Raw genomic sequence first — 57,671 nt, forward strand, 5'->3', positions numbered from 1 at the left:
ATGTGAGTGTGCGTAATCAACAGTTGAAGTGGGAAGAAAGCGGATATGGATTGATTGCTACTTTTGAGCGCTATGGAAAAAATGGGAACTACGCGCATGGTCTAATTGGCGGTGATACGATTACACGCGGTGCGATAGCGACAACCTATTCCCATGACAATCATAACTTGCTTGTCGTCGGTCGTAATCCACAAGATATGGCGATAGCAGCCAATGAAGTCATTAGCAAGCAGGGCGGCTTCTGTGTTGTTTTAGACGGCAAAGTGATCGCGTCCCTTCATTTGCCTGTAGGTGGTATTTTAACAGAAGCTCCGCTAGAAGAAACAGCAGTTGCTGTTGATCAACTGGTGACCGCGATGCGTGAGTTAGGATACAAACATTACAATCCGATTATGTCGATCAGTACACATTCACTACCCGTTAGCCCTGCACTCAAAATTACCGATTATGGTCTGATTGATGTCAATCAGGGGAAAGTGGTTCCTTTATTTACCGGTGTAACTAAAGATATACCTAATATATCATTTTAAAAACAAAGAATATTCGATAATCAGCCTATACTCAAAATTAAAAAAGTGGATGCTAAAAAATGATGTACTCAACAGATATACTAAAACTACGCTAAAAAATATAAAAGCCGTTTCCCCAAAGTTACTGGAGAAACGGCTTTTTGATGTTGCTCAACATCAATTTTTTATAAATGTATATTTAGAAGAAAAGCTGTCATTGTTATGGTAAAACGTTAAAATGATTGATTTTACGATTCGTTCTCATCTAATTCTTCAGGTTCAACTACTTTTTTGACGATCTCAAGCTTGCGATAACGACGAGCGCTACGACGCAATACTTTGAATGTCAGATCCTCAAATTCATAGACCGCTCCAATGGCTAGATCAGGACGTTGACCGTATAACCAACCGCTGATTGTATCCAACTCTTCATCATCCAGATCTGTACCTAGCAGATCGTTAACACGATTGATAAATACTTTACCATCAACAATTAGATGATGTGGTGCAATCTGTTGAATTTCGTCTTCTTCATCAGCATCGAATTCATCACGAATCTCGCCTACGATCTCTTCCAAAATGTCTTCGATCGTAATCATACCGGATGTACCACCGTATTCATCGACCAGAATCGCAATATGAGTACCTTCGCGTTGCATCCGTTTGAGCAGATGTTTTACAGGAGTAGTCTCAGATAAAGACATCACCGGATGGATTAAAGGAGCCACATTCAAATCCGGTGTTTCCTCAGCAGCCAGAAAGAATTGCTTCGTATTAATCATCCCGATAATATTATCTTTACTTCCTTCTGCAACCGGGAAACGGGTATATTGCTCTTTACGAATAATCATCCGGTTTTCCTCAGGAGACTTTTCGGTAAATAAGCACACCATATCTGTACGCGGAACCATAAGTTCTTTGGCAAGCATTTCATCAAAAGCAAAAATACGACTAACATAACCATATTCACTTTGATTGATTTTGCCACTTTCGTAGCTTTCATTCAAAATAATATGCAATTCTTCTTCCGAATGAGCTTCTTCATGTTCACTTGCAGGTTGTAGACCAATTAAGCGAGTCAAGAAGTTAGCTGATCCATTCAAAACAAAAATAAAAGGATACATGATACGGTTAAACCAGATAATCGGACGAGCTGTATACAATGTCACCAGCTCTGCTTTACGTAAAGCCACTGTCTTCGGTGTTAATTCGCCGACAACCACGTGGAAATAAGTAACCAAAATCAGTGCAATCGCATAAGACAAAATATGACTTAGTGATTCAGGTACGCCTACATTAGCGAACAGCGGAGATAACATATATTCCACTGTAGGCTCTCCCAACATACCTAGTCCTAATGCAGTGATCGTAATCCCCAATTGACAGGTCGATAAATAGCCGTCCAGATTAGAAATGACTTCTTTGGCATAACGAGCATTTTTATTTCCTTCAGCGATCAACTGATCGATCCGACTACCTCGTACTTTCACAATCGCAAATTCCACCACAACAAAAAAAGCAGTAAACACAATCAAAATAACAAATAACGTTAAATTAAGCCCTATATTAATACTGTCAGACAACAAACTCTCTCCCTTCATGCGTGCCGATCCTACAAGGGTCAGCATCCGCGATCCATTAATGTGAATGAGTCACACTTACCATCAGCAAGTGTGTTATACATGATTAAGGTCGTACGGAAGCCATATCCATATAATTGGATCGGTACTTGAGCGCTGCTAGCAACAAGCGCTTGAGCAAGAGAGGAATAACAGAAAGAAGATGAGTGGGACAGAAGAATCTATTCACATACCGAATCAGAATTGCAAAGTAAGCAGCCAGTGTCATCACTGGTGGTAATGTCGGTACATTAGAACCGCCATCTACATTACCAGCATATCGCGCTGATCCATATGTCATTTTGCCTGGATAGATTCCAGTCGTGACTGCAAAGTCGTAATCTTCTTCATCTGCTGATTGAAATGGCATACAGAACAACAGCATGATTAGACTCATCAGTACAGCACTCATCATTCGCCTTCGCGCGGGTAAAGTATCCAAGTAGCATCTCCCATTTGAATAGGACGGACAAGCCGCCCTCATTTATAGTTATATATATTCATATTATTACAAATATATTAACTCTGAATATCGAATATTGAATCAGCATCTATATCTGTTACACGCCACAACTTTTCGTTTAGCGAGTAAGCAAAATAAAGAAAATAATAGCAAGTGCAAAACGGTAGTACGCAAATACATAAAGCGGAAGACGTTTAAGCAAATTTAAGAATGTTTTGATAGCTACAAGCGCTACAAGGAAAGCCGCGATAAATCCAGCAGCGAAAAATCCAAAATCATCCATACTTAGATACTGAGCACTTTTGACCAGATCTAATCCTGTTGCTCCGAACATCACAGGTACAGACACAAGGAATGTAAATTCAGCAGCGGCTGTATGGGATATTCCAAGTAATAGTCCACCGGAGATCGTAGAACCTGAACGAGAGAATCCTGGCCATAGAGCAAGACACTGGAACAATCCTACGCCAAATGCCTGCTTGTATGTAATATCATCAACCGTCATATTACCCGCTGAGCGACCTTTACGCCATTCGGCATAGATCATTAGCAAACCACCGACAACAAGGCTGTAGACTACCGTCATAGGGCCGAAAAGGTGAGCTTTAATGAAGTCATGCAAAACCAGTCCAACCACAACAGCAGGAAGCATCGCTAAAATAATATGCAAAATGTTTAGACGACGCTGAGGAGCAACGCCATTTTTACTTTTGAGACGACCGTTAAATAAATCAGGAATTGTCATCAAAATATCAATAAACTTACGCCAGTACAATACAACAACTGCAAGTACCGCTCCTAGCTGTACAACAATCTCAAATGTTTTGACCTGTTCTGCATTCTGATCAAGTCCCAGTAGATAACTGGTCAAAATCATATGCCCGGTACTGGATACAGGCAAGAACTCGGTCAAGCCTTCAATAATACCCATAATAATCGCTGAAATAATATCCACGAATGGACCTCCTTTTAATGTGAGCATAGTTATGAATGTAATTTACGCTTACTCCATAGTATGAGATAAGACAGCACTCCGTCAATTTGCTAGATAGCCTATGTTATTTCTGTGCATTTATGGCATCTTCAGAAAACTGAACGAAAAGAACTAGAGATGTAAAGGTTATTGATAAAGTAAGCGTTTGCTTGATAGGTAATAGACAAAAGGAGTGAAATATAAACTCGCAATTTGTCGATCATAAAAAATATTTTTTACAGATAACACTAGCCAAATCGCACACCATCTGTTATGATTAATTCAGGAATTAGAATAAGTCTAAATTTAAAAATATAAAACGAAAAGAGGAATTATCTATGACATCTCTACAAAACACTTCTACTACAACTGAGACTACACAAACAACTGCATTATATAACGCTTTGAATGTACAAATTGCAAACTGGTCTTTGCTTTATACTAAACTTCACAATTTCCACTGGTACGTCAAAGGTGAAAACTTCTTTACATTACATGCTAAATTTGAAGAATTATATGATCAAGCTACTGTATATATGGACGATATTGCTGAACGTTTGCTTGCAATCGGTGGTCAACCTGTCGCTACACTTCGTGAGCAATTGGAATTGTCTACATTGCTTGAAGCAACAGGCACAGAGCAAGCGAACCAAATGGTAAGTTCACTGGTAGAAGATATTGCAACCGTATCTACCGAATTAACAGAAACGATCGTGCTTGCAGAGCAAGTCAGTGACCAACCGACTGCTGATCTATTGATCGGTATTCGCGGCGAAATTGAAAAAGCAGCATGGATGTTGAACGCTTATCTTGGTCGTTAAGATCATCTTCTATCTATTGTAATTATTCCATCAATATTATTCATAATATTGTCTTATCTTGAAGCCCTTCAGACTATTATCTGGAGGGCTTTTGCTGTCGATAAAATAGAAAGTAATAGATAAAGCTTACAGTTAATCATACTGTCCCTTTTACAAGATAAAATTGTTTGTATAATTCAGTCATCCAAATGTAATATGGATACGTATTTTAGAGTGTACCCGCTATTTATGGAACGATATGGAAAGTCTCTCAGCCCTTATACAGCAAGGATGTGCACGTTCTGTGACAATTGTGTCATAAGACTGCCGAAGCGTTGTGTTGTACCGTATAATATGGACAATCCTAATAACGATAAGCAGACCAATCAGGCGGGCTCCCACCAGAGCGTCGTCTGTTTTTATATGGTAGTAGAAGTGATTGTAATTGATAAGATAAAATGAGGTGGAATACATGGCCATTACACATCCGCTAGTACAGGAAGCAACATTATTTTTGCGCCAATGTTATCAAGAACTTGGCAAAAGTGAAGAAGAGCTAGAAGCACGTCTACAACAGGTAGAGTGTGATATTCAAAACAATGGCAGTTATGAACATACATTTGAAGAATTAGAGCATGGAGCTAAGATGGCATGGCGTAATAGCAATCGCTGTATTGGACGTTTATTTTGGGATAATCTCAAAGTACGCGATCAACGTCATATTCAAGGCACAGAGCAGATCGCAGACTCTTTACTTGAGCATATCCGATATGCTACAAATGGAGGTAAAGTTCGTCCGACGATCACTATTTTTAGACCGCGTGCGATTGACGGATCAGAGCTAAGAATTTGGAATCATCAATTGATTCGTTATGCAGGTTATCAGACGGAAGACGGTATCGTTGGTGATCCTGCTTCACTTGATTTTACGCAATTTTGTGAAAAGTTAGGTTGGAGTGGGGCAGGAACTTCGTTTGATGTGCTTCCTTTGGTGATTAGTGAATATAATGGTGCACCACGTTGGTTTGAGATTCCGCAAGCTGATATCATGGAAGTACCGATGATCCATCCTGATTTTCCGGGATTTACAGAAATGGAATTAAAGTGGTACGCTGTTCCCATCGTTTCTGAAATGCGCTTAAATATTGGCGGTATTCATTATACAGCAGCCCCTTTCAATGGCTGGTATATGGGTACAGAGATCGGTGCGCGTAACTTTGCAGATGAACAGCGATATAATTTGTTACCACAAATGGCAAAAATCATGGGACTCGATACCAGTAGCAAAGCCACATTATGGAAAGATCGTGCATTAGTGGAGCTGAATTTAGCGGTATTGTATTCGTTCAAAGAAGCAGGCGTTAGTATAGTCGATCATCATACAGCGGCTTCCCAATTTCAGCGCTTTGAAGAGCGAGAAGCAGAAGCCGGGCGAGCTGTAACAGGCAATTGGACATGGCTAATTCCGCCGATGTCGCCTGCGACTACGCATATTTTCCATCAATCGTATGATAATCGGGTTGTTACCCCTAATTTCTTTTATCAGGATAAACCATATGAACAGAAAGCTTCTGCTTCGCAAGGAGGCTGTCCGTTTCATTAACATGAGAGGAATATTATTTTGAATAAAATGGCAAGGCATATGAAGGGATTTGTTCATCCGGCACGCTTAATTCCATTAGGATTCGCAGGGATGATCTTGATCGGGACGATATTACTGAGTCTCCCGATAGCAGGTACAAATGGTCACAGCGTAGGGTTATTGAATGCTTTTTTCACTTCGACTTCGGCTGTCTGTGTGACAGGGCTTGCTGTTATCGATACAGGAGCGAGCTTTTCACTATTCGGTGAGCTGGTAATTATGGTACTGATCCAGATCGGTGGGCTTGGATTTATGACGTTCGGGGTGCTGTTTGCAGTATTACTAGGCAAGCAGATTGGTCTCAAGCATCGCTTAATGATTCAGCAAGCGACTAATGCTTTTTCTACACAGGGATTAGTAAAATTATCACTTAACATCTTTTTGATCGCTTTTGTACTTGAATTTGTGGCGATGATCACGTTAACGTTACACTGGGGGCCAACAATGGGTTGGGCACCTGCTCTGTATCAAGGTGCATTTTACGCGATCTCTTCTTTTAATAATGCAGGGTTCTCGTTATCTCCAGATAGCTTATCCAGTCATGTCGGTGATCCGGTAGTCAATACGGTCGTTATTTCACTATTTGTAATCGGTGGACTTGGATTTATTGTCGTGACCGATATATTACAAAAGCGCAGATGGCGCAGATTTTCATTAAATACGAAGCTTGTACTGATGACTTCAGCGATCGCCACCGTATTCGGGGTATTATTTGTACTTGTAGTGGAATGGGGCAATCCAGCCACACTTGGACATTTGAGTATCGCTGAGAAAATATGGGCATCGCTATTCCAAGGCGTTATGCCTCGTTCATCAGGTTATAATACGGTCGATATCGGTGGTCTGATGGCGGCAACACAATTTGTTTTTATTATTCTGATGTTTATTGGAGCTGCCAGTGGTTCAACCGGTGGCGGGATCAAAACGAATACGTTTGCGATTTTAATGCTTGCGCTTTACAGCGTAGTACGTGGTCGTAGTGAGATTCGTGCATTTCATCGTAGAATTAGCTTTGATACGGCATTCCGCGCACTGGCTGTTATTATGATCTCGCTCGGGATTGTGTTTACGATGACGATTTTACTGACACTGACCGAAAGTGGAACAGGCGCTCAATTTCTAAGTATTTTTTATGAAACTGTTTCTGCTTTTGGTACGGTAGGTTCGTCGATGGGCTTAACCCCTCATTTAACACCTGCTGGCAAAATCATCATTATTATTACAATGTATATCGGTCGTCTGGGCCCGCTTGCTCTAGCGTACGCACTCGCACAGAAAAACAAAGAAGCCAAGTTCAGTTACCCGGAAGAAAAGGTACTGATTGGCTGATGTTCTGTAGCACTGACTAATTAATTCTTTTTTCCAACCAATTCAATAATTTACTTAACGAATAAGTAAGAATAAAGTAGATGATTGAAGCGGTGATATAGGGCTCCCATACACGCATATATTGTCCACGCATACTGTTGGCATAATACATCAGTTCAGGAGCGGCAATAATAGCGACTAAGGAAGAGTCTTTAATCAGTACAATAAATTCATTACCAAAAGCAGGAATCATTCGCTTGATCGCTTGAGGCAAAATAATATAACGCATCGTTTGGCGGCGTGTCATCCCTAGAGATAACGCCGCTTCCGTTTGCCCTTTTTCGACAGATTGAATACCAGCGCGGAAAATCTCGGCAGTGTACGCGGCTGAATTAAGGGTCAATGCTACGATAGCCGCTAAAATCGGATCACTTCGATCTAACAGCAATGGAATTAATCCAAAATGCACCATAAGTACTTGTACCAATAACGGTGTGCCGCGGAAAAAGTTGATATAACAAGCTGTCGGTAAATGAAAGTAGGCTTTGGAAGACATGCGTCCAAATCCCATAATCAGACCAAGGATGGAACCGAAAAGAATCCCTGCAAATGAAATACCAATCGTTAATAAAGTTCCTTTTAATAAGATCGGGAGATAATAAGCGATAATATCGAATCTAAAGTCTGTCATGAAGAGTCCCTTCCTATTCAAAAAGGTTGTGATAACCGAGAAAGTATGCGCAATAGTTGGATAACGCATACTTTCTTTTTTTATAGTGATATATAGACTAACCGTGTATTTATAGACAGATCATGTTTAAGACGTACCTGCTTTGGTAATTTCCGCTTTTAGATTGGTCAGATCAGGCGCTGTGCCGAACCATTTTTGATAGATTTCAGCATATTTTCCATTTTCGATCACTGTTTGAATCGCAGGATCGATTTTGGCTTTGAGCTCACTATTTTTAGGGTAGATCAATCCATAGTATTCTGAATTGAAATTGGTATTATCTGTGATACCGACTAATTTGTTATTTGGATTGTTTTTGATATATTCGCGTACGACAGCAATATCGGCGACTACAGCATCTGCACCACCATTATCCAGTTCGAGCAAAGCTAATGTATTACTATCGAATTTTTTAAGATTAGTACTGTTTTGTCCCATGATTTTGGACATCAAAATATCCGCAGTAGTTCCGTTTTGCACAGCGACCGTTTTGTCTTTCAGATCGGTTGCACTTTTGATCGGGCTTCCTTCTTTGACCATAATCATATTAGTCGATTCAAAATAAGGGATAGAGAAGGAGTACGTTTCTTTACGTTCATCGGTGATTGAGACAGCAGAGATACCTGCTTTGTACTCGGTTCCTTGTTTGACACTTTCCAGTAAAGTATCCCATCCAATATTAGTAACTTCGTATTTCACTCCAGCTTCTGCCATAACAGCCGCTAGAAAATCGATATCAAATCCTGACACTTTATCCAAATCCATAAATTCCATTGGAGCATATGAAGCATCTGTAGCTACTTTGATCGTCTCATCTCCTGTAGACGTTGCTGTGCCTGAATCGGTTGAAGCCGCAGGTACAGGGTCTTTTGCAGGCGGTGTACCGCAAGCAGCTAACATAATAACCATTATTAATGCGATCACAGGTAATAAATGAGTCTTTTTCAAATCATAACCCCCTATTAATTTACTTTATATGATAAGTATATTAACAATAATAATGTAATATCTCAATAAATAAATCATTAATTGTTATATAAAGTTACATTATAATAAAAAAATCTATTCTATCCTTTTTAGAAAATACAAATATTAACTAAAAAGAAAGAATAGATTACATGGGGATCGTATAATCAATCTATATTTTGAGATAAATGAAAAGGATAAATCACAACCTTCTATATCTGCTAATTAGCTAGTGGTGGTCGGTTGAAATACAACCTCTTCTACAGGCGTTACAGTAGCAAAGCGTTTATTCCATACGTTTTCATGATGCGCGATAATCTGATCGGCACGTAATACTTGACTATCCAGTGTACTTGTCCCGTTTTGGATAACAATATTGTGCTGATATCCTAGACTGTAAGCCGCTCGTAATGAGGTATCGATACAAAACTCAGTCTGTGCACCGGCGAAAATGATCTGTTCGATCTGATTGTTTTGAAGCCATGTCAATAGATCAGTCTTGTAAAAAGTATCCCATTTGGTTTTGCGGAATACAGGATCTTCTGACTGACGATCTAGCTTATGATGTATTTCCCATTCAGGTGTATCGACATATAAATCTTCACCTGCGGTATAACTGGTATGTTGAATAAAGATCACCGGACAATCGACCGTCCGAGCTTGGGCAATCAGTTGGTTAACCTTTTTGGTTAATTGATCACGCCCATACAGCGCATTTTCAGGTAGATCAAAAAAGATTTCTTGCATATCAATAATAAGTAATGCTTGTTTCATTCAGATTCCTCCGCTCTCTTGGGCATCATTTGCACTTATAGTATACCTTGAAAAGGATGTATATCGTATAAATCTCATTGGTATTTTATACAGAGTTATGGAACAATATAATACATACAGCAAGTGAATCTTTTATTTATAATCTAATAATCAAAAGGTGGATATAAGAATGAGTGAAGAACGTATCGAAATTAGCAAAAATGTATTGATCGATTGTCTTGGACTGAAAGCAGGTGAATCGCTGGTTGTGGTAGCAGACGATAGCCGTAAACATCTCGCTGAATCTCTGTATGAAGCAGGCAAGCGATTAGGAGCCGAATCGATGCTGATGGTAATGCAAGAGCGTAGCAAATCAGGAGAAGAACCACCAGCATCGATCGCTACAGCGATGATGAATGCTTCTGTAGCGATCTGCGTGACACGCTATTCGTTAACTCATACGGCTGCACGCAAACAAGCTGCTGCCGCAGGCACACGCGTTGCAACAATGCCGGGCATTACAGAAGATATGTTTACACATGGAGCGATTACAGCAGAGTATGGCAAAGTCAAAGAATTAACCGAACATGTGACGGGCTTACTTACAAAAGCATCGACAGTACGTATCGAAAAAGAAGGATACAGTCTATCGTTTTCTATAGAAGAACGTGAAGGTGTACCGAGCACTGGATTGTATCTGAATCCTGGGGAGTCGGGTAACTTACCTTCTGGAGAAGCATATATTGCTCCAATGGAAGGAACCGCTCAAGGTCAGATCGTTATTGATGGTTCGATCGCTGGCATAGGAGCATTAGATTCTCCATTATTACTTAATATTAGTGAAGGTCGTCTAGTCGCAGCAGAAGGGGATACTGGCGCTGAACTATTGCTAATGCTAGGTGATGGTGATGGACGCATATTAGGGGAATTTGGAATCGGGACTAATGACAAAGCACGTATTACAGGAATCGTATTAGAAGATGAAAAAGTATATGGGACGATCCATGTAGCTTTTGGTAGTAACAATACATTTGGTGGAACCGTTGCCGCTGGTGTACATATTGACGCTGTTGTCCAAAAGCCAGATGTGTATCTGGATGATATTCTCATTATGCGTGCTGGCGAATTGTTGGCATAATGTATCCTGAAAGAGCGCTATTTCTTTGATGTATCCAAAGAAATAGTGCTACTTTTTTAGGTTAGATAATATCTTATAATAGAAAGTACAATATAGCCTATATATTGAAAATGCATAGAATAGCAACCATGATAAATACGGCGGTGAGCAAAATGAGAACAGTAGAAATCACAATCAAAGAGTTACTGAATATGCCTTTATTGCAAGAGGCGCAAGTGATAAGCGGAGCCAAAGGTGTAGAGCGATACGTAAAGCAAATTGATATGCTCGAAGAGCCTTATACTATAAAAGATTATGCCACAGGAGCATTGATCTTTATCCATGCTTATACGATTCAACAACAGCCTGAAGTGCTAACCACTATCATAGAGCAACTGTATACAAGTGAAGCTGTAGGAGTAATGATCAAATCTTCACAGAAAATAGATTCTATGATAGAAGAAGCTAGATTACAAAGTAATGCTTATGAATTACCCATCATTATGATACCGGAACATATTTCCTATATGGATATCACGTATGCCGCTATAGAGCAGACCTTATATCGACAAGAAAAATTACTACATCGGTCTGAAGAAGCTTATCGTACATTAACAGCAATGGTTCTTGAAAATATAGGTATCCAGGCTGTCAGTGATCATGTAGCAGGCTTATTAAAAGCCCCGGTGGCTATTATTGATCATAGTGAAGCCTTGATTGTCTCGTCTCCGATCGGTTGGGATTTTCGTCAGGCGCGTTATCCGGTACAGCGCAATATCAATATCGATCAGCGAAGTGTAGCTTATTTATTAATAGATAAAGAACAATGGAATGCGATGGAAGAAGTAGGGATTGAACAAGCACGATTAGTATTAGCTCTTGAATTGATGCGTAATAAAATTATCGAGGACACCGAAAATCGATTGCGTGGTAATTTTATTGATGAATTGATGACTCCTCCTGCACCACCCCGTCATGAAGTAGAACAACGTGGACAGCAATTAGGAATGAATCCTTTGCATTTATGGGAAGTGGCAGTGATTGAAGGAAGTGTAGCACCGGATGAAGAATGGATGACAAGGCTACTGTATCAAGAAGCGGCGAAGTATAATATTCGTCCTCATATCGAATTTCGTAGCAATCGAGCGATTTTGTTTTTGCCTACTCCTCAAGGGAAAGTGACTTCATCTATCGATACAGAACAGTCTTCGATTCCCTGGGCAACGATTGTATTATCCTGGTTAAATGATCAGGACGGCAAATTAGCAGGTTATCGCTCGGGGATTGGACGACCCAAAGCATTATGGGATATCCATGAAGGATTTAGTGAAGCACGTAATGCACTGACTATTTCGAGAAGATTAAGTGGAGAGACCGCTTTGACAGCGTACAAAGATATCGAAGTGTATCATTTACTACGCGGTACTATGGATGAAAAAGGATTTGGTCTATTGTTCGACCGTAAGCTTGGTAAGCTAAAACAGTATGATGAAGAACACACGACTGATTTATTACGTACCCTTTTTTTCTATCTGGAAAGCCGAAGTAGCTTAATCGAAACAGCCCGTCAATTATCTATTCATCGCAATTCTGTCAAATATCGGTTAGAACGTATTCGTGATATTACCGGATTCGATCTCAATGATGCTCATGAACAGTTTGTCTATCAGATGTGCTTGATATACTATTACCTACTAGAATATTCGGAATAATATAACAGGATGATACAATACAATACCCGTAGAAAAGACAGACAATGATCTATCTTTTTCTACGGGTATTTATATGAGTTGTATTTGATTTATGTCCAGGCAGAAGGGTCCCAGCGTAGATCAGAAGTGATCGGCATATCATGACTTACTTGTTCTAACAATGTATCGGCATCATCAGAGTAGACGAGACGACTTAACGAAGACGCTTCTGAAAATCCTTCATGTACTGTATGTTGGATCAATTGGAGCAGAGGTTCATAATAACGATTGATATTGTATAATCCTAGTGGCTTGTGATGAATCCCAATCTGTGACCAGCATAACACTTCAAATAATTCTTCCAGTGTACCAAGCCCACCTGGTAAAGCAATAAAAGCATCTGCCATTTCTTGCATCATCGCTTTGCGTTCATGCATACTATCGACTCGAATTAATTGTGTTAGTCCTTGATGTCCTCGTTCGCCATGTAGCAATCCGGCAGGCATTATCCCCGTAACTTTACCTCCTGCTTGTAAAGCAGCATCTGCCATAGCTCCCATCAATCCCAGTCGTGAACCTCCATAAATCAAATGAATCTGATGTTCAGCAATACGTTGACCTAACCATGAGGCATATTGCAAATAATCACTATTGTAACCTGTGCCTGAACCTGCAAATACACATATTGATCTCATAATATTCACTCCTTATGCAAGGTATACCTCTGTCTATTATATATACCCTTTATCAACACAATATAAGAAAAAGCCTTGAATGTATCCAAGGCTTTATTGTAAAAAAGATATCTTATTCACTTCTAGATAACAAAGTGTGTGTTATTGCGGATTATTCGTCCACAGACCAGCACTTTTCAGCAAGACACGAGAAGGTAATTTAAGTGCAGCTACAACCAATTCAGCCAAATCTTCCGGTTGCATCATGCGATCTTCGTCACCGATCGGTAGACCAGCATTTACAGCAAGTGGAGTATTTACAGTACTTGGTGTTAACGCAGTCACACGAATATTAAATTTGCGTACTTCTTGCATTAACGATTCAGTCATACCGAGTACAGCAAATTTAGAAGCGCAATAAGCGGAACCTGTAGCGAATCCACGTTCACCTGCGGTTGAAGCAATATTGATAATATCTCCGCTTTCTTGTGCGATCATACCTGGTAACAATTCATGAGTCACATAATACGTACCCATCAGGTTCACGCGTAGAATCTGTTCCCATTCTGCCGGGTCCATATCCACCATTTTGCCAAAGCTACCGATACCTGCATTGTTAATTAGAATATCTACACGTCCCAAAGAAGCCGCAAGCGAAGCAACCGCTTGACGTGCTTCTTCCGAGTTCCCGATATCTGCTGTCGCTGTAAATACTTGAATATCATAAGTAGAAGTCAATTCAGCTTTTAACTGTTCTAGATCAGAAGCTGTACGTGCAAGTAATCCTAATTGCACACCTTCTTTCGCAAGAGCTTCAGCAATCGCTTTACCGATTCCTTTACCTGCTCCTGTGATAATAGCTGTTTTATGATGAATATCCATAGATGAAATCCTCCCAAATAATCGTATGATAGATTGCGTACTTATTATACTCTTCTAGACACATACGGGCAAAATTAAACATATTACTTTTGAGAAAATGTAATAAAATCAGTTACAAATTCCGACAACTCCTATATACTGATATATTGTGGAATTTAATTCCTAGAAAGTGAAGGGATGCCTTTTGAATCAATACCATGTCCAGCTTGTTATCGAAAAGTTGCTACAGCGCGCGCATAGTAATGTACATGTTCTGACCAAAGAACATTTTCCAGGAGATCGTTCGGTAGGTGGAAAGTTCGGAATGAATAGCCGTACGATTACTTTATATATTCAGGAGATTCAGGAGCAGTGCACTGAATTATTTGGATCATTACAGTATATAGAGCAGTATTTTCAGATTATATTTGCTCACGAATTAGGTCATGCTCATGACCCAATGTTAGAGATGCTCGCGGATGAATTAGAACGCTGTTCGGATTCTTTACAATCTGCTCGTATTTCTTTACGGATCGAAGAAAATGCGTGGGAATATGCACGTGATCTATTACCAGAAGTAGAACCTTTTATTTTCCAGACGATTCTAGATCGTTCGCTTGAAGCGTATTATGATGCGTTGACTGTTCATCAGACGGGGAATATCGCATGATCTTATGGCTAACTTATTATCAACATACCATTATAAAAAGATAAATTAGAGACACGAACATGTGTACTGATTTATCTTTTTTTGTTACACTAAATGCAAATGAGGAGGTGTATTTATGAAGTTCAAAGATCAATCCAAGCGTCGTGTTATTTTGTTTATAGCGATGTCTTTAGATGGATATATAGCAGATGAACAAGGGAGTGTAGAGTGGTTAGAACAGATTGAAGGGGAAGGTGATAACGGGTATACCGATTTTATAGACCAGATCGATACAATTTTTATGGGTAGACATACATATGAAGTTATTCAAGGGTTTGATATGCCTTTTCCATATCAGGATAAGCAGTGTTATGTATTTTCTCGTTCATCTCAGCAGGCAGATGAGTATGTTACTCATATTCAAGAAGAATTAACATCATGGATACCACAGCAATTAGAACAATCAGGTAAGCATATCTGGTTAATGGGTGGCGGTCAGCTTGTTCATGAATTTTTGCAACATCATTGGATCGATGAAATGATGATTACGATAGCGCCTGTGATGTTAGGTGCAGGAATCCCCCTTTTCCGAGAAGGATTCCCGACCTCATCATGGGTATTGAAAGAAACGCGTTCCTATGGACAATTAGTCACACTACATTATATTAAGCCTGACTTGCTGTAACCGCTTGCTCCAGATCGGCGATAATATCTGCAATATGTTCTGTTCCTACCGACAAACGAATTAATTCTGGACGTACGCCCGCAGCCAGTTGTTGCTCTTCGGTCAACTGCTGATGGGTTGTACTGGCAGGATGAATAATAAGTGACTTGGAATCACCCACATTAGCTAGATGCGAAAATAATTGCACGTGCTCAATCAATTTCTGCCCAGCTTCAGCTCCACCACGAATTCCGAATGTTAGAATTGCTCCTTGACCTTTAGGCAAATATTTCTGCGCTAAATGATACGAAGGATGACTGGCTAGACCGGGATAGCTGACCCATTCGACTTGCGGATGTTGCTCTAGAAAAGCAGCCACTTGACTAGCATTTTCACTATGACGTTCCATCCGTAAATGGAGCGTTTCCAATCCTTGCAACAATAACCATGAGTTAAATGGAGCAATCGGAGCGCCTAGATCACGCATCAGTTGCACGCGAGCTTTGATAATATACGCAACTGCACCTACCGCTTCTGTGTACACCAATCCGTGGTAACTAGGATCAGGCTCTGTTAACCCTGGAAATTTACCATGGGCTGTCCAATCGAACTTCCCACTATCTACAATCACACCACCAATCGATGTACCATGACCTCCGATAAACTTGGTTGCTGAATGCACTACAATATCAGCTCCATGTTCAATCGGACGCAGTAAATAAGGGCTTGGAAATGTATTATCGACAATTAGTGGAATACCATGTTCATGTGCAATCGCAGCGACTGCTTCGATATCCAGTACATTACCAAGTGGATTGCCTACCGTTTCAGCATAGAGTGCTTTGGTATTTTCGGTAATCGCTGCTCGGAACGTCTCAGGATCATCCGAATCGACAAAAGTCACCTGGATACCAAGCTTCGGTAATGTATTTGCAAATAAATTATATGTACCTCCATAGATGCTAGCGGCAGATACAATATGATCGCCAGCGCTTGCAATATTAAGAATAGAGAAAGTGATTGCTGCTTGACCTGATGCGGTAGCCAATGCACCTGCACCGCCTTCGAGAGCAGCTATTCGTTGTTCAAATACATCTGTGGTTGGGTTCATCAGGCGAGTATAAATATTGCCGGATTCTTTCAGCGCAAATAGATCAGCCGCATGTTCACTATCACGGAATCCATAAGAAGACGTCTGATATAGCGGTACTGCTCTTGAAAAAGTAGTCGGATCGATTTCTTGTCCTGCATGAATAGCAAGTGTCTCGAATGAAAAAGGTTGATGTTCAGACATAAGCTCAAATCTCCTTTAATCAAATAGAATAGGTGAATAGAGGCTGTCGAATCAGAGGTGTTATTCATTCTCAATTTTACCTATTTTCGCATGATCTGATGTAATATTCAATCTTAATTTTATAATTCCTATAAAAATAGTATGAATTTATAAAGTGGTCATTGTTAAATAAAGTAGATAAACAATATACCAAAAAACCTCAACGATAATTGGCGAGTTTTTTTGGTATATGTCTATACGATAATCACAAGAGAATAATCAACAGCATAGATTGAATTAACGATTTACTTTTTTCAAAGCTTTAGTTGCCGGGCCTTCGATCACTTCACCATTATAAGCAAATCGTGCGCCATGACAAGGACAATCCCAAGAACGTTCAGCTTCATTCCAACCAACTTCACAACCCATATGGGTACACGTTGTATCGACCATGTGCAGTGCTCCTTGTGGATCACGATAAGCACCTGTACGCTTGCCATGATGCCAGATCACTCCGCCTTCATCATTGTCCAGATCATCTGCTTTGCGACGGTTAAAGTCTAATTTACCAGTAATCATTTCTTTAGCGACATTCGCATTTTGCACAACGGCTGTTTTGATTTTTGTCAAAAGCGGTTGTTTGCGAGACGGATTAAATAGTTCTGCATACCGGTTATCCCGACCCATAATCATATCGGTCATCATATGAGCAGCAAGTGTACCTGAAGTCATGCCCCATTTAGCAAAAGCAGTACCGACTAGAATATTCGGTTCATCTTCTGTGATATAACCGATACAAGGGATATCATCCAGCGAAAATAAATCTTGAGCAGACCAGCGATACGGAATTTCTTTAATTCCGAGTAACATTCCTACAAATTTCTCTAACCCTTCATAATGGGTAATCGTCTCATCTTCTTGCCCTGTTTTGTGACCATTACCACCAACGATTAGCATTTCTTGTCCATCGATTGTAGCCGAACGAAGAGAATGCTTCGGTTCATCGACACTCAGATACATTCCACCGGCAAAAGTCGTTTCTGCACGTACAGCTAATGTGTAAGAACGCTCAGCATGTAGACGAGCAAAGTAAAATCCGTTCTGATCTGTGACCGGATAATGTGATGCCGATACCACTTTGTCGCAAGTAATCCCAAATTCCTGATCTTGTATCAACAGACGTGGACGATCTCCTGATTCCACTTCTTCAATAATTGTATCTTCATAGACAGTACCGCCAAGTAACAAAAATTGTTGTAACAAGAATACAAGATATTGAAGAGGATGAAAGCGCGCTTGATCGGGCAAAGCAATGGCTCCTTTAATACTTAACGGAATAGGCAACGAATCGATCCATTCACCAGGAATTCCTAATTTACGGTAAGCATCCATTTCTTTTTCTAACTTTTTGAGTACCGAATCATCTGACTCTACATAAATATAAGATGTCTCTTGTTGCCAATCACAATCGATATTATTTTCTTCAACTAGACGACGCATATAGTGTAGTGCTTCTTGTGCACCTTCATAATAAAGAATCGCTTCTTCTTCGCTAAAATTGCTAATCAACTCATCATAGATCAGACCATGCTGTGAACTGACTTTGGCAGTGGTATATCCTGTTGTTCCGTCTAACACTTTGCCACTTTCTACTAACACTACTTTTTTGCCTTCTTGAGCAAGCAAATAAGCGGTTGTAATACCTGTGATACCTGCTCCTACAACCACGATCTCTGTATCTAATTCTCCTTGTAAAGCAGGAAAAGTAGGCAAGTCGACAGTAGCTCTCCACAAGGAAGATGGATATTCAGGTAGATTTTGAGGCGATAGATTTGGAGTTGTTTCTTCATGAGATGGTTCTTGCATAGTTGTCCTCCGTCCGATTCTGTAGTCAGAACCCCGTAATGTGTAATCGGTTATTTTCCATTTTCATTATTACCACCGTATGGGTAACACTAAGCGCCTAGTTATAGGTGATATAATGTATAAGCAGGAATTTCATGGTAAAATAGAATACTTCATCAACTATAAAGGAGAGATACATATGACTAAAGCAACGAAAAGTAGACCATCACGTGTAGTTGTACTAGGAAGTATCGCTTTATTATTAGCGATGATGACAGGGTGCCAACAAAGTAATTCTGCTGCACCAGCAACCAGTGAACAACCATCTACAACAGCTTCAACTTCAACCCAGACCACCGACAATACTAGCAATAACAATACAAATAGCACCTCGACAAGTTCCACAGCAGATACAACTACATTTACAGAAGAGCAAGTAGAGCAAGCTATCCAATTCGCTTCTAATTACAAAAAAGATCAATATACAGTAGGCGAGGAATACAAGAAAAACACTTCACTAGAAGAAATGATCGAACTAGAAATGAAGAAAAATGAATCTTATCTTACAGAAAAACAATTACAATATCAGACTGTATCCAGAACGCTCACTTTACCTATGCAGTTAGCTGTTAAAAAGCAAAGTACGTTAAGCCCTCAAGATCTAGAAATACACAAAAAAGAACCCCAAACGAAACAAGGAGTTCTGCAACTTTCTTATACGATGAAGATCGCTTTTGCGAACGGGGAACCAAGTATTCCTGTTGAGGGCGAATTACAATTACAGCCTACCGCAGATACATGGGAAGTTAGCTATGATGTGTTTAATCATAACGACTTATTTAACATTATCAAAGCCAAATCATAAAGCGTAAACACATTTGCCAAGATAGATCATAAATACAGTGATCGCTATTATTGGAGTAATTCTTTTAAAGTCTGTTGCCAGCGTTCCAGTACGTCATCTGCTTGATGAAGCTCAATCGTGATACCGGAAGTAAGGGTAGCATATTTGGCAGTATCTTCACGAATATGTTCAACGGTAGCAACAAATCGCGCTCTAGCGTATGTAGCATGTGGTAACGCTGGCAAAGGCATAAGCGATAAACGCAAAGCATACGATACCCCTTGCCAGACAAATGTCAATAATGCTTGCCCTGTGCGTGTAATATTGCCAGTAGTCGTTGTACCTTCCCATAGAGCGAGTCGGAGATGCTTGCTATCTGTAGCGATCACTTCGCCTACACTGACCATCGCTTGATGCGGATAACCATCTTCATTAACCGTAAGCAGAGGCATCGCCAATTGCTGTTTTTCATGTAATTGTTGTCCACTAAATAGTTCTAATAGTGTAGAAGAAAGAGTGACGGTATTCATACGTATTCACATCCGTTTCTAAAAAATAGGTTGCTATCAACTAGCGATCTATGTTAAAAATATATTAATTATACCCGAGTCTGTTGAACCTGTAATCTATGGGATAGAAGCAGGAAGATTCAACGACTTGAATAGGAGAAGGAGGTGAGGCAGGATGTTGTATTTCCCATTATCTATTACGCTTGAGCGCAGACCGCTTGGTAGCTGTAGTATTGTTCATTCATTTGGCGACGACGGGAGAAGTCTGTCCAAAAATGAATATCTTTATTATGGCGAAATGTCGCTCCTGCCTTTATCTCCAGACGGATACAGAGCGTAAGCTTGTCTAGATACGAAACGATGATTGATCGGTGCAACGGAAAGCACTTCCGGTACAATTACTTCGTATTTTCTAGCAAGCCACATGTAACACTCTATACCTGCTGGCATATAAAGCGTCTGCTCTGATGCAAGCAAAAACAGAGAAGTCGCTGGGACATTTCCCTGCGGCTTTTTTTGTGCTATTCATTATTCATCTTATGGATATCAAGCAGTCGCAAGGCAGAAGCGCATTTCCCTCTACTTTATACACTCAGAGGAGAATGAACAATATGTCTATTATGATCGCCTGTCAGCAGGTTCAACAATATTATGGTGCCGAGCATGTGTTAACGAATGTTACTTTTGAAATTCAGAGTGGAGCCAAAGTCGGTCTGATCGGAATGAATGGAGCAGGCAAAACAACGCTATTTCGTATTTTATCGGGTCAAGACAAACCTTTTCAAGGTGAAGTCCATATACAAAAAGGAGCCAGAGTGGGCTATCTGCAACAGATGCCTGTCTATGCTCCACATATTACAATCTTAGAAGTTCTGCAAGAAAGCTTTGTTCATCTCACCCAATTGCAAGAGCGAATGGAGCAATTAAGTATACAGATGTCAGACGAACATCTGGGAGAAGAGCAAATGCAACGTGTATTGCAACAGTACGGAGAAGCATTGGATACCTTCGAGCGTGGCGGTGGTTATGAAATGTCTGCTCGAATCGACCGGATAGCGAATGGGCTGGGGATTCCTACCGAACATTATGATCGCTTGTTCGAAGGACTATCTGGTGGAGAAAAGACCAAAGTCGGTCTTGCTAGATTGTTGCTGACCGATCCAGATATCTTATTATTAGATGAACCAACCAACCATCTGGATATGGATGCTGTCGTCTGGTTGGAGCAATTTATCAGCCAATCGACAGCAACGGTAGTCGTGATCTCGCATGATCGTTATTTTTTAGATAAAGTAGTCCATCAAATTGTAGAACTAGAGGACGGAGAAGCAACCGCGTACCCGATGAGCTATTCGGCATATCGAGACGAGAAACAGCGCCGGCTGGTCAGACAATTCGAAGATTATAAAGATCAGCAAAAAGAGATTAAACGCATCAAAGAGTCAATCAAACGTCTAATTGAGTGGGGCAACCGTTCCAATCCACCTAACCCATCATTCCACCGCAAAGCCGCTTCGATGCAGAAAGCATTAGATCGGATGGAAAAAGTTAAACGTCCGATCATGGATCGTGCGCAGATCGAATTGGATTTGAGACAGAAAGATCGTTCAGGAGATCGTGTATTGGTACTGGATCGAGTGAGTAAGCGTTATGGAGAAAAAGTACTGCTAGATCAAGCATCTGCGCTATTACGGTATGGGGAAAATGCTGCGATTATCGGTGGCAATGGAGCAGGCAAAACAACCTTATTACGCATGATACTAGAGCAAGAAGCCATCGATAGTGGCACATTGTCACTCGGATCGCGTACTGAAGTAGGTTATCTGGCACAAGAAGCTGCTCCACCTGATCTAGGGGAAACAGTACTGCAATGGTTCAAGCTGGCGGCGAAGATGGAAGAAGGCGAAGCTAGAGGACAGTTAGCGAAGTTCTTATTTTATGGATCAGACGTGTTCAAAAAAGTCTCCGGTCTATCCGGTGGCGAATGGAGCCGTCTCCGTCTAGCCATCCTTATGCACGAACGCCCGAATCTGCTGATTCTGGATGAACCGACCAACCATCTGGATATTTCTGCGCGAGAAGCACTGGAAGAAGCATTAGAAGAATTTCCAGGAACGATACTGACCGTATCGCATGATCGGTATTTTATTAATAGGATAGCTGGTCAGATTTGGAGTCTGGATGGTGGGGCATTGAGTGTGAATTTGGGGAATTATGAGGAATGGAAAGTAAAAAACTATAAATAGCAATTAATAAGAAAAGCTTTTAAATAATCTATCAATTTAAATTGATAGATCTTTAAAAGCTTTTATATAATACAAGATTAAATTTTACTACTATCCTCCTACTCCATGATCCGTTGTTTGGAACTGAGTATGAGATAAGCCAGAAGATATTAAAGTTACACTAGTTAAGCTCACTAGTAAGGTTATTGAAATCAATAATTTTTTCATTATTGCCAACTCCTTTCAACATAGTTTCATATTCAATTAATTGAGCAGGTTTCGCAAGATTTTTAGCTTTTTCTATTGAAGCTATAATATCTAATATTTTATTCTTATTGTATATCTTAATAGATAATTTTAAACTCTTTAATAAATTCTCAATAGCGTCATAATATTTAGATTTTTTAGCTAAATAAATAGCTAATTGATAATGAAAATTAATATATCTACTTATTATAATTGCTACTTTGCTATAAGAATTTTCTGACAAATTATCAAAATCAAGAGAATCTTTAAACTTTATTAGTAAATCATCAATATCAAAATTGTAGTCATTTGCAGCTTTTAAAATATTTGACATTGCAGATAAAATTTCATCTGGGTGTTTATCTAAAAAATTTACGTAATCATCAAGAACAGCTGTATTACCCATTAATACTTCAATAAGATACATATTAGCAGTAGCAAAATGTGAAAGTCTCAAAACTTCTTCTTTTCCATTATCGTCAAGAATTTTAAACCAACTTAAATCCATGTATTGTTCTATATAAGTTTTGGCTTCCTTATATTTCCCCTGATGTTCTAACGCTGCACCTTTAATTAAATACGATTGACCATAATATACTACTAAAGGCTTCTCTGTATCTAAAGACTCATAATTTTTAGTATCTTCTAATTTCTTTTCTTCAATAGCGTATACTGTCTTAATAACTGAACGTAATTCATCTGAAAATCTTTCCATAATACTCCAGTTTTGAAGAGTGTAATAAATTATAGCTAAATTTAAAAGACCATCTAAAATAAGGTTCTCAGGCAATCGGTCTCTAAATGGTTCAAAGCGGATTGCAGCTCTAAAATTATCTTCTGTATTTTCTCCAATTGAAGCTCTAAATACTCGATAGTGCGAAATAGCTAGTCGCTCAGAATGTTGATGTTTCTCATTTTCAATCACACATTCATAGAATGGCAACGACTCTTGTACCTTGCCTTCATCATACAATTCTTCAGCCAATCCAAAGATCGAAATCGTATTATTCAAATCCTCCATCAGACGATCAAGAACTTCTTTAATACAGTCATACCGACCAATCTCTGTACAACGCAATAAAAATGCTTTTATCCGACGCCAGTCTGCTTTTTCATTAATAAAACATTCGTCCACATAATACTCATACATCCAGCCTTCCGCATGACCCAAAGCTTCTGCCATTAAGTCTAACTGCCGAATAGAAATCGACTTTGGAGGATTACCATTCAAGATTCCGCTGATGATACCACGGTTGATTCCAGCCTGTTTACCGAAGCTGCTTAATGAATGTCCTTTTTGTCGAATTCCTTTTTCAATCTCAAGCCGTATGGTTGTGGTGTTGGTAATCATAACCGAACACACCCCTTTATGTTGAAAGTTTCCCGTTGTTGCGCCCCAGTAACCCCATGAAATTCAAATTTATTACATTATACATTACGCTTTGAACAAGGGTCAATTACTTTTAATTAAATCTTTAAAATTTAGGAATCACAAAAGACATAGTTACCATACAAGGGAAGTTATGGTTTCTATGTCTTATTGGGTACTCATTTTCCATTTTTAGAAATCAGTCGAAGCTTTTTAAATAGCTCAAGACAATCTAATATTCGGCTTTTGTTATATTTGGTTACAGTCGATTCCAGAGCTAGCAGAATTCTTTCAAGCTTATCGTCATATGTTCCTTTATTGCATTGATAAAGTGCTAATTGGTAATAAAGATTAATATAACGACTAACTCCTGTCTGCTCTGTATATTCAGTATATTGATTAATATATTGAATAAGATCATCAGGATAAATAATTTCACTAAATTTATTAATGACCAGATCAACGGTATAATTATGCATATTTGCAGCTTTAAGTGCCATATGCAAGCTTGCTAGCGTTTCTTTAGGATGTTTTTCCGTTAACTCAATATATTGATCTAATCTTGAAAAATCTCCTTGTAATAATTCAATGTTATGCCTATTGAAAATAGCAAACAGCTTAAATCGTTCTACTTCGTGAAGACCTGCTTCATCTAGACCTGGAAACCAACTTAAATCAGCAAACTCATTTATAAATAGAAGGGCTTCGTCGTATTTTGCTGTATACTCTTTGGCAACAAATTTCATAGAATACGAATGAGCATAATAATAGACTAAAGTAAATGGAGTATCTAAAGAGTTGAAAGTATTTTTCTTTTTTTGTTGTTTGATTATCATTTGAATTAAGGAAATCAATTCATCCGCATAGTGTTCGCCTAATATCCAATCTTGAGTACCATAACAAATAATAATAAGCTGTAATAGAGCGTCTATCGTCAAAGCTAAAGGAAGTTTGTCTCGATAAGGACTGAATTGTATAGCTAAAAGTAGATTGTTCTCAATATTTTTATCGATTGATTGTCTAAATATGCGATACTGACTAACAGCCATTCTTTCACTATATGATTGCCTTTCATGTTCTATAATACATTGGTAAAAGGGTAGCGCAGATAATGTTCTTCCTTCTTGAGTTAGATCTTCTGCAAATTCAAATATATTTGCAAGATATGATACGTCTTCCATTAAAAGATATAGTGTTTGTACAATTAATTTTTGATTTTCTAATTCTACACAACGAACTAGCAAAGAACGGACACGTCTCCAATTGGCTTTACCATCTTCAAAACATTCATTCATAAATTGCTCGTACAACCAGCCTTCTTCTTTTCCTAAGGCATGAGTCATTTGATCCAACTGTTTGATCGATATGGGTTTAGGAGGGTTTCCGTTCAGAGTCGCACTTAATATCCCTCGATTAATTCCTGATATTTTACTAAAATGGCTCAGTGAATGTCCTTGAAGATCAAGTTCCTTTTCTAATTCGTCCCGTACAGTTATTCGATGATTCATCGATTTCACCTCAGTTTATAGGTCAACGATATGAAGTTAAATAGTTAGCATAGTTCGTCAATTATTCTTTGTTTTCTCTAGGCATTTCACGTAATTTTTTAAATAACTCCAGACAATCCATAATGCGTCCACGATTATATTTTTCTACAGATGTTTCTAGAGCCAATAGAATTTTTTCAAGTTTTTCATCATAGACGTTACGATTACATTGATAAAGAGCCAATTGATAATAAATATTGATATAGCGACTAATTCCGATGGGGATATTTTGATAGTGATCTCGTAGAAATCTAGCTTGATGAATATAATCTAAAATATCATTTGGATAAATAATATCGTCAAAGTATGCGAGAATATGATCTATCTTCATATCATATTTGTTGGCTGCTTTTGAGATAATAAGTAAGCTAGGTAACGCTTCGCTAGGATTAGCTTTTAATAATTCAAAATAGTCTACTAATTTATCCGTATGTCCAGTTAACAGTTCCAAATTCAATTCATTGAACCGCGCATATATTTTAAATTTTTCCACATGTTCTTTTCCTAGATCGTCTAGACCTTCAAACCAGCTCAAATCCGAGAACTCTTTTAAGTAAGGACGAGCTTCATCATACTTCTCCATATGTTCTAAAGCTACAAATTTCATCAGATGACTTTGAGCATAATAAGTAACGAGAGGTCTTGTGAAGATAGGCGCTGAATTCGCTATATTCTTTTTTCTTCGTTTACACTCTTGTTTGTAAATAATATTAGATAATAGATTCAGTTCGTCTGCAGATGTTATAAGCATATTCCAATCCTGCACAGTGTAATAGATATTCGCCAATTCTAATAAAGCTTCAAGCCGAAAATGATCGGGTAAGCGATTACGAAAAGGATGAAATACCATCGCAAGTCTGAGATTGTTTTCGATAATTGGACTAATCCGGGCTCTAAATAAACGATAATGACTAATTGCTAATCGCTCAGAATGATAATTCCGCTCATTTTCAATCACACATTCATAAAAAGGCATAGCTACTACAGTCTGGTTTTGCTCCACTAATTCTTCTGCTAGATTAAATACATGAGCAACATGAGTAGGATCTTCCATCAACAAATTTAAAATATCGCCAATCAGATCATCCCGATTAAGTTCTATACAGCGAAGTAAAAGCGCACGAACACGTCGCCAGTTAGCTTTGTTTTCTTCTGAGAAGCATTGTTCTATAAATAATTCATACAGCCAGCTTTCAGGTTTGCCAAGAGCTTTAGCCATAGAATCCAATTGAGTAATAGACATGATTTTGGGAGGGTTTCCATTCAAAGTCGCACTTAAAATCCCCCGATTGATTCCAGAAATTTTGCTAAAATGACTAAGCGAATAACCCTGCTTATACATTTCGGACTCTAGTTCAGTGATTAGGGTTATTCGATGTTTCATGCAGTTCACCTCGATATATTAGAGTATTTTTAAAGCATGGAACGAAGTACATTTTGGATTAAAGAGGTATAATCTAATGTCAGACTCATATTGCATTTTCGCAACGATTTTTTTAAATGTTCAATCGTTTTATTCAATTCTAAAGGTTCCTTTTGATGTTTCGATTGATATAAAGCAAGTTGATAGCAAACATTTGTATACTGGTTATCCATAATATATTTGTTTTGATATGAATTAACGTACGGATTGCTAGTAATATAGGAATGAAAGGTTTTGAGTATATGATCAATATTCATATCGAACTTATTAGCTACTGTAAGAATAGTCAGCATGCCGGGAATAATTTCTCCTTTGTAATTTTGAAGGTAGCACACGTAATCTTCTATTACCTCGAAATTACCTTTATACAACTCAAAACAATACATATTACCTTCAGCAAACATTTTGAAATTTTTAATTTCTTGTTTAGACTCAAGATCATTGCAAATAAACCAGCTTAAATCAGCATAGATTGATGTGTACATAATTGCTTTGTCGTAGTCTTCTGTTTTTTCATAAAAAGTAGCTTTAAATAAGTAACCTTGACCATAATATTTTATAAAAGGGCGTTCAGCTTCGATATGAAGATAACGATTTGTATCGTACAAATTCTTTGTATATTTGATTAAAATATCAGCGTATTGATTCATCATTTCCCATTCTTGAACGGTATAATAAATAATTGCTAACTGTGTCCAACCTTCTAACTTTAAATTATCAGGCAAACGATCACAAAAAACTTGAAAAGTGACAGCAGCTATAAAATTCTGTTTAATATCCCGTTTAATCGAATAGCGGAAAATGCGGTAATGACTGATTGCCAGCCGTTCCGCTTGGTAGTTGCGCTCATTGCTTACGACACATTCATACAACTGCATGACACTGTCACTCGGGTTGTCTCCAATTAGTTCTTCAGCCAATTCAAAAACATGATTGAGATATGATATATCTTCAAGCAACAAGCACAAAATGCGGTCAATCAAAACGTTTCGATTCAGTTCAATACAACGGATTAGAAGTGCGCTCACACGTCGCCAATTCGTTTTACCTTGTTCGTCAAAGCATTGTTCTACAAATAGCTCATATAGCCAACCTTCTGGCTTGCCCAGAGCAGCATTCATACTATCTAATTGATTAATTGACATCGGTTTGGGAGGAGTTCCGTTCAAAGTGGCACTTAAAATGCCACGATTGATTCCAGAAACTTGACTGAAACGACTAAGAGAATAACCTTGCTTAGAAATCTCATTTTCTAACTCCGTACATAAGGCTATTCGGTTGTCCATACAGATCACCTCTTGACTGTTGTATTAAGGCATCGAACGAATAAAATGTTGTATCAAAGACGTATAGTCCATTGTACGACTCATATTATATCTACGTAATGACATATCAAATGTATTCAACGTATTTTTAAAATCTTCTAAAGGATAGCCTCTTTTAGCTTGATAAATGGCTAATTCATAGTAAAAATCAGTCAACATAGTATTAAAAGTAGTATTAATTTTGTAATAGCCAATTTCAAATTTAATATTATTATCAGGATAAGGTAAAAATGTATTAAGAACAGAATCAATACAAAAATGATTAATATTAGCGGCTTTTAAAATAGTTAATAAACTAGGTAATTTTTCAAACGGATTTTCTTTTAAAAAAGTAATATAATTTTCTAAACATTCTGTCTTACCAAGCATTAGCTGTAGATTATACAAATTAGCTTCGGCTGCTATTTTTAATTTATAAACTTCAAGATGTCCAACTTCATCAAGTGATTTGAACCAACTCAAGTCTTTATATCCATCAACATACTTCAAGCCTTCTTCATATCTACCTGTATATTCGAAAAAAATAGATTTTATTAAATAACTTTGTCCGTAATACCAGACCAAATGTCTTTCGGTTGACAGAGGGACATAATTCTGACCTTGCTGATCCATTTTTTTGCATTCTTCCTCATAGACCCGGTGAACGAGCACACTCATTTCATCGGTCACTTGCTCCATTAGATCCCATTCCTGTACGGTATAATACACGTTTGCCATTTGTAATAAGGCATCCAATCTCAAATGGTCAGGGATACGATCACGATAAGGATAGAACAAAGTCACTGCTGATTTGTTACGCTCTATATCTTCACTCAACTGAGCGCGAAATAGCCGATATTGACTGATTGCTAGGCGCTCTGCATGTTGCTGACGTTCGTTTTCGATAACACAGATATAGAACGGAACACTGTGTTCCTGTTGACCGTTAAGCACCAATTCTTCTGCTAAATCAAACACATAAGGTACATACCGATAATCTTCCATCAGCAAATTCAATGTATGTTCAATCAAAACGTTTCGATCTAATTCAATACAGCGCAGAAATAAAGCCCGAATACGTCGCCAGTTCACTTTACTACTTGCAAAACATTCTTCTATATATTGTTCATATAACCAGCCTTCCGGTCGATCGAGAGCAGCGGCCATACGATCTAGCTGGTTGATCGATATCGATCGGGGTGGATTACTATTCAATGTTGCGCTGAGTACACCACGATTAATACCAGACATCTTTTCAAACTGAGTCAAATTGATTTGTCTGTTTTGAAGTTCTTGCTCAATATGAGAGCGTACTGTATCCAGTGTGCTCATAAACGGTAAGCACCTCCGAAAAATACAATATTCCTTTTACGATTCCAGAAAATGATAGTTTTTATTATTATATAAGTTACTTAAAATGTCAGAGTAGCTTTTTTAGTAACTTGGTATAAGGGTTCTATTGACCTATAGAATTTGGGAGTAAACACTCACAGATTACAAAAAAAGGTTATGATTACAAAATAAAAGAATCCGTTTTTTGAAAACTCCTGTAATAATAAAGATACAAGTTACTTCACTACTGTCATATAAACGGACACGTCGAAGTACAAATGTTGGCTGGCAGGATCTCACTACAATCCTAATATACCAATAGCTTATAAGCTTTATAGCAATACCCATAGTAAAGTAGCTTGTAGATGTAACTAGCTGTCCTATAGAAATATAGAAATAACTAGCAATACCTTAGCAAGTAAACGTAGTGAGTCCGAAGAATTCTTTAGCAACATACCACATAAGTAGTAAATTAGTTTATATCATAGAACACCCAACATTCCCTAAATGAATAGAGAAGACCAGAAAAGAGCATGATCGCCTACAGATCACGCTCTTTTCTGGTGTTTACTGACCGTCTATAATGATTTCAAAATATTTCCAAAAAATTAAAGGTGAAATGGTTTATATTGGATATCTTTGTGGTATATTCTATAAGTTGTTGTTTTATATTTCTAATATGGAGGCTTATGAATGAGCAAAGTCAGCATTGTGTTTACGGATTGTGTCAAAAAGAAAATGATTTGGAATTTGATCCCGGCGATGATTATCTTTCTGGTGTGGATGTATGGTATTCATGTGAATGTATATGAAGCTGTGGCATCTGCTGTAATTGCAGTCGTTGTACTTACCGTTGGTGATATGATTTCCAGTTATTTTTTTGGCGATTCCTTCAATGCCACCAAATCAAATCATCCTACTCATTAATCGTATAGATCTGTTATATCTTTGTATAGATTTAAAATAAATCGTTGTTTACAAAAAAACAAAAATCGTTGTTTTACAAACATGTGTCATAATCAGGGGCAAGAGTAGCCAAGCAACATGGTACTCTGCCCAGTGATGCGCCCCACGTAGAACTGTGTAACGTAAAGGTAGGAACCATAAATAGCATGATTACAGAAGCACCTTGATCTCGGAAATATTCCAGATTGAGGTGCTTTTTGTTTCAGTAAGTGCACTGTAGCTTATTATGAGAGAAGAGACTATTTTTCTGCTGAGATCGACCTGCAAACTCAAAAGGGAAATTTGGTTTTTTTGATAACTTGTGGGAAAATATAGGCATAGAGAAAGCTCTGTATTCTCTGTAAATTTGCAAAACTAGAGGTCTGCTTCAAATTGGTTTATGATAAATAGGAGGTGATCGATATGAGTGCATTCAAATCATGGTTAAACAGTACAAAAAACAACTTGAATGATCAGATGAAAAAGTTCAAAAATAAGGACTTTTTAGAAGCGATTGTAGCAGGTTGTGCTCTTGTAGCGGCAGCAGATGGAAATATCAGTGCAGATGAGAAGCAAAAAATGGCAGGTTATATCGGACGCAACGAACAATTAAAAGTGTTTGATATGAGTCTGGTTATCGCTCGCTTTAATCATTATGTCGAAAATTTTGAATTTGATGCGATCATTGGTAAGCAAGAAGCGCTTAAAGCGATCAGCAAATTCAAAAGCAAACCAGAAGAAGGTCGATTGTTGATCGGCGTATGTAGTGCAATCGGTTCAGCTGATGGTGATTTTGATCCTCAAGAGCAAGCCGTTGTACGTGAAATTGCTACAGTTCTAGGCTTGAATGCTTCTGAGTTTGGACTGTAATTCGGACAAAAATAAAGACAGTTTCAAAAAAGTTGAAACGATTCTCCGGTAATCACAGTATTACATATCAGTATTACAAAGGAGGTCATATCATTTTATGAGTATCAGCTTAGTCAAAGGTCAAAAAATTGATTTAACCAAAGGCAATAGCGGTCTGAATCAACTGGTAGTTGGTTTGGGTTGGGATCCCGCAGAGACAAAGTCTAAAGGATTCTTTGGTATGAAAAAAGCCAAAGCAGATATCGACTGTGATGCTTCAGCGATTCTATTGGACGCAAATGATAAATTGACCAAAGCTACGAATCTGGTCTGCTTTCATAACTTGACAAGTGGTTGCGGTTCTGTGAAACACAGCGGGGATAACCTGACAGGTGAAGGTGCAGGAGACGATGAGCAAATCCATATCGATCTTTCTAAAGTGCCTGCTGATGTGCATAAAGTGCTCGTTGTGGTTAATATTTATCAAGCAGAACAACGCAAACAAGATTTCGGTATGATTTCGTCTGCATACATTCGTATTGTAAATGGACAGAATCAACAGGAATTGGTTCGCTTTAATCTGACCGATGATTATTCCGGTATGACGGCATTGATTACAGGTGAAATTTATCGTAATGGATCAGAATGGAAATTTAACGCAATTGGTCAAGGAAAACAGGCTGCACATATCGATATTTTGGCTCGCCAATATTCATAATCGGTAAGCGTTATCTTCCAAAGCAACACCAAATCATACACATGGAAAGAAGGAATAGAACATGGGAATTAACTTATCTAAAGGACAAAAAGTAGATTTAACGAAAAGTAATCCAGGATTATCCAAAATCACTGTAGGTCTTGGTTGGGATACGAATAAATATGATGGCGGCGGAGAGTTCGATTTGGACGTATCTGTATTTTGCGCGAATGCTGAAGGTAAAGTAGCTAGCGAGAAAAACTTTATTTTCTTCAACAATCCTCAAAATGAAAATGGTTCTGTCGTACATACAGGCGACAACCGTACAGGCGCAGGCGATGGCGACGATGAGCAAATCAAAGTAGACATCCCTAACGTACCTGCTGATGTAGACAAAATTGCATTTACAATCACAATTTATGAAGCAGCAGCTCGTAACCAAAACTTCGGTCAAGTATCTAACGCTTACGTTCGTATCGTAAACGATGATAACAACGAAGAATTGATCCGTTTCGATCTAGGAGAAGATTTCTCTATCGAAGCAGGTGTAGTTGTAGGTGAATTGTACCGTCATGGCGCAGAGTGGAAATTTAACGCTATCGGTAATGGTTACAAAGACGGTCTTGCAGGTTTGACACGCGACTACGGCTTGCAATAAACGCTTGGTATCTAGCGTTTGACAATATAAACGCGATCAAGCACTTGGCAATATAAGTGCGACCAAGTTCAATCAAAACATGATTTTTGCAAAGCAAAATATCTAGTTTCATATCTTTTCAAAATATACTGTTAACAAAGCGGAGCGGAAAATATAGCTCCGTTTTGTTGCAGTACACGCTCGATACAATAGACACCAACTACTAAATCTAGTGATGGTAAGGAGTGAACAGAGGATGACTATTAATTTATCCAAGGGGCAACGCATCGACCTCACGAAAACGAACCCAGGACTTACACGTGTTGTGGTAGGTCTAGGCTGGGATACGAACAAATACAGCGGTGGTAGTGATTTTGACTTGGACGCTTCTGCATTTTTATTGTATGAAGATGGAAAAGCCAAAACAGAAGCAGATTTTGTATTCTACAATAATCTGACTACTTATAATGGTGCTGTAACACATACAGGAGATAACCGTACCGGTGAAGGCGATGGAGATGACGAGCAGATCGTTATAGATTTTAGCAAAGTCCCTGCTAGCATTTCACGTATTGGTATCACTGTAACTATTCATGATGCAGACGCGCGTGGACAGAATTTTGGACAGGTGAGTGCTGCTTTTGTACGGGTAGTCAATGAAGATAACAGCAGTGAGATTTTGCGCTTTGATCTAGGTGAAGAGTTCTCTACCGAAACAGCAGTCGTATTCTGCGAATTTTACCGTCAAGGTACTGATTGGAAGTTCCAAGCGATCGGTAGTGGATTCTCAGGCGGTCTAGCTGCATTGTGTCAGAACTACGGATTACCAGTATAATCCGCTTGTTTCAACAAATAAGGCAAAAGCATGAACTATACATGAATAGGGTGGGTTTCCTGCCCTATTTTTTTTAACTCGTCGCATAGATTTAATGCTAAAATAAAGAAGAACAGTGAATCTTTTACGTCATACATTACGGGGTTAAATCATTATGAGTGTAGCTATTGTGAAAGGTCAAAAAACAGACGTAACCAAAACAACGCCAGGACTTCAACAACTTATTATTTCACTGGGATGGCAAGCACCAGCTTCGTTAGAATTAGATACTTCTGCTTTTTTACTACAGCAAAATGGCAAAGTGAAAAGCGATAACGATCTTATTTTTTACGGTAATCCTAGCAATACTTTTATTAGTTATATTGAAAATGCGACAGGTAGTGATGCCCGTCAATTCAAAGTGAATGTAGGAGCAATTCCGCAAGATATTCAAAAAATTGCGATTACACTTACGATCTATAACAGCGAGAAGCCGACAGAAAATTTTAGTCAGGTGAATCGCACATACTTACGTTGTACTAATGAAGCGACAGGCGCAGAGATTTTCCGCTATGATCTGGATTCCAAGTTTTCATCGGAAACTGCGATTGTTGTAGGGGAACTCTACAGATATCAGACCGAATGGAAATTTGCGGCAGTCGGAGCAGGTTATTTTGGCGGATTGAAAGAATTATGCGGCAGTTATGGCGTAGAGGTAGAAGATACGCCAGTACCAACACCAGCGCCGCCAGTACCTCCTACACCTGCTCCAATACCAACACCGCCGCCAACGCCTGCTCCAACACCAGCGAAGCCGATGAATCTTAATCGACCATCGACTCCACCTCCTGCTCCTCCAGCGCCAACACCGGCTCCTACACCTTCAGTAAACTTAAATCTGTCCAAGATTGAACTGAAGAAAAAAGGCGATGTCATCAATCTTCAGAAAAAAACAGGTGGTTCACTGGGTGAACTATTGATTAATCTGAACTGGAATCGGCAGGAGAAAAAAGGATTATTCAAACGTAGTTCAGGAGTCGATCTGGATCTAGGTTGTCTGTATGAATTACAAGATGGTGATAAAGGTGTTGTACAAGCACTTGGTAATTCGTTTGGTTCTTTGACAAATTGGCCGTTTGTAGCACTAGACGGTGATGATCGAACCGGTGCTGTAGCAGGTGGCGAAAATATGCGGATTAACGGTAATAAAATATCCGAAATTAAGCGTATTCTGGTCTTTTCGTTTATCTATGAAGGTATTACACGTTGGACAGATGCCGATGGTGTCGTGACGATCTCCCAACAAAATGGCCCTGATATTATCGTGCGTCTGGACGAAGCGGATAACCGTAGTCCGATGTGTGCGATTGCAATGATCCAAAATGTGGGTAATGAAACTTTTAGTATCGAAAAGTTGGTTCAGTATTTCAAAGGTCATTCAGATATGGATCGTGCTTTCAATTGGGGCATGCGGTGGAAAGCAGGTAGCAAAGATTAGGCTACTGATGCATACGATGATCTTGAACATACACAGAATTTACAAAACTCGGTATTATAAGTGTTGATACACCTCTAAAATAATTAGAATGTGGACATCACGCTTAACACACGAAGTGTATATGGAGGACGATGTATGGACTGGTTCAGTAATTTTTTTCAAAGTATTGCTGATAACTACGGTCACTTCTTCTCATGGAGTGAGATTGCTGCAACTCTATCCGATCCAGTGAGCTGGGGAGTTATTGCAAGTCTTGTACTATTAGAGGGATTATTGTCCGCTGACAATGCGCTTGTGTTAGCCGTTATGGTCAGACATTTGCCACCGAAACAGCAGAAAAAAGCTTTGTTCTACGGTATTCTTGGAGCTTATCTTTTCCGCTTTCTGGCGATTGGTCTTGGAACGTATCTGGTTACATTTACAGCAGTCAAAGTCATTGGCGGATTGTATCTGTTCTATATTGCGTACAAAGGATTATTCAAAGGCGGAGACGAAGACGAAGTACAGAACAAGCCAATGTCTTTCTGGAAAACCGTTTTGATGGTTGAAATGATGGATATTGCCTTTAGTATTGATAGCGTTGTAGCGGCTTTTGGTATCAGTAACGAAGTGTGGGTATTATTCCTGGGTGGTATTATCGGGATCTTAATGATGCGCGGCGTCGCTCAATTGTTCTTGAAACTGATTAATAAGTTCCCTGAACTCGAGAAAACAGCATTTATTTTAATTGCGATTATTGCAGTGAAAATGATTGTCGGCGCATTTGGTTTTGAAATTTCTCAAGTGTTGTTTTTTGCAATTCTTATTGTGGTGTTTGTAGGAACGATGGTCATTAGTTCGATCCGTCGTAAAAAAGAACAGTCTTAATCAGAATTGCTGCTACAACAGATTGGATGATCCCTCCTGCCTGCACAATAGGAGGGATTTATTTATTATACGGCGGCTTGCAAGCCAAAGTTTCGGTGCATCAAAGGAGGAGACTTATGCGTTACTTTAACTATTTATCGCTTGAAGAAGAACAAGAATTGTTCTATTCGGCACCGATTCATTACAATAACTCTTCCGAACAGGAACTATTGGCGTATGCCGTAGGCGCAGCACTCTATTGTCCTGCAACACGTCCCACGATTGCTAGAGATATTTTGACAGAGCGACATCAAGGTCTAACTTCATGGGTGTTGGATCTGGAAGATGCGGTTGGAGATCATCAGGTAGAGATGGCTGAAGCATCATTAGTCCAACAACTGACCCAATTGTATGTTCAATTACAGCAAGAGCAAATACACCGAGATCAATTACCACTGTTATTTATTCGTGTGCGTAGTATCGGGCAGTTAGAGCGAATGATTGAGCAGTTAGGTGAAAAAATGAAATTGATTACCGGCTTTATGTTGCCCAAATTCGACCCTGAACAGGGATTGCAGTATTTTCAAGCGATTGCACGTTATAATCAAGAGAAAGATACCAATGCGCCTGTCTTGTACGGATTGCCTATTTTGGAGACGGCTGCTGTTATCTATCGGGAAACACGTATAGAACATCTATTAGCGATCAAAAAAATACTGGATATGTATAAGCCCTATGTGCTGAATGTACGTATTGGTGCAACCGACTTTTCAAGTTTATTTGGATTACGTCGTAGCCCTGATATGACGATTTACGATATTGCTCCTATTCGTGACTGCATGTCTGATATTATTAACTTATTCGGTCGTATGGATTCACCATATGTGATTTCAGGGCCAGTGTGGGAATACTTTGCTAATGGAGAACGGGTACTCAAACCGATGTTACGTCAGTCTCCTTTTGAAGAAGCATTGGGTGATGATGGACGCAAATTGCGCAAAGAATATATTAACCGTCATGTAGATGGCTTGATTCGTGAAGTGGTGATGGATAAAGAAAACGGAATCGTAGGCAAAACGATTATTCATCCTACACATATCGGTCTGGTACAATCATTATATACAGTGACTCGCGAAGAATTTGAAGATGCGGAAAGTATTATTCGCAACAATAACGGCGAACTTGGTGTATTTAAAAGTGGCTATGCTAACAAAATGAATGAAATCAAACCTCATTTAAATTGGGCGCAAAAAATTATAGCAAGATCACAAATTTATGGGGTGCTACATGAACAACAACATTTCATCTCCCTTCTCTCAGAGCAGGAACAACGTATATACGTATAAGATTTTAGAAAATTTAACGGTAGACGTCGAAGTACAACAGAATCCTTTTCAATTAGAATTAGATCACTTATTTACAATGGCAGCACGTATTAATCCCAAGCGCTCGTTTTTATTTGTCAGCAAAGTACTGGGCAAACATCTGGCGGTTGATCCTTATTTGTCATTGCTGAGTGGAGCAGTATTATCGTTATTACTTTACAATGATATGCGGGAACAATCCGATCCCAAGATAACAGCGTTACTTCCTCGCATTTTACAAGCGATGTCATCAGGTGAAGGCTTGGCAGAAGCCTATCATGAATTGATGAATCTAAAGCTTGTTTTACCTGCGCCTGTATCGTTTATCGGCTTTGCCGAGACAGCGACAGCGTTAGGTCATAGTATGTATCAAGTGTTTGATCGGGGAGCTCAATATGTACATACGACCAGGCATGATATCGCCGGTCTTTCCTCGGTAATTACATTTGAAGAAGAACATTCCCATGCTACAGCACATCGCTGTTATGCCCAATCAGAAGGTATGATCACAGGCAATGATCCTATTATTCTTGTGGACGATGAGATCACTACTGGCAAAACAGCCCTTAATATTATTCGTGAAATCCATGCAGAGTATCCTCGTGATACGTATTATGTTGCTTCCTTACTCGATTGGCGAGAAGATGCACATGTACAGCGGTTTGCAGATTTGGAACAAGAACTGAATATAACGATAACAGCGCTATCTCTGATCAAAGGTCAGATTACTGTTCATGGACAACCTAGCCTTACTCATGATCCGATGACTTTGCATGAGCAATTAGCAGATATTCCTGTAGATACTATCTATCTGAATCATTTATTCGCACAGCAAGAAGGTTATGCGTCTATTGATGGAAATGGTCAACAGAATCAAGCTTCATTTATGACAGGTACAGGTCGGTTCGGTATTGGAGCCCATGACAATCTATCTAATGATCTTAGTATCGCCAAAGCTGCCCAATTACTTGGTAAGCAAAGAGCAGGTCAACGTACATTGTGTCTGGGTACGGAAGAATTTATGTATATTCCGATGCGGATTAGCAGTGAAATGGGTGAAGGTATTCTTTTCCATTCTACTACACGTAGTCCTATTTATCGTTCTCTTATGCCGCATTACAGTATTCAGACAGGAGATACCTTCCCGTCCCCCGAAGATAGTAGTGTAACTAATTTTGTATATAATATTCCAGAAGAACACTATGACGATGTATTTGTGTTTTTAGAACGGGATATCCCTCAAGAACGTATCCAACCATTAATCGATGTATTGCGCTCCAAGCTGTTCCAGCAGATTCATATCGTGATCTGTGGGCCTCAAATGGTGCAAGAGAAAGGGATATAACATGAATCAACATAAACAAGAGCAATTGCTAGCATTCCCCTTACCACATCCAGAACCTCTTGGAAGCTACAATCCATCCGATGTGATTTTTCTACTGAAAGATCTGAGCAATGTTAATTTAGAGCGCGGAACAGAAGAACGCGAAGAAGCGATCCAGACCGGAACGCATTATTCTGAAATGTTACCTGTAGAATACCAACCAACTCCTGAATATATTCAGTTATTTCACGAAACGCTTGCCGAATCTGCTGAAAAAGTGGCTCTGGCAGCAGGTGTTGTGAGTGAACTGATTTTGCATAAGCGTGGGAAGAACTTAGTCTTAGCTTCATTAGCAAGAGCAGGTACTCCTATCGGTATATTGATGAAGCGTTATTTAATGCAACAATACGGTTTGGATGTTCCGCATTATAGTATCTCAATTATTCGTGGTAAAGGGATCGATGAGAATGCACTAAAATACATCTTCCAACAACATGGTGCAGATCAACAATTGCAATTTGTCGATGGTTGGACAGGAAAAGGCGCTATTCGTCAGGTGTTGATTCAAGCTTGTGATCAATTTGAAAAAGATTACGGTATTCGTCTGAATGATGATCTAGCGGTACTGGCTGATCCGGGATTCTGTTCGGATACGTATGGCACACGCGAAGATTTCCTTATTCCAAGTGCTTGTCTGAACTCGACGGTATCTGGATTGATGAGTAGAACGGTATTACGTGATGATCTGATTGATGAGCATGATTTTCATGGAGCAAAGTTTTATAAAGAATGGTTAGATAGCGATCTATCTAATGTGTTTGTCGATCAAGTATGTTCGTATTTCCCGGCGATTGCTGAACAAGCGAAGCAGCAAGCACAGGAGTTATTAGACTCTCCTGTAGCGATAAGCTGGCAAGGTCTAGCTGATATTCGTTCGATTCAAGATCAGTATGGGATCGAAGATATCAATCTAGTGAAACCGGGCGTTGGTGAGACAACACGCGTCTTGTTACGTCGTGTACCCTGGAAAATTCTTGTCGATCGTGAAGACAATCCGAATCTGCGTCATATTTTGCTACTCGCTCAAGATCGCGGTGTTCCTGTCGAAGTCTATCCGAATCTGACGTATTCTTGCTGTGGCATTATTAAGCCGAGGCAGGGGGAAAGCGAATGATCTATGCCAGTGATCTGGATCAGACGTTAATTTATTCGGTACGTTCGATGGGTATGGATGTTGATCTATCTGTAATGCAACCTGCGGAAACGTACAAAGAACGGATTATTTCTTATATTTCGATAGCTACGCTTGAGCAACTACAGACAGTTGCTCAGCAGATTACGTTTGTACCTGTAACGACTCGTACACTGGATCAATATGCGCGTATTCATATTTTTCAAAATAACGTAATTCCTCAGTATGCGATTACCAGTAACGGGGCGAATATTCTAGTTGATGGTGTCGTGGATCAAGAGTGGCACCAACACATTTTGGCAGATGTGTATTCCAAGTCCGCACCTGCGGCAGAAGCATTAGCTTTGTTTCACACTGTGTCTGATCCAAGTTGGATCGTGGCTGAACATTTCTGGGAAAATACGTTTTATTCGATCGTTGTTGATCGCGAACAGATGCCTTTGGATCAAGTGCTTGCTTTGCAACCACAATTAGAAGCATTCGGTTGGGGAATGTCTGTGCAAGGTCGCAAAGTCTATCTAGTTCCTTTTACAGTGAGTAAAAATCGCGCAATTGCAGAAGTAAAACAAAGAGTAGGCGCTTCAAAAGTGATCGCTTCTGGTGATTCAATTTTGGATCGTGGCTTGCTGGATGTAGCAGATTATTCGATAGCTCCGGCACATGGTGAATTGTATCGTGAATCGATAGCAGAACCTGCACTGCGTCATTATTCATTTACATCAACTTCTGGTATTTTTGCGGCAGATGAGATTTTGCAATATGTAGTGGCTACGTTAGATCAAGAAGGGAAAGTCAGCTATGAGTCATAAGGTACGTGTCTGGTTCAATCGTTGGTTTGCTGTCGGATATCATTATATGAACAATATTCGTCATAATCCAGATGGACTAGAATTTGAAATTTATGGTACACATCGTGATGCTGAACATGTTTCATTTCAAGCATGTGATTACACTGAGATTGAACCGGCATTGCCGGGTGATGAGTATGTAGCGTATTGCCTGGATTTCTGTAAGCGTCATAAAATCGATGTATTTGTTCCACGCTGGCGGATGATCAATATTGTAAGAGCCATTCATTCTTTTGAAGCGATCGGTGTCAAAGTCGTCGCTTGTACGAATCTAGAATTGCTTGATGTAATCGAAGATAAAGGGAACTTTTATCGGTCTGTGGAGCAAAATGGTCTGATGGTTGTGCCTGAATATCATCTGGTGCACAATGTGGAAGAATTTAAAAAAGCGTATCATGATCTGAGTAGCAAAGGATTAGGGGTATGCTTTAAGCCAACACGTTCTGAAGGTGGGCTTGGATTCCGCGTGATCCAATCGAATTATAATGCTTTGCAAGAATTGTTGGATGTGCCTAATGTAAATATTTCTTATGAGCAAACGGTTCAAATTTTGTCTTCGGTTGAGTCTTTCCCTGAGCTTATGGTTATGGAAGTACTAGAAGGGCATGAATATAGCATTGATTGTCTGGCTTCACCGACAGGAGAATTGTTAGCAGCCGTTCCTCGCCGCAAAGCTGATGGTGGACGTGCCCGTTTACTTGAGAATGTACCGGAATTGATCCGAATTGCAGAGGAAGTGGCGCAGTTCTATAAGATTCCGTATAATTATAATTTACAACTGAAATATCAAGGTGATACTCCGAAAGTATTAGAGATTAATCCTCGCATGTCTGGCGGATTGCATATTTCTTGTCTCAGTGGTGTCGACTTCCCTTATCTGGCAGTAAAATTAGCTTTAGGATATCCAGTAGAAAAGCAACATCCAGAGTTCGGTATTCTAGCAAGTTATGTAGAACAACCGGTACTCATTCGTAAATTGGAACAATCTTGACTATAAACCGTATGTTATTAGATAGGTTATAAGAATAGAGTAGTATGATTTTAGACGAAAGGCAGGCGAACCTTAATGACGTTTTGGAAAACATTTGGAAAATCGACCGTAGGTGGTATCGTAGGATATCTGGCAGGCATATTAGCAGGATTTTGGTTTACAGAAGACTATATCACACTGATCTTTCCAGTTGTCGGAACATTAGCCGGGGTAATCTGGGCGAAGCTTAGTAGCCGTTCTACCGCTAATCTAGACAAACCTCTGGCAGAACCTGTTCATATACAAGATACGCTCACTACCGATCGACCTCTTGTGTCAACGATTAGCGAAGAACGTCCTGCCAATCGTCTATCTTCATCCAGCCCTGCTCCTGTTGTGGAACAAGAAGCTGTACCTCCTATTTTCCAGCCTGTGCTTGAGTATCTGGCTGTACTGGAAGATATGGTGATCTCAGAAGGACAGAAAAACAATCTGGATAATGAGATTGTTGAAAAGTCCTGTTCTTTGTTTTTACGATTACAACGAGTATTGCCGATGTTAGGCGAGCTTCACAACGATGAGATCAATCATACAGTCAAGCGGCTGGTGCTGAAAGATTTGAATAGTATTATCAATCCATTTCTAAGACTGAGTGGCGAAGCCAAATCCAAAAATAGACGTGTATTGTTGGATGGGATTAGAGATGTAGATAGCCGGATTACGCATATCGTCAAAACGATAGAACATAAAGACTTGATGGAGTTACAGACAAGAGCAGAACTTCTTCACCAACGCTACTCCTGATTGACGGTACAATATCTATTTCAGTATGAAGAAGATGTTTATTGATAATAAGGAGGAAGAACTTATGGCAAGTCAACCTATTACGTTAAAAAAAGAAGATGAACACAAAGTGATGCAAGAAGCATCGATGATTATTCAGCGGGTATCACAAGCTGATCAGATGCAGTTAGATACGTTGATGGATGAAGTCGGTAAGCTTGGAATGCAGACACAGGAGCGCGCAGGACAGACGCTACAGATGCTAGACCGTCCAGTGAATGATCTTATGAGTGGCAAGTCCAAAGAAGTGTCTAACTTAATCCTATCGCTTCGTAACGAATGTGAAGAATTACAGCAAAGCAAAAATGTGGGACTATTCGGTAAATTGTTACGCAAATCACCGATCAAAAATTACGTATACAAATACCAATCGGTCAAAACGAATGTAGATGCGATTGTAATCGGGCTTCGTGATGGCAAAGACAACCTCGAAGAAAATATGATTAGTATGCGTACACTCAAACGCAATTCATTAGAAGAAATTTATCAACTCCAATATAAGATTGAAATGGGCAACAAGCTGAAAGATTTATTTGAAAAAGAAATCCAGAAGCCTGAAAATGCCCCGCGAAAAGTATACTTAGAACGTGGTCTACGCAAAGTGGTCACTCGGATTCAATCGATGACTGAAAATATTATGCTATTTAACCAAGCTATCGCGGCAACAGATATCGTGAATGATACGAATGATAAATTGATTGATTCGGTCAATGATTCGGTCTACAAAGCAGCGAATTTAATCAAAATTTCAGCGATGATTGCACTTGCTATTGAAGATCAAGAACGTGTGGCTAACGCTGTTGAAAGTGTGAATCAGACGATTGAAGATCAATTCAAGCGCAATGCTGAAATGCTAAAAGTCAACAGTGAACGTTCCGCAGAATTACTCAAAAAGCCAGCGATGTCTTTGGAATCGGTTAATCAGGCGATCAACGATCTGATGTCTGCGCTAGATAACTCGGAACAATCGAACCGCGATATTATTGCTAGTTGTAAAGACTACACTGTCAAATTATCCGGTATTAACGATATGATGACCAAGCGTCTAGGATTAGATAGCGCAGATGCGAAAAACGATCCGATTGCATCTATTACAGGTTCTACATCCGGCTCTGCGCCATCATCGACACCAAACACATCGCCTTCACGCGATCCGTTAGCAGATTTATTAAAATAAAAACGATAGGCTGAAGAACAGTGTTCCTTTATAGAGGATACTGTTCTTTTTGTTTATTTCGATCACTAATTATTACGCTAATTAGTGATGGGTGTTTTGGTATGTAAGGGCTTTCTTTTGAATATGTATTGTTTTAATATAACAATGAGGTACGAAGTAGAAGTGACATTAATAGAATAATAACCTTCCAAATATTAATAAAATGACGATAAACTTAAAGGAGATATAACAATATGGAACAAAATCAAAAATACTTATTTCAAGACCATACAGTAGATACAGATACTCGTGTACGCGATTTGGTATCGCATTTAACAGACGAAGAAAAGATCGAATCGATGTTGCAGTATCAGCCTGCTGTTGAGCGTTTAGGACTAGGCGGATATAAGCATGGGACAGAAGCGGCACATGGTATAGCCTGGTTAGGCAAAGCTACTTTTTTCCCGCAACCGACAGGGTTGGCTTGTACATGGGATGCAGACTTGATGAAGAAAATCGGGAATGTGATTTCAGATGAAGCTCGAGTAGTGTATAAGCGTAATCCAGAAGTGAATGGATTAACATTATGGGCGCCTACAGTAGATATGGAGCGTGATCCACGTTGGGGACGTAATGAAGAAGCTTATGGGGAAGATCCCAAATTAACCGGTGAGTTGACCAGCCATCTTGTACAAGGAATTCAAGGCGATCATCCTACATACCTCAAAGCAGTAGCGACACTAAAACATTTTCTTGGTAACAATAATGAAGTAGAACGGGGCAGTGGTTCATCCAGTATTGATCCGCGGAATATGCGTGAATATTATTTAAAAGCGTTTGAACAGCCTTTTGTAGAAGGCGGAGCGAAATCGATGATGACAGCATATAACTCGATCAATGGGACGCCAGCTATTCTTCATCCACTGGTAAATGAAGTGGTCAAAGGCGAATGGGGAATGGATGGATTTATTGTGAGTGATGCAGGCGATGTGATGGGAATCAAGAACGATCATCTTTATTATGATTCCCATACACCGGGTGTTGCTGAATCTGTCAAAGCCGGAATAGATAGTATTACCGATGATGCAGAATTATCCAAAATAGCTTTGCGGGAAGCTTTGGCTAATGGTCAGTTAACATTTGAAGAGATTGATCAGGCATTGTTCAATACGTTTCGTGTTCGTTTTCTACTAGGTGAATTCGATCCTGCGGAACTGAACCCTTATGCTCATATCGGGGAAGAAGCGATGATGACACCAGAAGCTACAGCACTATCACTAGAAGCCGCACGTAAATCGATTGTATTGCTCAAAAATGACAATCAGACTTTACCATTATCCAAAACGTCTACTGGAAATGTAGCGGTAATTGGAGAACTTGGTAATGTGGTGTATCGAGATTGGTATTCGGGCACTTTGCCTTATGCGATTACAGCGTTAGAAGGAATTCAAGGTAAAACGACTGGAAAAGTACTCTATCAAGATGGTAATGATCGAGTCACTTTAACGTCAACAGCAACAGGTGCACCATTGTCGATCCAACCTGATGCTGTACAAGATTCAGCAACAGCTCCAGCCACATCAGGTAATCCTAATGAAATTCAGTCGAACAAACCGATTACAGGTGTACTCAGTGCTGCTAGCGAGTCTACAACAAAGCAGACAGTATTTGAATTGTCGGATTGGGGATTCGGCAGTTATACGTTACGTTCTCCCGAGCAGAAATATTGGACAAGCAATGATGAGCAAGGCATCGTCACAGCATCTGCCGATGAAGCTTACGGTTGGTTTGTCAAAGAAGTGTTTGGACTTCAACCTCAAGCAGATGGCAAAACAGCGATCACAACATGGAATGGCAAAACCGTTTCAGTAGATCCGACTTCCGGGCAACTAACGATCGTAGACATACCGGAATCGCTAGACGAACAGGCTTCTTTTGAAAAGACAGTGATTGAAAATGGACTAGAGCAAGCGATCGCAGCAGCCAAAGAAGCAGAAACCGCTATCGTATTTGTAGGCAACAATCCATTGATTAATGGGAAAGAAGAGATTGATCGTCCAAGCCTAGAATTAGCAGCATCTCAACTCAAACTGGTACAGGAAGTATACAATGTTAATCCAAATACAGTAGTTGTCGTTGTAGGAAGTTATCCATTTGCAATGGAATGGGTGGAAGAACATATTCCAGCGATTATCTATCTTTCTCATGTAGGGCAAGAGTTAGGTAATGCGGTAGCTGATGTATTATACGGAGATTATGCTCCAGCAGGCCGTCTGAATATGACATGGTATCGTTCTGAAGAACAGCTAAGTGATATTCGAGATTACGATATTATTCGTACAGGTAGAACGTATCAGTACTTTGAAGGCGATGTATTATATCCGTTCGGTCATGGTCTAACTTATGGAAATTTCCAATACAACAATATTCAGGTGGTCTCGTCTGAAGTAGAAGCAGATGAAGTGATCGAATTATCTGTCAATGTAGCCAATATCGGTGAGACTGACAGCGAAGAAGTAGTACAGTTATATACTCGTGCTGATCATTCTCGTGTGAAGCGTCCGCTCAAAACGTTACAAGCTTTCCGTCGTATCCACGTTGTAGCTGGAGAGTCGCAGACAGTACATTTTACAATACCGGTGAAAGAATTAGCATTCTGGGATGTTACACGTAATCAGTATTGTGTAGAGAGTGGTACTTATACGTTGATGATCGGACGTTCTTCAGCAGATATTGTCCAGCATATCGGTATCAAGGTGAATGGAGAGGTGATTCCTGCGCGTAATCTTACGGTTACTACAGTAGCAGAAAATTATGATAACTATCATCATGTACAGCTTGGCGAATCCAAAGAAGGTGGCGCTGTCGTAGAAGCAATTACAGACGGAGCATGGATACTATTCCAAGATGTAGACTTTGGTACAGGGGTAGAACACTTTGAAGCTCGAATCGCGACTACCGAAGATCAAGCGAAGATTGAGATTGTATTGGATCAAGTAGATCAGGCCAGTGTAGGTGTAATTGTGCTTGGAAGTGCATCTGGAGAACAGCATTGGAGTACCGAGCATACATCAATCACAGGCGTTACAGGTAAGCATGATGTCTATCTCAAACTTTCAAAAGAGGTTCGCATCGCTACCTTCCAATTTGGATCATAATTGTTATTATAGAGAAATTAGTCAAAGTAAATGTCTACCAAAAGTAGTTATCGTGGTACATGATTAAATTGATAAATAGGTAGTTCAGCAACCACTACAAAGGCAATAACAACAACGACAATAATAACACCTGCAAAAATAAAGCGATCAGCCATAAGATCATCTCCTACGTTATAAATAGAAATGTAATTCATCGAATATAAAGATAAGTCACTGCATTTAACAGATATCGTTCTTAATTAGAAGACGAACGATATCTGTTTTTTGCATCTTCTTTTTTTACTGTTGTATCCAATAAGCTAATAGATACAGAAAATAAATATGAGCAGGATAGAATAGATAAAAGAAATATTTCATATTACGTCCTTTTTCCCCGTTATATAACCAGATCGGAATCACTGCAAAGATCATCAGCCATTGAAAATTAGTATCTAAATCAAGCAGAGAAGGTCCAGACATGAAGCCTATTATCAACGAAAATAAAATGAAAAAAGCTATTTGCCCTATACGATGCTTGCGTAGTAGATAGAACATCACGCCCACCAAAACAAATAAGTAACTACCTTCAACCAACATAGGTATAGGTAATACATATATGAGATAAAGGCTCCATGATGGAATATGTTCTTGTGATAATAGACTGATCGCTAAAAAACTCAAAAGAACAGGAACGATCATCAGTCCGATCGTACCTAACATTTTCCACCAGTGATGTTGAAGGATACTTTGAATCAATTGGTCAATCAATAACATGTACAGTACAGCTAGGAATAACGTCCCGAAAATATTATTAATTAGCACATTGTCTGAAGGAAATGCTGTTTGCAATTCTTGACTGACGAAATTCATCCCGACAAAACCAATATATAGATGCAGTAAATACTTGAATCGATTACGGGTATAATGAAATCCTTCCGCACTCAAAAATAAAAAGATAGGTGCAACAATTCGACCTAACCATGTAAACCACATCGGTATACCGTCAATATAGAAAAATTGATGAACATGATCAAAAACCATCAATAGGATCCCGAGTACTTTAAGCTGAAAATGATTGAGTGTTATTCCTTTATGAAGTGTGAGCGTAGACAATATCAGTCACCGTCCTTTAGTAGATGACTCAAGCATAAAGGACAAGCCTATAATCAACTATCGATTTACCTTAAACTTTCCTTACATACCGTTTAAGGTTCTGTTCGTATGCATAAGAATACGATGAAAAGATAGCTAATTTTATTTAAAAACTTAAAAACGCTATAATAATTCGATAATCTATCTAAAAAAAATAAGCTGTACTATAAAAAAAACGTATTTTTTGCTAATTTAGACTGTAATGTATGCAGTACATTATGGTATAATTGCTTTATACAAAACCTACTTGTAGGCAGAAAGAAATAACCTGTTATGATGCGTCAACATCATAACAGGTTACACGACAGTTGGTGGGCGACCACGGTATGAATTCCTTTAATATTGCTAAAGAAAAACCACCGGAAAAGAGGCCGTTAACCTAGTCCCGGTGGTTTTTCTTGTCTTTGGATTTTTTCGAGATCGAATACAATGTATATAAGCTAATCAGAATACTGATCACATTATCACTGGCATTCAATATCTTGAAAATCCATTCCAGAAATGACACGGCGTCACCCCCTTTCGGGACGTTCACACCGCATCAACCCACCGGGTAAGCTGTCGTTGTTCATTATATCATCTGTACGAATAATCGACTACTAAAAATAGCGTAAAAAAGTTAATTTTATACTGTGAATATAAAAAAGACGCTTCATCCGAAGCGTCCCATAATATAATCTTGTGTGGATTGTTGAGTTGGATTAGTGAAAATTGTATCGGTTTCACCATGTTCCATCAATTTACCTAAATAGAAGTAAGCTGTATAATTCGATACCCGTGCTGCTTGTTGCATATTATGAGTCACGATAACGATACGTAGTTCATCTTTCAGTTCACTAATCAATTCTTCTACTTTGCCTGTAGACACCGGATCAAGTGCTGACGCTGGTTCATCCAGTAATAGAATCTGTGGTGTTACTGATAATGCACGTGCTATACATAGACGTTGTTGCTGTCCACCGGATAAAGAGAGAGCAGATTCTTTTAGTCTGTCTTTGACTTCATCCCAGAGTGCCGCTTTACGTAGGCTAGACTCTACAATTTCATCTAGTTGCTTGCGATTTTTGGTGCCATAATAACGAGGGCCAAATGCAATATTTTCATAGATCGATTTGAAAAATGGATTAGGACGTTGCCATACCATACCAATACGTTGACGCAGCTTAATCACATCGGTAGAAGAGGCAGTAAGATCGACGCCATCCATCCAGATATGCCCTGTTGTACGAGAACCAGCGATCTCATCATTCATACGATTCAATGAACGAAGAAATGTAGATTTACCACAACCGGAAGGCCCGATAAGTGCAGTCACACTTTGTGCCGGGAAAGACATACTTATATTTTTAACGGCTTGATACTCACCATAATAGATGCTCAAATCTTCTGTACTAAAAGGTAATGCCATTGAGAAATTCCTCCTTAAATTCACTCCAAAAGCAGATCGGATATTAACTCATTCGTCTTAAAGCGGTCATATAACGATAAAGAGTGCGTCCTAAGAAACGAGCTAATAGATTGAAGATTAACACCATAATCACAAGTACCGCTGAAGCGCCTGCTGCAATCTGCGTCGCATCTGGAGCAATACCTTCACTGTTTACTTTCCAAATATAGACTGCTAAGGTCTCAGCCGGACGAAGCGGATTGATTGGTGAACGTGGACTTAGTGGATTCCAGTTCGAAAAATCAAGTGGTGGTGTACTCATACCTGCTGTAAATAATAGGGCTGCCGCTTCACCAAATACACGACCAGATGCCAAAATAGTACCTGTAATTAAAGAAGGAATAGCAACCGGTAGCATAATGGAAGTGATGATTTTCCATTTGGATAGACCTAATGCTAAGCCTGCTTCTTTTTGCTCTTTAGGAACCCCTGCAAAAGCTTGCTCTGTAATCCGCACCATTAACGGTAAGTTAAAGATCGTCAATGCTAGTGCACCGGATAATAAAGAGAATCCAAGATTAAACGTATTGACAATTAACAACAAACCGAACAAACCGATAACGATAGAGGGGAAAGAAGATAGTACTTCTACCACCAAACGAATAAAGTTCGTTAACTTACCTGGCTTCGCATATTCAGACATATAGATACCTGCTCCAAGACCAAGTGGAACAGTAATCAACATCGTTAAGAATAATAAGAATAAAGAGTTAAATAACTGAGGACCAATGCCTCCGCCAGCTCGCATCGTTTGTGGAACAGTTGTTAAAAAGCTCCAACTGATATGCCCGAGTCCACGGAATAAAATAAATCCAAGTAAACCGAGTAGAATCGCTACAATCGCCATTGCAAATGTAACGATGAGCACAGTTGCCACTTTATCCGTAACTTTTGCGCGTTTTCTTGCTTTGTGATTGACTTTTACTGTGCTCATAACCGGTTTCTCCTTTCAAGTAGACGAATAATCAAGACGAAGACAAATGTCATCAACATCAAGACAAGCGCCATACTCCACAACGCATTATTCTGAATTGATCCCATCGCTGTGTTACCCATACCCAGTGTGATTACGCTGGTCAGAGTCGAAGCAGATTCCAGTAAGGATGTAGGGATATGTGGTGAGTTACCAATAACCATCTGTACAGCTAACGCTTCACCAAAAGCACGAGCCATACCCAGTACAATACCTGTTAACAATGCAGGCATAACCGTTGGCAAAACAACACGATAAATCGTTTGCCAGCGTGTAGCACCTAGCGCATATGAAGCTTCACGTAATCCGCGTGGAAGAGAAGCGAGAGCGTCCGCAGCAACACTCGTAATCGTTGGCAAAATCATAATAGACAATACCAGTGCTCCTGCGCCGATCCCAATTCCTTGTCCGCCTACATGTTCACGTAGAAACGGTACAATGACACTCAAACCAATAAATCCGTACACTACCGAAGGAATACCTGATAGTAATTCAATCGCGGGTTGAAGGATACGTTTACCAAAGCTAGGTACAATTTCTGTCATAAATAAAGCAGCCGAGATACTCAGTGGGCTAGCGATTAATGCCGCAAGCAGAGTAACCATAAATGAACCTGTAATAAACGGTAATGCTCCAAAAGAAGGCGTATCTGCTTGAGGATTCCAATTGGTGCCTAAGAAAAATTCTTTGAGACTGACGCCATTAACAGCAAACGTAGCGACACCTTTCGATGTTACAAAATAAACAATCGATATAATAACAGCAATCAGAAATACGACACAGATAGACGTGTAAATTTTACCGATCCAGTCTTCTACGCGATGCTTTTCCATAGGCCAGGCGCGCCTCCGTGCTTCTCTTGGAGTTGTGTTGGATTGCTCCATACGTTAAAACCTCTTTTCTTCAACTTAAATGGTAATGATTAGAAAATTTCGGACTATAGTAAACGTGAAAAGAGAGGCGGATAGTCCGCCTCTTCCAGCTATTGCCTTGGAAACGTGAGTTTCCTCTTTTCACAGTATGATTATTCATTACTTCGTGATTTTACCATCAACATCACGTTTTACTTGCATACCAGAGATCGAGATATACCCAAGATCTTTTACATCACTGTTTTGTACTTCATCAGTCAACATGTAATCAAGCAAAGCTTTAGTTGCTGCATCAGGCTCGCCTTTTGTATACATGTGCTCATAAGCCCAGACAGGGTATTTACCACTTTCAACGTTCTCTACGTTAGCATCAACACCATCGTATTGAATCGCTTTAAGGCTATCATCAAGGTAAGAAAGAGCCAAGTAACCAATAGCACCTGGAGTTTCAGTTACCAATTTCTTAACTGTTCCTGAAGAATCTTCTTGGATCGAACCTGCCAAATCTTCTACTTTTTGTCCTAGAGCAAATTTCTCATAAGTTGCACGAGTACCTGAGCTACTTGGACGGTTAACGATAACGATAGCTTGATCTTTACCGCCAACATCTTTCCAGTTTTTCACTTTACCAGTGAAAATATCGATTAATTGTTGTTTTGTTAAGTTAGTTACACCAGCCGCTTCGTTAGCTACTGTTGCAATAGCCACAACCGCTACTTGATGATCAACCAATTCTTTTGCTTTATCAGCATCTAATTTTTCTTCTGCAAATACATCAGAGTTACCAATGTTTGCTTGACCTTCAGATACTTGAGTCAATCCTGTACCGCTACCGCCGCCTTGTACTTGAACGGAGATGTTAGCATATTTTGAATCTGCCATGAATTTCTGAGCGACTTGATCAACCAATGGTTGTAATGCAGTCGATCCTACAGCAAGTACCGATCCGCTAAGTTCTGTACCTGTGGAAGCTTCTCCTGTAGTACCCGTTGTTGACCCTGATCCTGTAGTACCTGTGTTAGACCCACAAGCAGCAAGCACAAGAATCATCGTCAGTGTAAATAATAAAATTGGCAGTTTTCTAGACATCGTTTAAATCTCCTCCCCCTAATTAAAGGACCATACGTTTATGTTTTATTTTTGACTACTCACTTATTGTAGGGGGGCAATGTTAGGTGTAAGTCCGAGTTTTGTAAACTCTGTATTAAAATTATACGAAATATTGTATTCCATACTTCGATCAGTATTGAACTATTTTACGATTATAATCAGGACAGCGTAGCGAAAAGAACAAGATAGGGAGATTTGAGATGAAGACTTGGACGTTTATAGTATTGATTGTGTTAACGACTTTTTTGATGGGTTCTTCTTTTGCTGTAGGTAAAATAGGGCTCATGTATGCTTCGCCTTTATATTTGGTAGCTTTACGTTTTATAGTGGCAGGGGTAGTGATGTTAATCGTTGTGCTTCTGTTACGAAGACCACATCCAACCGGAAAAAGAAACTGGCTGAAAATAGGTGTGATCGGTGCTTTACAGACAGCAGGTGTGATGGGATGCATTTTTATAAGCCTCCGTACGATTACAGCAAGTGAATCGTCCATTTTAACATTTACCAATCCATTGCTGGTGGTAGTACTAGGTACGATTTTTTCAGGAATACGCTATAAATGGTATCAATGGATCGGTGTGTTATTGGGAGTGATTGGTGTGTCTATCACAGTAGGAGCACAAGTAGAATGGAAAATAGGCATCGTATGGGGGTTATGTTCAGCGATATTCTGGGCGACCGCTACATTGTTAGTGAAAAAGTGGGGTGTGCTATTTGATACATGGGTATTGTCTGCGTATCAGATGTTGTGCGGAGGAATCATTTTATTGCTGCTTAGTGTGACATTGGAACAGCCCTTTTTTATCTGGAACCATGAGTCGATATTAATTTTGCTATGGTTAAGTATATTCTCTTCTATTATTCAGTTTGCTGTCTGGTATTATGTGTTACAACATGGCGATCCGGGGAAAACGAGTTCGTTTTTATTTTTAGCACCTTTTTTTGGAGTGTTATCCGGTTGGTTACTGCTAGGAGAAACGTTATATGTTTCGAGTATTGTAGGGGGATTATGTATTATAGTAGGAATTTATCTGGTGAACCGGCAATTTCAGTCTAAAAAGGGATCGGTCAGCACACTCCAATAGATCATCATATACACTGTACGTTGTTGATATTTCCTCATACATGCACTAAAAAATAAAATATATACGCGAAATGTGATACGTACAGCTATATGATCTATCGTTTAAGATCGAATACAGTGTGCAAACCGCTTGTTCCTAGTTCAGTTACTTTAATCGCTCGAATCGAAGGCACTCTTACAATCCACCCGATATCGAACAAATGATTCATCAGCCCTTGCCCTAATGCACCGCCTAAATGATGTCGACGTTCACTCCAATCCAGACAAGCATGAGAAAACGAACGACGTTTGCGCTTGAGGGTAGGTAAGTCTAGTCCGAAATGAGTAAAAAAGGTTTCCCCTTTAGGCGTGATAAAAAATTCAGTATCTCCTGTAGTGATGTATTGGTTAGCCAGCAGCGCATCGGTCAGATCTACCCCTAATTTGCCAGCTAAATGATCGTAACAAGTACGGGCTTCGCGCAATAGCTGAACTTGAGTCGATTGCCTTAACGAGCGTACTTTTGGTGGCGCAGAGATAGCTAGAAATGATTCTAAAAGAGAGGCGATATCTGTACTGGCTAACTGATAATAACGATGTCGCCCATTTTTTTCAAAAGTGATCAGTCGTCCTTCGATTAATTTGGATAAATGAAAACTAGCAGTCTGCGGTGTAATGCCTGTCATCAATGCCAGTTCACTAGCAGTATGAAAACGTCCATCCATTAGATGGGTCAAAATAGTAGCTCGTGAAGGCTCAGCTAATAAAGAAACCACTTCAGCAATATTGGGATTAATACTCATCACATAGTCCTTTCCATATCATCTATATAGCTCTAATTACAACAAATCAAATATCAAAAGAGCAAGCAAAAGCGGGTAGTTGATGTGCTTCTGCTTGCTCTTTTTGGATGTACTCTAATTGTTATTTGGTTCTTTCTGCTAATCTGGTAATTAATTCAATATCTTGATCGGTCAATTGTTCCAAAAAATGTTGGCGTATCGCTTGCGAAAGAAAAGGACGAGCATTATCTAATGCTAATTGTCCTTCAGATGTGATCTCTACCTGAACTCCGCGATCAGTATCTAAAGGAGTTCGCATCACCAATCCACGCTTTTCCATACGCTTGAGATGATGAGAAAGTCGACTTTTATCCCAATTCATAGAGTCTGCCAATTCCTGCTGACGAAGTTTGCCTTCTCCAAAAAGAACCAACCGATCTAGTATTCCAAAATCACTTTCTGATAATCCCGTATGATCCGACATTTCTTTGACAATACGACCAAAAATCGTGTGGAACGTACCTTTCCACATATGCCATATTTTCATTTCTTCTTGATTGATCTCATGATTATCCATAAACGTATAATAGCATGGTTGACACGTCAACTTCAACGTGTTAAATTGTATTTAGGTTGACACGTCAACCTTAGAAAAATACTTCTATTATTATCAAAGGAGATCATTATGCATAACAAACAGGTTGCTTTGGTCAGTGGAGCGAATAAAGGAATAGGTCTACAGATTGCAAAAGATCTTGTCGCAAAAGGATTTACTGTACTGGTAGGATCGCGTAATTTGGAAAAGGGTAAGATGGCTGTGAATGATATAGGTGAAGGCGCTCAGGCTGTACAACTAGATGTCACCAATCAACATTCTATTGTAGCCGCAGCAGAATATATTGAGAAAGAATATGGTCGTCTGGATGTATTGATTAATAATGCAGGCATCTCCCATCCAGGCAAATCAGATGGGAATTTTCCAGAAAGTGTTCAATCCGGTCTATTAACAGTAGCTCCTATGGAAGATATACGTGCTGTTTTTGAAACAAATGTGTTCGGCGTAATTGCTCTTACTCAATCGATGTTACCACTTCTGCATCAAGCTCCAGCAGGGCGTATCGTGAATATAGGAAGTTCTGGCGGATCGTTAACATGGAATTCCAATCCCGATAACCCTCATCGTGCTATGTTTGGAACGTATTCTTCTTCCAAATCTGCACTTCATGCGATTACACTTGCGTTTGCATTTGCTCTGGAATCGACTCCGATCAAAGTCAATATTGCTTGTCCTGGCTTCACCTCGACAGCTCTTAACAACTTTGCAGGTACCCGTAGTGTAGAAGAAGGTGCACGTGAAGCAGTTCGTCTTGCTATGATTGGCCCAGATGGTCCAACAGGAACATTTTCAGATGAGAACGGGACAGTAGCCTGGTAATAGTAGTCAAATAAATTCATTTATAGATAGGATAAGGTGAGCTTTAATAATGCGTGTATTTGTAACAGGAGCAACAGGTTATATCGGTTCTGCTGTCGTTCGTGAACTTATAGATTCAGGGCACACTGTTGTAGGGCTGGCTCGCTCAGATCGCAGTGCGGAGTGGTTGCAAAAGCTAGGGGCAGAAGCTTATCGAGGTGATATAGATCATGTGATCAGCCTTCAACAAGGTGTTGCTCAAGCAGACGGTGTTATTCATTTAGCATTCAAACACGATTTTTCAGATTTTGAAGGTTCGCTTGCGACAGATTTGCAGGTGATAAAGACGATAGGGGCAGTACTGGAAGGTACGGATAAGCCGTTTGTGACTACAGCTCATTTTAATGGAGTAGCTTCTGAAGAAGTAGCATTGTCACTAGCTCAGCGCGGAGTACGTACATCTATTATAGAACTTTGTCCGTCTGTACATGGAGAAGGAGATACTGGTTTTATTCCTCAATTAATTGCAATCGCCAAAGCAAAAGGTGTGGCAGCTTATATCGAAGAAGGCACTAATCGTTGGCCTGCTGTTCATCGCTTAGATGCTGCCCATTTATATTGCATGGCATTAGAAAAAGCAACAGCAGGATCAAGACTAGATGGAGTTGCAGACGAAGGTGTCGCATTTCGTGATATCGCTACAGTGATAGGTCGGCATCTAAATGTGCCTATTGTTAGTATTTCACAGGATCAAGCACAAGATCACTTCGGCTTTCTGGGAGCACTGGCAGCTTTAGATATTCCACGATCGAGTCAATCTACTCAACAACAACTGGGATGGCAACCAATACATCCTTCTTTGCTTGCCGATTTAGAGCAAGGGCATTATTTTAGCTAATGACAGATAACAACTCATATATACCATTAACTCCTCTTCTATATACTAGAAGGGGAGTTTGTTTGTTAAAATAGAGAAGTGAAACCAGTGATCATTTTTAAAGTGTATGATCTTCAATATCTAATAGGAGCAAGAAGGAGAATAACATATGGCTATTGATCTAATAGATGTTTTTGAATTTCCTACGAACTTAGGTCTGACTAAGAAAGAAGAAGATCAACAACCAGGTGTTTATTTATTACCAGATCATTTCAAAACATATGGGTTATACGATCATCTACCTATACAAAATAGATACACCTTAATAGCTCCGTCTTACGAGATAAAAAAAGATACAGTATCCGGCATACTTAATATAGAAGCTGTTGCTCATTATGCAGTCCAACAAGCAGAGCTATTAGCAGGTGCGCTTGAAGAAAAAACATTTAAATTAATTATCGGTGGAGATTGCAGTATTTTGGTTGGCAATATGATGGCATTAAAGCAAAAAGGTACTTATGGACTGTTCTTTTTGGATGGTCATACCGATTATTTACCTACTTTATCTTCTCATACCGGCGGTGCAGTAGCAGGGCTTGATCTAGCTATTGTAACGGGGCTAGGAGATGAGCGAGTAACGAATATAAATAATCTCAAACCTTATGTTCTTGAAGAACATGTATTTTGTGTGGGCAATCGAGAGTTGGACGATTCTTATGTTCAGCCTATATTAGATTCTGCTATTCATTATATTGATCTACCTACACTACGTAAGACAGGCATAGAACATATTGTGAAGCAATTTCTAGAGATGGTCGATCAGCAACAATTGGATGGTTTTTTTATTCATTTTGATGTGGATGTCTTGAATGATGATCTTATGCCTGCTGTTGATAGTAGGCAACCGGATGGACTGGATTATGTAGAATTGATTCAGATACTGGCACCGTTAGTCGCTCATCCTCAAGTGGTTGGACTTGAAATTACAGTACTTGATCCTCATTTAGATCAAGAAGGAAAGTATACTTCTAAATTTATTCAACAGCTTGCTACACTTTTTGACGATCAAAAAAACTCTTCTACGTTAACATAGAAGAGTTTTTTCGTATTGAAATGTATAAGTTACACTTAGCTTGTATGTGAGTCTTTAAAACCTTGAATTTCACCTTTAACTTCTTTCGTAGCAGATTGTGCTTCGTCTTTGAAATCTTTGACAGTGTCTAAAGAATCTTTGACCATGCCTACAACTTCTTGACCTTTTTCAGCAAGAACATGTCCGCGTTCGTTCAACATTGGAGCGTTCTCAACAACAAGATCAGTCAATTCTGCAACACGAGTACGAATTTTGTCACCTTGTGGAGTAGAGAACAAAAGGGCTGCTCCTGCACCAATAAGTGCTCCTGCTATTGCTCCTGTAATAATTGACTTTGTAGATTCGTTATCCATTATCGTCGACCCCTCATCTTAACAATTTAGTATTTAATGTATTATTACCCAATCTGACGGATATCACACTTATTCTTTA

The 57,671-nt window shown here is 39.3% G+C and carries 54 protein-coding genes (1 of these 54 only partly in view); 29 read left to right on the plus strand and 25 right to left on the minus strand.

Annotation, left to right across the window (positions count from 1 at the left end):
• Nucleotides 1–530, plus strand: partial view of an adenine deaminase gene (locus tag ACFSGI_RS20880; RefSeq protein ID WP_204826323.1) — the 3' portion only. The gene continues 1,210 nt to the left of window position 1, outside the view; the window shows 530 of its 1,740 coding nt (coding positions 1,211–1,740); its start codon lies beyond the left edge, outside the window; it ends in the stop codon at nucleotides 528–530.
• A 227-nt stretch (nucleotides 531–757) separates the two neighbouring features.
• Here ACFSGI_RS20880 and ACFSGI_RS20885 read toward each other — a convergent pair whose 3' ends face one another.
• The 3 genes from ACFSGI_RS20885 to bacA all read right to left on the minus strand — a co-directional run bounded on the left by ACFSGI_RS20885 (nucleotide 758) and on the right by bacA (nucleotide 3,546).
• Nucleotides 758–2,092 carry a hemolysin family protein gene (locus ACFSGI_RS20885; protein WP_379284282.1) on the minus strand — a complete coding sequence of 445 codons (1,335 nt, stop codon included), beginning with the start codon at nucleotides 2,090–2,092 and terminating at the stop codon, nucleotides 758–760.
• Between the two features lie 103 nt (nucleotides 2,093–2,195).
• Complete coding sequence (locus ACFSGI_RS20890; RefSeq protein ID WP_204826133.1) at nucleotides 2,196–2,570, minus strand: hypothetical protein; 375 nt, start codon at nucleotides 2,568–2,570, stop codon at nucleotides 2,196–2,198.
• Between the two features lie 139 nt (nucleotides 2,571–2,709).
• Nucleotides 2,710–3,546, minus strand: coding sequence for an undecaprenyl-diphosphate phosphatase (gene bacA / locus ACFSGI_RS20895; protein WP_379284284.1), 837 nt, complete (start codon nucleotides 3,544–3,546; stop codon nucleotides 2,710–2,712).
• A gap of 356 nt (nucleotides 3,547–3,902) precedes the next feature.
• Between bacA and ACFSGI_RS20900 the strand changes: the two genes are divergently transcribed.
• From ACFSGI_RS20900 to ACFSGI_RS20910, 3 genes are all read left to right on the plus strand, one after another.
• A complete protein-coding gene (locus ACFSGI_RS20900; protein WP_069327677.1) occupies nucleotides 3,903–4,385 on the plus strand; it encodes a Dps family protein in 483 nt (160 codons plus the stop codon).
• A 451-nt stretch (nucleotides 4,386–4,836) separates the two neighbouring features.
• Nucleotides 4,837–5,967 carry a nitric oxide synthase oxygenase gene (locus ACFSGI_RS20905; RefSeq protein ID WP_204826135.1) on the plus strand — a complete coding sequence of 377 codons (1,131 nt, stop codon included), beginning with the start codon at nucleotides 4,837–4,839 and terminating at the stop codon, nucleotides 5,965–5,967.
• Nucleotides 5,968–6,006: 39 nt separating this feature from the next.
• Nucleotides 6,007–7,335 carry a TrkH family potassium uptake protein gene (locus tag ACFSGI_RS20910; protein ID WP_379284288.1) on the plus strand — a complete coding sequence of 443 codons (1,329 nt, stop codon included), beginning with the start codon at nucleotides 6,007–6,009 and terminating at the stop codon, nucleotides 7,333–7,335.
• A 16-nt stretch (nucleotides 7,336–7,351) separates the two neighbouring features.
• Here the strand turns inward: ACFSGI_RS20910 and ACFSGI_RS20915 are convergent, their stop codons facing one another.
• From ACFSGI_RS20915 to ACFSGI_RS20925, 3 genes are all read right to left on the minus strand, one after another.
• On the minus strand, nucleotides 7,352–8,005 hold the full coding sequence (locus ACFSGI_RS20915; RefSeq protein WP_204826136.1) for an amino acid ABC transporter permease: 654 nt from the start codon (nucleotides 8,003–8,005) through the stop codon (nucleotides 7,352–7,354).
• A gap of 126 nt (nucleotides 8,006–8,131) precedes the next feature.
• Nucleotides 8,132–8,992 carry a basic amino acid ABC transporter substrate-binding protein gene (locus tag ACFSGI_RS20920; protein ID WP_379284290.1) on the minus strand — a complete coding sequence of 287 codons (861 nt, stop codon included), beginning with the start codon at nucleotides 8,990–8,992 and terminating at the stop codon, nucleotides 8,132–8,134.
• Between the two features lie 243 nt (nucleotides 8,993–9,235).
• Nucleotides 9,236–9,784 carry a cysteine hydrolase family protein gene (locus ACFSGI_RS20925; RefSeq protein ID WP_204826137.1) on the minus strand — a complete coding sequence of 183 codons (549 nt, stop codon included), beginning with the start codon at nucleotides 9,782–9,784 and terminating at the stop codon, nucleotides 9,236–9,238.
• 169 nt (nucleotides 9,785–9,953) lie between these two features.
• Here ACFSGI_RS20925 and ACFSGI_RS20930 point away from each other — a divergent pair, with 169 nt between their 5' ends.
• Both ACFSGI_RS20930 and ACFSGI_RS20935 read left to right on the plus strand, forming a co-directional pair.
• Nucleotides 9,954–10,901 (plus strand): aminopeptidase, encoded by a 948-nt coding sequence (locus ACFSGI_RS20930; RefSeq protein WP_204826138.1) that lies wholly within the window; start codon nucleotides 9,954–9,956, stop codon nucleotides 10,899–10,901.
• 152 nt (nucleotides 10,902–11,053) lie between these two features.
• Complete coding sequence (locus tag ACFSGI_RS20935; protein ID WP_204826139.1) at nucleotides 11,054–12,592, plus strand: PucR family transcriptional regulator; 1,539 nt, start codon at nucleotides 11,054–11,056, stop codon at nucleotides 12,590–12,592.
• 89 nt (nucleotides 12,593–12,681) lie between these two features.
• Here ACFSGI_RS20935 and ACFSGI_RS20940 read toward each other — a convergent pair whose 3' ends face one another.
• A complete protein-coding gene (locus ACFSGI_RS20940; protein WP_204826140.1) occupies nucleotides 12,682–13,266 on the minus strand; it encodes an LOG family protein in 585 nt (194 codons plus the stop codon).
• Between the two features lie 141 nt (nucleotides 13,267–13,407).
• Nucleotides 13,408–14,127, minus strand: coding sequence for a 3-ketoacyl-ACP reductase (locus ACFSGI_RS20945; RefSeq protein ID WP_204826141.1), 720 nt, complete (start codon nucleotides 14,125–14,127; stop codon nucleotides 13,408–13,410).
• Nucleotides 14,128–14,311: 184 nt separating this feature from the next.
• On the opposite strand from ACFSGI_RS20945, the gene ACFSGI_RS20950 reads away from it, so the two are divergent.
• Nucleotides 14,312–14,776, plus strand: a complete 465-nt coding sequence (locus tag ACFSGI_RS20950) for a hypothetical protein (RefSeq protein WP_204826142.1) — start codon at nucleotides 14,312–14,314, stop codon at nucleotides 14,774–14,776.
• 115 nt (nucleotides 14,777–14,891) lie between these two features.
• Nucleotides 14,892–15,440, plus strand: a complete 549-nt coding sequence (locus tag ACFSGI_RS20955) for a dihydrofolate reductase family protein (RefSeq protein WP_204826143.1) — start codon at nucleotides 14,892–14,894, stop codon at nucleotides 15,438–15,440.
• Here ACFSGI_RS20955 and ACFSGI_RS20960 read toward each other — a convergent pair.
• Nucleotides 15,421–16,713: a homocysteine synthase gene (locus tag ACFSGI_RS20960; protein ID WP_204826144.1), complete on the minus strand. Its 1,293-nt coding sequence runs from the start codon at nucleotides 16,711–16,713 to the stop codon at nucleotides 15,421–15,423. The two genes, ACFSGI_RS20955 and ACFSGI_RS20960, sit on opposite strands and share 20 nt — an antisense overlap.
• A 276-nt stretch (nucleotides 16,714–16,989) precedes the next feature.
• Nucleotides 16,990–18,558, minus strand: coding sequence for an FAD-dependent oxidoreductase (locus ACFSGI_RS20965; RefSeq protein ID WP_204826145.1), 1,569 nt, complete (start codon nucleotides 18,556–18,558; stop codon nucleotides 16,990–16,992).
• 178 nt (nucleotides 18,559–18,736) lie between these two features.
• On the opposite strand from ACFSGI_RS20965, the gene ACFSGI_RS20970 reads away from it, so the two are divergent.
• Complete coding sequence (locus ACFSGI_RS20970) at nucleotides 18,737–19,402, plus strand: hypothetical protein (protein ID WP_204826146.1); 666 nt, start codon at nucleotides 18,737–18,739, stop codon at nucleotides 19,400–19,402.
• A 47-nt stretch (nucleotides 19,403–19,449) separates the two neighbouring features.
• On the opposite strand, the gene ACFSGI_RS20975 is transcribed toward ACFSGI_RS20970, so the two are convergent.
• Together ACFSGI_RS20975 and ACFSGI_RS20980 are read right to left on the minus strand one after the other, a co-directional pair.
• Nucleotides 19,450–19,911 (minus strand): pyridoxamine 5'-phosphate oxidase family protein, encoded by a 462-nt coding sequence (locus ACFSGI_RS20975; protein ID WP_204826147.1) that lies wholly within the window; start codon nucleotides 19,909–19,911, stop codon nucleotides 19,450–19,452.
• 176 nt (nucleotides 19,912–20,087) lie between these two features.
• Nucleotides 20,088–20,267 carry a hypothetical protein gene (locus ACFSGI_RS20980; protein WP_204826148.1) on the minus strand — a complete coding sequence of 60 codons (180 nt, stop codon included), beginning with the start codon at nucleotides 20,265–20,267 and terminating at the stop codon, nucleotides 20,088–20,090.
• Nucleotides 20,268–20,501: 234 nt separating this feature from the next.
• Here ACFSGI_RS20980 and abc-f point away from each other — a divergent pair, with 234 nt between their 5' ends.
• Nucleotides 20,502–22,136 carry a ribosomal protection-like ABC-F family protein gene (abc-f, locus tag ACFSGI_RS20985; protein WP_204826149.1) on the plus strand — a complete coding sequence of 545 codons (1,635 nt, stop codon included), beginning with the start codon at nucleotides 20,502–20,504 and terminating at the stop codon, nucleotides 22,134–22,136.
• 160 nt (nucleotides 22,137–22,296) lie between these two features.
• Here the strand turns inward: abc-f and ACFSGI_RS20990 are convergent, their stop codons facing one another.
• The 5 genes from ACFSGI_RS20990 to ACFSGI_RS21010 form a co-directional block, all read right to left on the minus strand.
• Nucleotides 22,297–23,712 (minus strand): DNA-binding protein, encoded by a 1,416-nt coding sequence (locus ACFSGI_RS20990; RefSeq protein ID WP_204826150.1) that lies wholly within the window; start codon nucleotides 23,710–23,712, stop codon nucleotides 22,297–22,299.
• A gap of 197 nt (nucleotides 23,713–23,909) precedes the next feature.
• Nucleotides 23,910–25,238: a DNA-binding protein gene (locus ACFSGI_RS20995; RefSeq protein WP_204826151.1), complete on the minus strand. Its 1,329-nt coding sequence runs from the start codon at nucleotides 25,236–25,238 to the stop codon at nucleotides 23,910–23,912.
• 61 nt (nucleotides 25,239–25,299) lie between these two features.
• The gene (locus tag ACFSGI_RS21000; protein ID WP_204826152.1) at nucleotides 25,300–26,661 is read right to left on the minus strand and encodes a DNA-binding protein; all 1,362 of its coding nucleotides are present in this window, start codon (nucleotides 26,659–26,661) and stop codon (nucleotides 25,300–25,302) included.
• 29 nt (nucleotides 26,662–26,690) lie between these two features.
• Nucleotides 26,691–27,986 (minus strand): hypothetical protein, encoded by a 1,296-nt coding sequence (locus ACFSGI_RS21005; RefSeq protein ID WP_204826153.1) that lies wholly within the window; start codon nucleotides 27,984–27,986, stop codon nucleotides 26,691–26,693.
• A gap of 24 nt (nucleotides 27,987–28,010) precedes the next feature.
• The gene (locus ACFSGI_RS21010; RefSeq protein WP_204826154.1) at nucleotides 28,011–29,336 is read right to left on the minus strand and encodes a helix-turn-helix domain-containing protein; all 1,326 of its coding nucleotides are present in this window, start codon (nucleotides 29,334–29,336) and stop codon (nucleotides 28,011–28,013) included.
• A 693-nt stretch (nucleotides 29,337–30,029) separates the two neighbouring features.
• Between ACFSGI_RS21010 and ACFSGI_RS21015 the strand changes: the two genes are divergently transcribed.
• The 15 genes from ACFSGI_RS21015 (at nucleotide 30,030) to ACFSGI_RS21085 (ending at nucleotide 46,477) form a co-directional block, all read left to right on the plus strand.
• On the plus strand, nucleotides 30,030–30,263 hold the full coding sequence (locus ACFSGI_RS21015) for a hypothetical protein (protein ID WP_204826155.1): 234 nt from the start codon (nucleotides 30,030–30,032) through the stop codon (nucleotides 30,261–30,263).
• 441 nt (nucleotides 30,264–30,704) lie between these two features.
• Nucleotides 30,705–31,151 carry a tellurite resistance TerB family protein gene (locus ACFSGI_RS21020; protein ID WP_204826156.1) on the plus strand — a complete coding sequence of 149 codons (447 nt, stop codon included), beginning with the start codon at nucleotides 30,705–30,707 and terminating at the stop codon, nucleotides 31,149–31,151.
• Nucleotides 31,152–31,248: 97 nt separating this feature from the next.
• Nucleotides 31,249–31,848: a TerD family protein gene (locus tag ACFSGI_RS21025; protein ID WP_204826157.1), complete on the plus strand. Its 600-nt coding sequence runs from the start codon at nucleotides 31,249–31,251 to the stop codon at nucleotides 31,846–31,848.
• A gap of 61 nt (nucleotides 31,849–31,909) precedes the next feature.
• Nucleotides 31,910–32,485 carry a TerD family protein gene (locus tag ACFSGI_RS21030; protein WP_204826158.1) on the plus strand — a complete coding sequence of 192 codons (576 nt, stop codon included), beginning with the start codon at nucleotides 31,910–31,912 and terminating at the stop codon, nucleotides 32,483–32,485.
• 235 nt (nucleotides 32,486–32,720) lie between these two features.
• Complete coding sequence (locus ACFSGI_RS21035; protein ID WP_204826159.1) at nucleotides 32,721–33,299, plus strand: TerD family protein; 579 nt, start codon at nucleotides 32,721–32,723, stop codon at nucleotides 33,297–33,299.
• Nucleotides 33,300–33,453: 154 nt separating this feature from the next.
• Nucleotides 33,454–34,776, plus strand: a complete 1,323-nt coding sequence (locus tag ACFSGI_RS21040; RefSeq protein ID WP_204826160.1) for a TerD family protein — start codon at nucleotides 33,454–33,456, stop codon at nucleotides 34,774–34,776.
• A gap of 135 nt (nucleotides 34,777–34,911) precedes the next feature.
• Nucleotides 34,912–35,643, plus strand: coding sequence for a TerC family protein (locus ACFSGI_RS21045; protein ID WP_069327709.1), 732 nt, complete (start codon nucleotides 34,912–34,914; stop codon nucleotides 35,641–35,643).
• Between the two features lie 116 nt (nucleotides 35,644–35,759).
• Nucleotides 35,760–36,968, plus strand: a complete 1,209-nt coding sequence (locus ACFSGI_RS21050) for an HpcH/HpaI aldolase/citrate lyase family protein (protein ID WP_204826161.1) — start codon at nucleotides 35,760–35,762, stop codon at nucleotides 36,966–36,968.
• Nucleotides 36,910–38,331, plus strand: a complete 1,422-nt coding sequence (locus ACFSGI_RS21055) for a phosphoribosyltransferase family protein (RefSeq protein ID WP_379284303.1) — start codon at nucleotides 36,910–36,912, stop codon at nucleotides 38,329–38,331. The genes ACFSGI_RS21050 and ACFSGI_RS21055 overlap by 59 nt, the downstream gene beginning before the upstream one ends.
• 1 nt (nucleotide 38,332) lies before the next feature.
• On the plus strand, nucleotides 38,333–39,484 hold the full coding sequence (locus tag ACFSGI_RS21060; protein ID WP_204826162.1) for a cysteine protease StiP family protein: 1,152 nt from the start codon (nucleotides 38,333–38,335) through the stop codon (nucleotides 39,482–39,484).
• The gene (locus tag ACFSGI_RS21065) at nucleotides 39,481–40,311 is read left to right on the plus strand and encodes an HAD family hydrolase (RefSeq protein ID WP_204826163.1); all 831 of its coding nucleotides are present in this window, start codon (nucleotides 39,481–39,483) and stop codon (nucleotides 40,309–40,311) included. The genes ACFSGI_RS21060 and ACFSGI_RS21065 overlap by 4 nt, the downstream gene beginning before the upstream one ends.
• Entirely contained in the window at nucleotides 40,301–41,341 is a 1,041-nt protein-coding gene (locus ACFSGI_RS21070; protein WP_204826164.1) for an ATP-grasp domain-containing protein, read from the plus strand. Before ACFSGI_RS21065 ends, ACFSGI_RS21070 begins: the two co-directional genes overlap by 11 nt.
• A 75-nt stretch (nucleotides 41,342–41,416) precedes the next feature.
• Nucleotides 41,417–42,124, plus strand: a complete 708-nt coding sequence (locus ACFSGI_RS21075) for a hypothetical protein (protein WP_204826165.1) — start codon at nucleotides 41,417–41,419, stop codon at nucleotides 42,122–42,124.
• 64 nt (nucleotides 42,125–42,188) lie between these two features.
• Entirely contained in the window at nucleotides 42,189–43,340 is a 1,152-nt protein-coding gene (locus tag ACFSGI_RS21080) for a toxic anion resistance protein (RefSeq protein WP_204826166.1), read from the plus strand.
• A 233-nt stretch (nucleotides 43,341–43,573) separates the two neighbouring features.
• Entirely contained in the window at nucleotides 43,574–46,477 is a 2,904-nt protein-coding gene (locus ACFSGI_RS21085; RefSeq protein WP_204826167.1) for a glycoside hydrolase family 3 C-terminal domain-containing protein, read from the plus strand.
• A gap of 279 nt (nucleotides 46,478–46,756) precedes the next feature.
• Here ACFSGI_RS21085 and ACFSGI_RS21090 read toward each other — a convergent pair whose 3' ends face one another.
• From ACFSGI_RS21090 to ACFSGI_RS21110, 5 genes are all read right to left on the minus strand, one after another.
• Nucleotides 46,757–47,569, minus strand: coding sequence for a TraX family protein (locus tag ACFSGI_RS21090; RefSeq protein ID WP_204826168.1), 813 nt, complete (start codon nucleotides 47,567–47,569; stop codon nucleotides 46,757–46,759).
• A 691-nt stretch (nucleotides 47,570–48,260) separates the two neighbouring features.
• Entirely contained in the window at nucleotides 48,261–49,016 is a 756-nt protein-coding gene (gene pstB, locus ACFSGI_RS21095; RefSeq protein WP_204826169.1) for a phosphate ABC transporter ATP-binding protein PstB, read from the minus strand.
• Between the two features lie 43 nt (nucleotides 49,017–49,059).
• Nucleotides 49,060–49,989, minus strand: a complete 930-nt coding sequence (pstA, locus tag ACFSGI_RS21100; RefSeq protein WP_204826170.1) for a phosphate ABC transporter permease PstA — start codon at nucleotides 49,987–49,989, stop codon at nucleotides 49,060–49,062.
• A complete protein-coding gene (pstC, locus tag ACFSGI_RS21105; protein ID WP_204826171.1) occupies nucleotides 49,986–50,912 on the minus strand; it encodes a phosphate ABC transporter permease subunit PstC in 927 nt (308 codons plus the stop codon). Before pstC ends, pstA begins: the two co-directional genes overlap by 4 nt.
• 147 nt (nucleotides 50,913–51,059) lie before the next feature.
• Entirely contained in the window at nucleotides 51,060–51,989 is a 930-nt protein-coding gene (locus tag ACFSGI_RS21110; protein WP_204826172.1) for a phosphate ABC transporter substrate-binding protein, read from the minus strand.
• A 221-nt stretch (nucleotides 51,990–52,210) separates the two neighbouring features.
• Between ACFSGI_RS21110 and ACFSGI_RS21115 the strand changes: the two genes are divergently transcribed.
• The gene (locus tag ACFSGI_RS21115) at nucleotides 52,211–53,095 is read left to right on the plus strand and encodes a DMT family transporter (protein ID WP_204826173.1); all 885 of its coding nucleotides are present in this window, start codon (nucleotides 52,211–52,213) and stop codon (nucleotides 53,093–53,095) included.
• A gap of 94 nt (nucleotides 53,096–53,189) precedes the next feature.
• Here the strand turns inward: ACFSGI_RS21115 and ACFSGI_RS21120 are convergent, their stop codons facing one another.
• Both ACFSGI_RS21120 and ACFSGI_RS21125 read right to left on the minus strand, forming a co-directional pair.
• Complete coding sequence (locus ACFSGI_RS21120; RefSeq protein ID WP_204826174.1) at nucleotides 53,190–53,876, minus strand: ArsR/SmtB family transcription factor; 687 nt, start codon at nucleotides 53,874–53,876, stop codon at nucleotides 53,190–53,192.
• 121 nt (nucleotides 53,877–53,997) lie between these two features.
• Nucleotides 53,998–54,432: a MarR family winged helix-turn-helix transcriptional regulator gene (locus tag ACFSGI_RS21125; protein ID WP_204826175.1), complete on the minus strand. Its 435-nt coding sequence runs from the start codon at nucleotides 54,430–54,432 to the stop codon at nucleotides 53,998–54,000.
• A gap of 108 nt (nucleotides 54,433–54,540) precedes the next feature.
• Here ACFSGI_RS21125 and ACFSGI_RS21130 point away from each other — a divergent pair, with 108 nt between their 5' ends.
• The 3 genes from ACFSGI_RS21130 (at nucleotide 54,541) to ACFSGI_RS21140 (ending at nucleotide 57,239) form a co-directional block, all read left to right on the plus strand.
• Nucleotides 54,541–55,290, plus strand: a complete 750-nt coding sequence (locus ACFSGI_RS21130; protein WP_204826176.1) for an SDR family NAD(P)-dependent oxidoreductase — start codon at nucleotides 54,541–54,543, stop codon at nucleotides 55,288–55,290.
• A gap of 49 nt (nucleotides 55,291–55,339) precedes the next feature.
• On the plus strand, nucleotides 55,340–56,167 hold the full coding sequence (locus tag ACFSGI_RS21135; RefSeq protein WP_204826177.1) for an SDR family oxidoreductase: 828 nt from the start codon (nucleotides 55,340–55,342) through the stop codon (nucleotides 56,165–56,167).
• 148 nt (nucleotides 56,168–56,315) lie between these two features.
• Nucleotides 56,316–57,239 (plus strand): arginase family protein, encoded by a 924-nt coding sequence (locus tag ACFSGI_RS21140; RefSeq protein ID WP_204826178.1) that lies wholly within the window; start codon nucleotides 56,316–56,318, stop codon nucleotides 57,237–57,239.
• A 35-nt stretch (nucleotides 57,240–57,274) separates the two neighbouring features.
• On the opposite strand, the gene ACFSGI_RS21145 is transcribed toward ACFSGI_RS21140, so the two are convergent.
• The gene (locus ACFSGI_RS21145; RefSeq protein ID WP_204826179.1) at nucleotides 57,275–57,592 is read right to left on the minus strand and encodes a YtxH domain-containing protein; all 318 of its coding nucleotides are present in this window, start codon (nucleotides 57,590–57,592) and stop codon (nucleotides 57,275–57,277) included.
• Between the last annotated feature and the right edge of the window lie 79 nt (nucleotides 57,593–57,671).

The sequence above is a fragment of the Paenibacillus nicotianae genome, from assembly GCF_042681745.1.
GTDB classification, from domain to species: Bacteria; Bacillota; Bacilli; order Paenibacillales; family Paenibacillaceae; genus Saccharibacillus; species Saccharibacillus nicotianae.

Excerpts from the sequence above, each read along its gene's own strand:
- ACFSGI_RS21145 (WP_204826179.1), bottom strand. The coding sequence starts at position 57,592 with ATGGATAACGAATCTACAAAGTCAATTATTACAGGAGCAATAGCAGGA.
- ACFSGI_RS20990 (WP_204826150.1), bottom strand. The coding sequence starts at position 23,712 with ATGATTACCAACACCACAACCATACGGCTTGAGATTGAAAAAGGAATT.
- ACFSGI_RS20915 (WP_204826136.1), bottom strand. The coding sequence starts at position 8,005 with ATGACAGACTTTAGATTCGATATTATCGCTTATTATCTCCCGATCTTA.
- pstC (WP_204826171.1), bottom strand. The coding sequence starts at position 50,912 with ATGGAGCAATCCAACACAACTCCAAGAGAAGCACGGAGGCGCGCCTGG.
- ACFSGI_RS20935 (WP_204826139.1), top strand. The coding sequence starts at position 11,054 with ATGAGAACAGTAGAAATCACAATCAAAGAGTTACTGAATATGCCTTTA.
- ACFSGI_RS20970 (WP_204826146.1), top strand. The coding sequence starts at position 18,737 with ATGACTAAAGCAACGAAAAGTAGACCATCACGTGTAGTTGTACTAGGA.
- ACFSGI_RS20905 (WP_204826135.1), top strand. The coding sequence starts at position 4,837 with ATGGCCATTACACATCCGCTAGTACAGGAAGCAACATTATTTTTGCGC.
- ACFSGI_RS20900 (WP_069327677.1), top strand. The coding sequence starts at position 3,903 with ATGACATCTCTACAAAACACTTCTACTACAACTGAGACTACACAAACA.
- ACFSGI_RS20945 (WP_204826141.1), bottom strand. The coding sequence starts at position 14,127 with ATGGATATTCATCATAAAACAGCTATTATCACAGGAGCAGGTAAAGGA.
- ACFSGI_RS21050 (WP_204826161.1), top strand. The coding sequence starts at position 35,760 with ATGCGTTACTTTAACTATTTATCGCTTGAAGAAGAACAAGAATTGTTC.
- ACFSGI_RS21015 (WP_204826155.1), top strand. The coding sequence starts at position 30,030 with ATGAGCAAAGTCAGCATTGTGTTTACGGATTGTGTCAAAAAGAAAATG.
- ACFSGI_RS21110 (WP_204826172.1), bottom strand. The coding sequence starts at position 51,989 with ATGTCTAGAAAACTGCCAATTTTATTATTTACACTGACGATGATTCTT.
- ACFSGI_RS21120 (WP_204826174.1), bottom strand. The coding sequence starts at position 53,876 with ATGAGTATTAATCCCAATATTGCTGAAGTGGTTTCTTTATTAGCTGAG.
- ACFSGI_RS21025 (WP_204826157.1), top strand. The coding sequence starts at position 31,249 with ATGAGTATCAGCTTAGTCAAAGGTCAAAAAATTGATTTAACCAAAGGC.
- ACFSGI_RS21065 (WP_204826163.1), top strand. The coding sequence starts at position 39,481 with ATGATCTATGCCAGTGATCTGGATCAGACGTTAATTTATTCGGTACGT.
- ACFSGI_RS21055 (WP_379284303.1), top strand. The coding sequence starts at position 36,910 with ATGAACAACAACATTTCATCTCCCTTCTCTCAGAGCAGGAACAACGTA.
- ACFSGI_RS21035 (WP_204826159.1), top strand. The coding sequence starts at position 32,721 with ATGACTATTAATTTATCCAAGGGGCAACGCATCGACCTCACGAAAACG.
- ACFSGI_RS21125 (WP_204826175.1), bottom strand. The coding sequence starts at position 54,432 with ATGGATAATCATGAGATCAATCAAGAAGAAATGAAAATATGGCATATG.
- ACFSGI_RS20930 (WP_204826138.1), top strand. The coding sequence starts at position 9,954 with ATGAGTGAAGAACGTATCGAAATTAGCAAAAATGTATTGATCGATTGT.
- ACFSGI_RS21000 (WP_204826152.1), bottom strand. The coding sequence starts at position 26,661 with ATGAAACATCGAATAACCCTAATCACTGAACTAGAGTCCGAAATGTAT.
- ACFSGI_RS20975 (WP_204826147.1), bottom strand. The coding sequence starts at position 19,911 with ATGAATACCGTCACTCTTTCTTCTACACTATTAGAACTATTTAGTGGA.
- ACFSGI_RS20960 (WP_204826144.1), bottom strand. The coding sequence starts at position 16,713 with ATGTCTGAACATCAACCTTTTTCATTCGAGACACTTGCTATTCATGCA.
- ACFSGI_RS20910 (WP_379284288.1), top strand. The coding sequence starts at position 6,007 with ATGAAGGGATTTGTTCATCCGGCACGCTTAATTCCATTAGGATTCGCA.
- abc-f (WP_204826149.1), top strand. The coding sequence starts at position 20,502 with ATGTCTATTATGATCGCCTGTCAGCAGGTTCAACAATATTATGGTGCC.
- ACFSGI_RS21030 (WP_204826158.1), top strand. The coding sequence starts at position 31,910 with ATGGGAATTAACTTATCTAAAGGACAAAAAGTAGATTTAACGAAAAGT.
- ACFSGI_RS20925 (WP_204826137.1), bottom strand. The coding sequence starts at position 9,784 with ATGAAACAAGCATTACTTATTATTGATATGCAAGAAATCTTTTTTGAT.
- ACFSGI_RS21115 (WP_204826173.1), top strand. The coding sequence starts at position 52,211 with ATGAAGACTTGGACGTTTATAGTATTGATTGTGTTAACGACTTTTTTG.
- ACFSGI_RS21070 (WP_204826164.1), top strand. The coding sequence starts at position 40,301 with ATGAGTCATAAGGTACGTGTCTGGTTCAATCGTTGGTTTGCTGTCGGA.
- ACFSGI_RS21085 (WP_204826167.1), top strand. The coding sequence starts at position 43,574 with ATGGAACAAAATCAAAAATACTTATTTCAAGACCATACAGTAGATACA.
- ACFSGI_RS20995 (WP_204826151.1), bottom strand. The coding sequence starts at position 25,238 with ATGAATCATCGAATAACTGTACGGGACGAATTAGAAAAGGAACTTGAT.
- ACFSGI_RS21135 (WP_204826177.1), top strand. The coding sequence starts at position 55,340 with ATGCGTGTATTTGTAACAGGAGCAACAGGTTATATCGGTTCTGCTGTC.
- ACFSGI_RS21060 (WP_204826162.1), top strand. The coding sequence starts at position 38,333 with ATGAATCAACATAAACAAGAGCAATTGCTAGCATTCCCCTTACCACAT.
- ACFSGI_RS21020 (WP_204826156.1), top strand. The coding sequence starts at position 30,705 with ATGAGTGCATTCAAATCATGGTTAAACAGTACAAAAAACAACTTGAAT.
- ACFSGI_RS21010 (WP_204826154.1), bottom strand. The coding sequence starts at position 29,336 with ATGAGCACACTGGATACAGTACGCTCTCATATTGAGCAAGAACTTCAA.
- ACFSGI_RS21005 (WP_204826153.1), bottom strand. The coding sequence starts at position 27,986 with ATGGACAACCGAATAGCCTTATGTACGGAGTTAGAAAATGAGATTTCT.
- pstA (WP_204826170.1), bottom strand. The coding sequence starts at position 49,989 with ATGAGCACAGTAAAAGTCAATCACAAAGCAAGAAAACGCGCAAAAGTT.
- ACFSGI_RS21130 (WP_204826176.1), top strand. The coding sequence starts at position 54,541 with ATGCATAACAAACAGGTTGCTTTGGTCAGTGGAGCGAATAAAGGAATA.
- ACFSGI_RS21075 (WP_204826165.1), top strand. The coding sequence starts at position 41,417 with ATGACGTTTTGGAAAACATTTGGAAAATCGACCGTAGGTGGTATCGTA.
- ACFSGI_RS21080 (WP_204826166.1), top strand. The coding sequence starts at position 42,189 with ATGGCAAGTCAACCTATTACGTTAAAAAAAGAAGATGAACACAAAGTG.
- ACFSGI_RS21140 (WP_204826178.1), top strand. The coding sequence starts at position 56,316 with ATGGCTATTGATCTAATAGATGTTTTTGAATTTCCTACGAACTTAGGT.
- ACFSGI_RS21045 (WP_069327709.1), top strand. The coding sequence starts at position 34,912 with ATGGACTGGTTCAGTAATTTTTTTCAAAGTATTGCTGATAACTACGGT.
- ACFSGI_RS20965 (WP_204826145.1), bottom strand. The coding sequence starts at position 18,558 with ATGCAAGAACCATCTCATGAAGAAACAACTCCAAATCTATCGCCTCAA.
- ACFSGI_RS20940 (WP_204826140.1), bottom strand. The coding sequence starts at position 13,266 with ATGAGATCAATATGTGTATTTGCAGGTTCAGGCACAGGTTACAATAGT.
- ACFSGI_RS20955 (WP_204826143.1), top strand. The coding sequence starts at position 14,892 with ATGAAGTTCAAAGATCAATCCAAGCGTCGTGTTATTTTGTTTATAGCG.
- pstB (WP_204826169.1), bottom strand. The coding sequence starts at position 49,016 with ATGGCATTACCTTTTAGTACAGAAGATTTGAGCATCTATTATGGTGAG.
- ACFSGI_RS21040 (WP_204826160.1), top strand. The coding sequence starts at position 33,454 with ATGAGTGTAGCTATTGTGAAAGGTCAAAAAACAGACGTAACCAAAACA.